This is a genomic window from Streptosporangium sp. NPDC048886, assembly GCF_055586905.1.
The window spans coordinates 1-53569 of record NZ_JBVJHH010000056.1 but is presented as its reverse complement, the minus strand read 5'-3'; the positions used below and the strand labels follow the sequence as shown (position 1 = coordinate 53569).

The 53569-nt window shown below is 72.5% G+C and carries 39 protein-coding genes; 23 read left to right on the top strand and 16 right to left on the bottom strand.

Annotated features, from left to right (window positions below; all coding sequences use genetic code 11):
- The first annotated feature begins 91 nt into the window (after positions 1–91).
- The 10 genes from ACZ6R6_RS43485 (at position 92) to ACZ6R6_RS43440 (ending at position 22661) form a co-directional block, all read left to right on the top strand.
- A complete protein-coding gene (locus ACZ6R6_RS43485; RefSeq protein WP_470102792.1) occupies positions 92–3739 on the top strand; it encodes an acyl carrier protein in 3648 nt (1215 codons plus the stop codon).
- Positions 3729–9128: a type I polyketide synthase gene (locus ACZ6R6_RS43480; protein WP_470102791.1), complete on the top strand. Its 5400-nt coding sequence runs from the start codon at positions 3729–3731 to the stop codon at positions 9126–9128. Before ACZ6R6_RS43485 ends, ACZ6R6_RS43480 begins: the two co-directional genes overlap by 11 nt.
- A complete protein-coding gene (locus tag ACZ6R6_RS43475; protein WP_306862569.1) occupies positions 9125–9328 on the top strand; it encodes an MbtH family protein in 204 nt (67 codons plus the stop codon). Before ACZ6R6_RS43480 ends, ACZ6R6_RS43475 begins: the two co-directional genes overlap by 4 nt.
- A gap of 4 nt (positions 9329–9332) precedes the next feature.
- Positions 9333–12497 (top strand): non-ribosomal peptide synthetase, encoded by a 3165-nt coding sequence (locus tag ACZ6R6_RS43470; RefSeq protein WP_470102790.1) that lies wholly within the window; start codon positions 9333–9335, stop codon positions 12495–12497.
- A complete protein-coding gene (locus ACZ6R6_RS43465) occupies positions 12494–18019 on the top strand; it encodes an amino acid adenylation domain-containing protein (protein ID WP_470102789.1) in 5526 nt (1841 codons plus the stop codon). The genes ACZ6R6_RS43470 and ACZ6R6_RS43465 overlap by 4 nt, the downstream gene beginning before the upstream one ends.
- On the top strand, positions 18016–18990 hold the full coding sequence (locus tag ACZ6R6_RS43460) for a TauD/TfdA family dioxygenase (RefSeq protein ID WP_470102788.1): 975 nt from the start codon (positions 18016–18018) through the stop codon (positions 18988–18990). The genes ACZ6R6_RS43465 and ACZ6R6_RS43460 overlap by 4 nt, the downstream gene beginning before the upstream one ends.
- Before the next feature lie 850 nt (positions 18991–19840).
- Positions 19841–20362, top strand: a complete 522-nt coding sequence (locus ACZ6R6_RS43455) for an RNA polymerase sigma factor (RefSeq protein ID WP_470102787.1) — start codon at positions 19841–19843, stop codon at positions 20360–20362.
- On the top strand, positions 20359–21537 hold the full coding sequence (locus ACZ6R6_RS43450) for a CU044_5270 family protein (protein ID WP_470102786.1): 1179 nt from the start codon (positions 20359–20361) through the stop codon (positions 21535–21537). Before ACZ6R6_RS43455 ends, ACZ6R6_RS43450 begins: the two co-directional genes overlap by 4 nt.
- Before the next feature lie 249 nt (positions 21538–21786).
- Positions 21787–22170, top strand: a complete 384-nt coding sequence (locus tag ACZ6R6_RS43445; protein ID WP_470102785.1) for a hypothetical protein — start codon at positions 21787–21789, stop codon at positions 22168–22170.
- On the top strand, positions 22167–22661 hold the full coding sequence (locus ACZ6R6_RS43440) for a hypothetical protein (protein ID WP_470102784.1): 495 nt from the start codon (positions 22167–22169) through the stop codon (positions 22659–22661). Before ACZ6R6_RS43445 ends, ACZ6R6_RS43440 begins: the two co-directional genes overlap by 4 nt.
- A gap of 155 nt (positions 22662–22816) precedes the next feature.
- Here the strand turns inward: ACZ6R6_RS43440 and ACZ6R6_RS43435 are convergent, their stop codons facing one another.
- Complete coding sequence (locus ACZ6R6_RS43435) at positions 22817–23464, bottom strand: O-methyltransferase (protein ID WP_470102783.1); 648 nt, start codon at positions 23462–23464, stop codon at positions 22817–22819.
- Positions 23465–23839: 375 nt separating this feature from the next.
- Here ACZ6R6_RS43435 and ACZ6R6_RS43430 point away from each other — a divergent pair, with 375 nt between their 5' ends.
- The 4 genes from ACZ6R6_RS43430 (at position 23840) to ACZ6R6_RS43415 (ending at position 30023) form a co-directional block, all read left to right on the top strand.
- Entirely contained in the window at positions 23840–25852 is a 2013-nt protein-coding gene (locus ACZ6R6_RS43430; protein ID WP_470102782.1) for a vWA domain-containing protein, read from the top strand.
- The gene (locus ACZ6R6_RS43425) at positions 25849–27375 is read left to right on the top strand and encodes an extracellular solute-binding protein (RefSeq protein ID WP_470102781.1); all 1527 of its coding nucleotides are present in this window, start codon (positions 25849–25851) and stop codon (positions 27373–27375) included. The genes ACZ6R6_RS43430 and ACZ6R6_RS43425 overlap by 4 nt, the downstream gene beginning before the upstream one ends.
- A gap of 86 nt (positions 27376–27461) precedes the next feature.
- Positions 27462–27836: a DUF2267 domain-containing protein gene (locus ACZ6R6_RS43420; RefSeq protein ID WP_470102780.1), complete on the top strand. Its 375-nt coding sequence runs from the start codon at positions 27462–27464 to the stop codon at positions 27834–27836.
- 267 nt (positions 27837–28103) lie between these two features.
- On the top strand, positions 28104–30023 hold the full coding sequence (locus ACZ6R6_RS43415) for a glycoside hydrolase family 15 protein (protein WP_470102779.1): 1920 nt from the start codon (positions 28104–28106) through the stop codon (positions 30021–30023).
- Here the strand turns inward: ACZ6R6_RS43415 and ACZ6R6_RS43410 are convergent.
- From ACZ6R6_RS43410 to ACZ6R6_RS43385, 6 genes are all read right to left on the bottom strand, one after another.
- Positions 29956–30825 (bottom strand): universal stress protein, encoded by an 870-nt coding sequence (locus tag ACZ6R6_RS43410; protein WP_470102778.1) that lies wholly within the window; start codon positions 30823–30825, stop codon positions 29956–29958. The genes ACZ6R6_RS43415 and ACZ6R6_RS43410 overlap by 68 nt on opposite strands.
- A 126-nt stretch (positions 30826–30951) precedes the next feature.
- The gene (gene lepB, locus ACZ6R6_RS43405; RefSeq protein ID WP_470102777.1) at positions 30952–31761 is read right to left on the bottom strand and encodes a signal peptidase I; all 810 of its coding nucleotides are present in this window, start codon (positions 31759–31761) and stop codon (positions 30952–30954) included.
- A gap of 525 nt (positions 31762–32286) precedes the next feature.
- Complete coding sequence (locus ACZ6R6_RS43400) at positions 32287–32523, bottom strand: hypothetical protein (protein ID WP_470102776.1); 237 nt, start codon at positions 32521–32523, stop codon at positions 32287–32289.
- Positions 32524–33180: 657 nt separating this feature from the next.
- On the bottom strand, positions 33181–33885 hold the full coding sequence (locus tag ACZ6R6_RS43395) for a phosphatase PAP2 family protein (protein ID WP_470102775.1): 705 nt from the start codon (positions 33883–33885) through the stop codon (positions 33181–33183).
- Between the two features lie 28 nt (positions 33886–33913).
- On the bottom strand, positions 33914–34600 hold the full coding sequence (locus tag ACZ6R6_RS43390; RefSeq protein WP_470102774.1) for a phosphatase PAP2 family protein: 687 nt from the start codon (positions 34598–34600) through the stop codon (positions 33914–33916).
- 105 nt (positions 34601–34705) lie between these two features.
- Entirely contained in the window at positions 34706–35089 is a 384-nt protein-coding gene (locus ACZ6R6_RS43385; RefSeq protein ID WP_306862619.1) for a hypothetical protein, read from the bottom strand.
- A 185-nt stretch (positions 35090–35274) separates the two neighbouring features.
- Between ACZ6R6_RS43385 and ACZ6R6_RS43380 the strand changes: the two genes are divergently transcribed.
- The 4 genes from ACZ6R6_RS43380 (at position 35275) to ACZ6R6_RS43365 (ending at position 37879) form a co-directional block, all read left to right on the top strand.
- Positions 35275–35745 carry a GAF domain-containing protein gene (locus tag ACZ6R6_RS43380; RefSeq protein ID WP_470102773.1) on the top strand — a complete coding sequence of 157 codons (471 nt, stop codon included), beginning with the start codon at positions 35275–35277 and terminating at the stop codon, positions 35743–35745.
- 141 nt (positions 35746–35886) lie between these two features.
- Positions 35887–36498, top strand: coding sequence for a GAF and ANTAR domain-containing protein (locus tag ACZ6R6_RS43375; RefSeq protein WP_470102772.1), 612 nt, complete (start codon positions 35887–35889; stop codon positions 36496–36498).
- Positions 36499–36566: 68 nt separating this feature from the next.
- Positions 36567–37634, top strand: coding sequence for a quinone-dependent dihydroorotate dehydrogenase (locus tag ACZ6R6_RS43370; RefSeq protein ID WP_470102771.1), 1068 nt, complete (start codon positions 36567–36569; stop codon positions 37632–37634).
- 41 nt (positions 37635–37675) lie between these two features.
- A complete protein-coding gene (locus ACZ6R6_RS43365; RefSeq protein ID WP_470102770.1) occupies positions 37676–37879 on the top strand; it encodes a heavy-metal-associated domain-containing protein in 204 nt (67 codons plus the stop codon).
- A gap of 338 nt (positions 37880–38217) precedes the next feature.
- Here ACZ6R6_RS43365 and ACZ6R6_RS43360 read toward each other — a convergent pair whose 3' ends face one another.
- The 4 genes from ACZ6R6_RS43360 to ACZ6R6_RS43345 all read right to left on the bottom strand — a co-directional run bounded on the left by ACZ6R6_RS43360 (position 38218) and on the right by ACZ6R6_RS43345 (position 42276).
- Positions 38218–39855, bottom strand: a complete 1638-nt coding sequence (locus tag ACZ6R6_RS43360; protein ID WP_470102769.1) for a beta-N-acetylhexosaminidase — start codon at positions 39853–39855, stop codon at positions 38218–38220.
- 35 nt (positions 39856–39890) lie between these two features.
- Positions 39891–40748, bottom strand: a complete 858-nt coding sequence (locus tag ACZ6R6_RS43355; protein WP_470102768.1) for an N-acetylmuramoyl-L-alanine amidase — start codon at positions 40746–40748, stop codon at positions 39891–39893.
- A 70-nt stretch (positions 40749–40818) separates the two neighbouring features.
- A complete protein-coding gene (locus ACZ6R6_RS43350; protein WP_451931570.1) occupies positions 40819–40953 on the bottom strand; it encodes a hypothetical protein in 135 nt (44 codons plus the stop codon).
- Positions 40954–41190: 237 nt separating this feature from the next.
- Positions 41191–42276, bottom strand: a complete 1086-nt coding sequence (locus ACZ6R6_RS43345) for a LacI family DNA-binding transcriptional regulator (protein WP_470102767.1) — start codon at positions 42274–42276, stop codon at positions 41191–41193.
- Between the two features lie 136 nt (positions 42277–42412).
- Between ACZ6R6_RS43345 and ACZ6R6_RS43340 the strand changes: the two genes are divergently transcribed.
- A complete protein-coding gene (locus ACZ6R6_RS43340; protein ID WP_470102766.1) occupies positions 42413–43102 on the top strand; it encodes a TetR/AcrR family transcriptional regulator in 690 nt (229 codons plus the stop codon).
- A gap of 145 nt (positions 43103–43247) precedes the next feature.
- Here the strand turns inward: ACZ6R6_RS43340 and bldC are convergent, their stop codons facing one another.
- The gene (gene bldC / locus ACZ6R6_RS43335) at positions 43248–43451 is read right to left on the bottom strand and encodes a developmental transcriptional regulator BldC (protein ID WP_013133571.1); all 204 of its coding nucleotides are present in this window, start codon (positions 43449–43451) and stop codon (positions 43248–43250) included.
- 319 nt (positions 43452–43770) lie between these two features.
- The gene (locus tag ACZ6R6_RS43330) at positions 43771–44628 is read right to left on the bottom strand and encodes a DUF8083 family protein (RefSeq protein WP_470102765.1); all 858 of its coding nucleotides are present in this window, start codon (positions 44626–44628) and stop codon (positions 43771–43773) included.
- 222 nt (positions 44629–44850) lie between these two features.
- Here ACZ6R6_RS43330 and ACZ6R6_RS43325 point away from each other — a divergent pair, with 222 nt between their 5' ends.
- Together ACZ6R6_RS43325 and ACZ6R6_RS43320 are read left to right on the top strand one after the other, a co-directional pair.
- Positions 44851–45954, top strand: coding sequence for a Leu/Phe/Val dehydrogenase (locus tag ACZ6R6_RS43325; RefSeq protein ID WP_470102795.1), 1104 nt, complete (start codon positions 44851–44853; stop codon positions 45952–45954).
- A gap of 150 nt (positions 45955–46104) precedes the next feature.
- On the top strand, positions 46105–46338 hold the full coding sequence (locus tag ACZ6R6_RS43320) for a DUF3073 domain-containing protein (protein ID WP_470102764.1): 234 nt from the start codon (positions 46105–46107) through the stop codon (positions 46336–46338).
- A gap of 243 nt (positions 46339–46581) precedes the next feature.
- On the opposite strand, the gene purM is transcribed toward ACZ6R6_RS43320, so the two are convergent.
- Together purM and purF are read right to left on the bottom strand one after the other, a co-directional pair.
- On the bottom strand, positions 46582–47607 hold the full coding sequence (gene purM, locus ACZ6R6_RS43315) for a phosphoribosylformylglycinamidine cyclo-ligase (protein WP_470102763.1): 1026 nt from the start codon (positions 47605–47607) through the stop codon (positions 46582–46584).
- Complete coding sequence (purF, locus tag ACZ6R6_RS43310; RefSeq protein ID WP_470102762.1) at positions 47604–49040, bottom strand: amidophosphoribosyltransferase; 1437 nt, start codon at positions 49038–49040, stop codon at positions 47604–47606. Before purF ends, purM begins: the two co-directional genes overlap by 4 nt.
- Positions 49041–49539: 499 nt before the next feature.
- On the opposite strand from purF, the gene ACZ6R6_RS43305 reads away from it, so the two are divergent.
- A complete protein-coding gene (locus ACZ6R6_RS43305; RefSeq protein WP_470102761.1) occupies positions 49540–50664 on the top strand; it encodes a DUF4190 domain-containing protein in 1125 nt (374 codons plus the stop codon).
- 117 nt (positions 50665–50781) lie between these two features.
- Here ACZ6R6_RS43305 and ACZ6R6_RS43300 read toward each other — a convergent pair whose 3' ends face one another.
- Positions 50782–51237 (bottom strand): sterol carrier family protein, encoded by a 456-nt coding sequence (locus ACZ6R6_RS43300; RefSeq protein ID WP_470102794.1) that lies wholly within the window; start codon positions 51235–51237, stop codon positions 50782–50784.
- A 169-nt stretch (positions 51238–51406) separates the two neighbouring features.
- Here ACZ6R6_RS43300 and ACZ6R6_RS43295 point away from each other — a divergent pair, with 169 nt between their 5' ends.
- On the top strand, positions 51407–53449 hold the full coding sequence (locus ACZ6R6_RS43295; RefSeq protein WP_470102793.1) for a PhoX family protein: 2043 nt from the start codon (positions 51407–51409) through the stop codon (positions 53447–53449).
- The last annotated feature ends 120 nt before the right edge of the window (positions 53450–53569 follow it).

The following is a 53569-nucleotide window of genomic DNA, read 5'->3' as shown; positions in this document are numbered from 1 at the left end:
ACCAGGCCTGGGTCCCCGACCACCAGGGCAACCGCTACTTCAGCGAACTGCGCCTGCAGATCACCGACCCCGTCACCGCGGGCGGTGGGCTGTGAGCGAGCGCCTGTCCCAGCCGGAGGCGGACCGCCCGGAGGCGGACCCCGTGGGGACGGACCACCCGGAGACGGGCCACTCGGAGACGGACCACCTGGAGGCGGACCGCATGGAGGCCGATCAGACGCTCTCCCCGGAGCGGACCGTCTCTTCGGGACGGACCGTCGCCGACCTCGTCGTGGCGCGGGCCCGTACCGTGCCGGACGCGCTCGCGGTCGCCCAGTGGGACGAGGAGATCACCTACCGGGAGCTGGCCGGCCGCGCCGCCGCGCTCGCGGCCCGGCTCGGCGCGCTCGGCGTCGGGCCGGAGACCAGGGTCGGGATCTGCATGGAGCGGCGGCCCGCGCTGCTGGTCGCGATCTTCGGCGTGCTGCTGGCCGGCGGCTGCTATGTGCCGCTGGACCCGGCCGGCCCCCGGCTGCGGCTGCGGGACATGGCCGTCGACGCCGGTCTGGACGTCGTGGTGGCCGACCGGGCGGGCGCTGAGGCGGCCGGCGAGGCGGGCCTGCGGTGCGTCGCCGTACCCGGCCCGGCCGAGTCCGTCGACCTGGCCGCGGTGCCGGACTGCCCGGCCGCGCCGGACAACCTCGCCTACGTGCTGTACACCTCCGGCTCCACCGGCCGGCCCAAGGGCGTGCTCGTCACCCACCACAACCTGGCCGACTTCGCCCTCGGAAGCATCGAGACCGTCGGGGCCGGGCCGGACACCCGCGCGCTGGGCTTCTCCTCCCTCAGCTTCGACGCCTCCGCCCTCGACCTGTTCGTCCCGCTGATCGTGGGCGGGTCGGTGCACATCGCCGGCGACGCCGACCGCTCCGACCCGGCCAGGCTGCAGCGGTTCGTCGCCGAGCACCGGATCACCTGGGGGTTCGTCACCCCCGCCGTGCTGGCCCTGCTCGACCCGGCCACGCTGCCCGACTGGCAGGTGGTGATGGCCGGCGGCGAGGCGGTGCCGGCCGAGCTGGTCAACCGGTGGCCGGGCCGCCGGTTCGTCAACGTCTACGGGCCCACCGAGGCGACGGTGTCGGCCGTCACCGCCGAGCTGGCCGCCCCGCAGGCCACGCCGGTGCCGATCGGCCACCCGACGCCCGGCCACCGCTGCTACGTCGTCGACGACGACTTCCGCCTGGTCGAGCCCGGCGCCGAGGGCGAGCTGCTGATCGGCGGCCCCGGCGTGACCCGCGGCTACCTGAACAGGCCCGCGCTGACCGCCGCGGCGTTCGTGCCCGACCCGTTCTCCGGCGAGGCGGGCGCGCGGCTCTACCGGACCGGGGACATGGCGCGGTACGCCGACGACGGACAGCTCGTCTACCTGGGCCGCCGCGACGGACAGGTCAAGATCCGCGGCCAGCGGATCGAGCTGGGCGAGATCGCCACCGTCCTGCAGGAGCACCCGGCGGTGGCGCAGGCGGCGGTGGAGGCGGTGCCGCGGCCCGGCGGCGGCCTGGAGCTGGTCGCCTTCCTCACGCCGGAGGACGCCCCGGCCGACCCTGGGTACGCCGCCTCGCGGCTGACCGTGGCGATGCTGCCGGGACGCGTGCTGCGCCTGCCCGAGCTGCCGCTCAACTCCTCCGGCAAGGTGGACCGGTCCCGGCTGCGGGAGCTGGCCGCCGAGGAGCGCCCGGCCGACGACTCGCCGGAAGGGGAGACGGCCACCGAACGGGCGCTCGCGGCGGTGTGGCGGCGCCTCGGCGTCGGCGCCGACTTCTTCGCCGGCGGAGGCGACTCGATCACCGCGATGCGGCTGGTCGCCGCCGCCCGCAGCGAACTGGGCCTGGACGTGACGGTGGACGACGTGTTCGCCGGCCGCACCCTGCCGGAGATCGCCGCCCGGTTCGACGGGGCCGCCCGGCTGGCGGGGCCGGAGCTCACCCTCGGCCACCCGCCGACCCTGGCCCCGCCGCAGCGCCGCCTGTGGTTCCTGGACCAGCTCGCGCCCGAGGCTGCGCCGTACAACATCGCCCTGGCCGAGAGGCTGCGCGGCCCCCTGGAGGTGGCGGCGCTGCGGGCGGCGCTGCGGACCGTCGCCGAGCGGCACGACGTGCTGCGCTGGCGGATCCGGCAGCGGGCCGGCGTGCCGTACGCCGTCTGCGAGCCGCCCTCCGACGTGGACCTGACCGTGGTCGACCTGAGCGGGTACGGCCAGGCGCAGCGGGAGGCGCAGCTGCGCACCCGGCTGGCGGCCGGCGCGTCCGCGCCGTTCGACCTGGCGGGCGGCTCCCCCTGGCGGGCGTGGCTGTACGTGCTGACCCCCGACGAGCACGTGCTGGCGCTGACCCTGCACCACGCGGTGTTCGACGGCTGGTCCCGGGACACGCTCTACACCGACCTGTCGGCCGCCTACACGGCCGCCGTCACCGGCCGGGAGGTGGACCTGCCGCCGCTGCGGGCCTCCTACGCCGACTACGCGGTCTGGCGGGCCGAGCGGGACAGCCGCACCGGCGAGGCGGACCTGGCCTGGTGGTCCGGGCACCTGAGCGGGGCGCCCACCGTGCTGGACCTGCCCCGCGACCGGCCCCGCCCGGCCGTGCAGACCTACCGGGGCGCCGAGGCCCGCGTGGCCCTGCCGCCCGGGACCGACGCCGCGGTCCGCGCGCTCGCCGCCGACCTCGGGGCGACCCCGGCGGGGGTGCTGCTGGCGGGGCTCGGCCGGCTGCTCCACCGGCTCACCGGCGCCGCCGACCACGTGGTCGGCGCGGTCGTCGCCGACCGGCGGGTGGCCGCCTTCGACGACCTGGTCGGGTTCTTCATCGACATGGTCCCGCTGCGGCTGCGGTCGGACGACCGCACCGACTTCGCCACCCACGTACGGCGCTGCACCCGCGAGCTGCTGGACGTCGCCGCGCACCCGGCCGCGCCGCTGGAGCGCGTGGTCGAGGAGCTCGGCATCCGCCGGGACCCCTCCCGCGCCCCGCTGGTGCAGGTCATGTTCAACGTGCTGAACCTGACCGAGCCCCGGCTGGAGCTGCCCGGCGTGCGCGGCGAGACGATCGAGGTCGACAAGCCGGGCTCGCCGTTCGACCTGACCGTGTACGTGGCGGAGCGGGACGGCGGATTCTCCGTCGAGGTCGTCTACAACCCCGACCTGTTCGACGCCGCCAGGATCGACGCGATGCTCGCCGACTACGTGAGCGTGGTCGGCGCGCTGGCCGCCGACCCGGCCACCCCGATGGGCGCGGTCGCGCTGCCCGGCCGGGTCTCGCCGGAGGCGGCGCCCGGCGCCATGCGGGTCGCCGACCCGGTGGCCGCGGCGCCGTCGGCGGGCCAGGGGACCGGGTCGACCGCCACCGAGGAGCTGATCGCCACGATCTGGCGTGAGGTCCTGGAGCGGGACGCCGTCGGCCCCGACGACAACTTCTTCGACATCGGCGGTCACTCGCTGGCGCTCGCCGCCGTGCACGCCCGCCTGTGCGTCCAGCTCGACCGTGAACTGCGGATGGTGGACCTGTTCCGCTACCCCAACATCCGATCCCTCGCCGCCTACCTCGACACCGACACCCCGGCGGGCGGCTCCGCCGGGCACCCCCAGGCAGGCAATCCCGAACTCGCCCGCGCGGCCTCCCGGGCCGAGGCGCGGCGCAACCGCACGCGACGCCCACGACGCGTCCACAGCACCACCGGACAGGAGAACGACCATGACCAGTGACGTCACCGACGAGGGCGTCGAACCGATCGCCATCGTGGGGATGGCCGCCCGGGTGCCGGGCGCCTCCGATATCGACGAGTTCTGGCGGAACCTGGTCGACGGCGTGGAATCGATCACCACCTTCACCCGCGAGGAGCAGGTGGCCAGGGGCGTGTCCGAGGAGGACGTCGACGACCCGAGCTGGGTGTCGAAGGCGCCCTACGTCGAGGGGTACGACCAGTTCGACGCCGGTCTGTTCGGCCTCACCGCGCGCGAGGCGGAGATCCTCAACCCGCAGCACCGGCTGTTCCTGGAGACCTGCTACTCGGCGCTGAACGACGCCGGGACCGACCCGGCGCGCTACGACGGCGCCATCGGCGTCTACGCGGGCACCGGCGGCAACCAGTACCTGTGGGAGAACCTGGCCCGCAACAAGCGGGTGTGGGAAACGCGGCACGGCATCGGGCTCGCCACCGCCAACTCGCCGAACTACGTGGCCACCACCGTGTCGTACCGGCTGGACCTGCGCGGGCCCAGCTTCACCATCCACACCGCCTGCTCCACCTCGCTGGTCGCGCTCCACCTGGCCTGCGAGGCGCTGCGCGGCGGCGAGTGCGACATGGCCCTGGCGGGCGGCGTCAACGTGGAGCACCCGCCGGCGACCGGATACATCGGCGTGGAGGGGTTCACCTCCCCCGACGGCCACTGCCGGCCGTTCGACGCCGACGCCAACGGCACCGTCTGGGGCAGCGGCGTCGGCGTCGCGGTGCTCAAGCGGCTTGAGGACGCCATCGCCGACGGCGACCACATCCACGCGGTGGTGCGGGGCAACGCGATCAACAACGACGGCGCGGGCAAGGTCGGCTTCTCCGCCCCCAGCGTCGACGGGCAGGCCGCCGCGGTCGCGCAGGCGGTCGGGCTCGCCGGGATCGACCCGCGCACGATCGGTTACGTCGAGGCGCACGGCACCGGCACCGCGCTGGGCGACCCGATCGAGGTGGCCGCCCTGACCTCGGTGTACACGCAGGCCACGGAGGACCGCGGCTGGTGCGGCATCGGCTCGGTGAAGTCCAACATCGGCCACCTCAGCCAGGCCGCGGGCATCATCAGCGTGATCAAGGCGGTGCTGGCGCTGAAGCACGGGCTGATCCCGCCGACGATCAACTACGAGCGGCCCAACCCGGCGATCGACTTCGCCGACACCCCGTTCTACGTGGCGTCCACGCTCAGCAAGTGGGAGACGGACGGCGGTCCTCGGCGCGCCGGGGTGAGCTCCTTCGGCATCGGCGGCACCAACGCGCACGTCGTGCTGGAGGAGGCTCCGTCCGTCGAGGCGGACCCGCTCCCCCCGCGGCCCGCGCACCTGCTGCAGGTCTCCGCCAAGACCGCCACCGCGCTGGACGCGGCGGTGGAGCGGCTGGCCGGGCACCTGGAGTCGCACGGGGACCTCGCGCTGGCCGACGTGGCCCACACGCTGCGGGTGGGCCGGCAGGAATACTCCCACCGGGCCGCCGTGGTGGCCGGCGACCGTGCCGACGCGGTCGCCGCGCTGCGCGAGCGCAAGCGCCGCCGCAAGGGTGAGGCCGGCCCCACCCCGCCGGCCGTGGCCTTCCTGTTCTCCGGGCAGGGCGCGCAGTACGCGGGCATGGGCGCGGAGCTGTACCGGGCCGAACCGGTGTTCGCCGCCGCCGTCGACGAGTGCGCCGACCTGCTCGCCGAGCACCTCGGTCTCGACCTGCGCGACCTGATGTTCGGCACCGCGCCCGACGCCGAGGAGACGCTCCGGCAGACGCGCTACACCCAGCCGGCGCTGTTCACCGTGGAGTACGCGCTGGCCCGGCTCTGGCGGAGCTGGGGAGTACGGCCGGCCGCGATGATCGGCCACTCCATCGGCGAGTACGTCGCCGCGACCGTCGCCGGGGTGTTCACCCTGGCCGACGCGGTCCGCCTGGTCGCCGCCCGCGGCGCGCTGATGCAGTCGATGCCGGCGGGCGCGATGCTCGCCGTCCAGCGGGACGAGTCGGAGCTGGCCGGCCGGCTGCCGGACGGGGTGTCGGTGGCGACCGTCAACGGCCCCGGCACCTGCGTGGTGGCCGGCCCCACGGAGGCGATCGAGGCGTTCGCCGAGACGCTGAAGGCCGAGAAGGTGGGCTGCAAGGCCCTGCGCACCTCGCACGCCTTCCACTCGGCGATGATGGAGCCGATCCTCGAGGAGTTCACCGCGCTGGTCGCCTCGGTGCCGCGGCGGGCCCCGAGCCTGCCGTTCTGGTCCAACGTCACCGGTGCGCCCATCACCGCCGAGCAGGCGACGGACCCGGCCTACTGGGCCGGCCACCTGCGGCAGCCGGTCAGGTTCGGCGCCTGCGTCGCCGGGCTGTTCGCCGCGCACGGAGACACGCCGCCGATGCTGGTGGAGTGCGGGCCGGGACGGCAGCTGGCCGGACTGGCCAGGATGCAGCTGCCCAAGGGCGCGCCCGCGCCGCTGCCCAGCCTCCCCGGGCCCGGGGAGCGGACCGGCGACGCCGCCACCGTCTACGACGCGGCGGGCACGCTGTGGGCCGCCGGGGTGCCGCTGACCCCGGGCTCCGGGACGGCCCGCCGGGTGCCGCTGCCGGTCTACCCGTTCGAGCGCCGGCGCTACTGGATCGACGCCGACCCGGTCGACCAGACCGCCTCCGCCGCCCCGGCCCGGCGCCGCGGCCCGCTGCCGCTGGCCGACTGGTTCGCGGTGCCCACCTGGCGCCAGGCCGCCCCCGACCCCCGCCGGACCGAGCTCGGCGACTGCCTGGTGCTGGCCGACGGGCCCCGCGGGCAGGAGCTCGTCGCCGAGCTGCGCGCCCGGGGCGCCGCCGTGCGGGTGGCCGGCCCCGGCGACCACGAGACGCTGCTGGCCGGCGGCGTCCCGGCCAGGATCGTGCACGCGCTGGCGCTGGACGGCCTGCCGGCCGGCGGTGAGATCGCCGCCACCTGGCAGGCGCAGGAGCGCGGCTTCTTCGACCTGCTGAGCCTGGTCCAGGCCCTGGCCGGCGCGGGGGTGGCCGACGGGGTCCACCTCGACGTGGTGTCGTCGGGCACCTCGGACGCGCAGGGCGACCTGCCCCGCCCCGAGCACGCCACCCTCGCCGGCATCGCCAGGGTGGTCCCGCTGGAGCTGCCCGGCCTGACCGTCCGTCACATCGACGCCGACCCGGAGGCGGGCGCCGCGCAGACGGCCGACCTCGTCGCCGAGCTGCTGCGGCCCGCCGACGAGGCGGAGGTGACGCTGCGCGCCGGCCGCCGCTGGGTCACCGACTACGCCCAGGTGCCCCTGGGTGAGGAGGCCTCCGAGACCACGGTCGTCCGCGACGGGGGCCGGTACCTGATCACCGGCGGCATCGGCGGCATCGGCATCACCCTCGCCGAGGACTTCGCGCGGCGGGCCCGGGCGCGGCTGGCGCTGCTCAGCCGCAACGGCCTGCCGCCGCGTGAGGAGTGGGACACCCACCTGGCGGTGCACGGCGGCGCGGACCGCACGGGCCGCGCCATCCTCGCGATCCGGCGGATGGAGCAGGCGGGCGCCGAGGTGCTGGTGCTGGCCGCCGACGTCACCGACCCGGCCGGGCTGAGCGCGGTGCGCGAGCGGATCGACGCCGAGTTCGGCGGGCTGGACGGCATCGTGCACGCCGCCGGCCTGCCCGGTGGCGGCATGGCCGAGGTGAAGGACCGCGCCACGGCCACCGCCGTACTGGCCCCCAAGATCGCCGGAACCCTCGCCCTGGCGCAGGTCTTCGGCGACCTCCCGCTTGACTGGGTGGCCCTGTGCTCCTCGGTGACCTCCGTGGTCGGCGGTTTCGGGCAGGTCGACTACTGCGCGGCCAACAACTTCCTCGACGCCTACGCCCGCAGCGCCCACGGCTGGCGCGCGCCGGTCGTCTCGCAGAACTGGGGCGGCTGGACCGAGGTCGGCATGGCCGTCGAGGTGTCGGCGCCCGACGGGTTCCGCGCCGCCCGCGGCGGGGTCGCCGGGGCGGTGGACCACCCGGTCCTGTCCACCCGGGTGACCGGCCAGGACGGGGAGGCCGAGGCCCACGGACTGGTCTCCGCCGCCACGCACTGGCTGCTCGACGAGCACCGCATCGGCCAGGTGCCGGTGGTCCCCGGCACCGGCCACCTGGAGTCGGCGCGGGCCGCGGTGGCCGCGTGCCTGCCCGCCCCGGACGCCGACCACGTCGTGGAGCTGCGGGACGTGGCGTTCCTGGAGCCGTTCTCCGTCCCCGACGGGGGCACCGCCCAGTACCGGGTGGAGCTGACCCCCTCGGCGGACGGCGTCGACTTCCAGGTGACGAGCCGTACGGCGGGCCGCTCCGCCACGCACGTGCGCGGCTCGGCCGGGTGGGTCCGCCCCGAGCCGGCCGCGGCGGCGGACGCGCAGTCGATCGCGGCCCGCTGCCGGCCGCGCCCGGCCGCGGGCGAGAGCACGGGTGAGACCGCGGTCGAGGCCGGACGGACCAGCATGCTCACCTTCGGCCCCCGCTGGGACGCGCTGGGCGAGCACCACGTGGGCCCCGACGAGGAGCTCGCCAGGATCGTCGCGCCCGAGGCCGCGCTGGCCGACCTGGAGCGCTGGGTGCTGCACCCGGCGCTGCTGGATGTGGCCACCGCCTTCGGCGAGGGACGCGGGGAGGGCAGCTACCTGCCGCTCTCCTACGGACGGGTGCTGGTGCGCGGGCCGCTGCCCGCGCGGTTCTGGAGCCACCTGCGCTACGCCGACGGCGGTGACGACGTGGTCTCGGCGGACCTGACGCTGTTCGACGAGGACGGCCGGGTGCTGGTGGAGATCGGCGACTTCGTGCTGCGCCGGGTGGACCGCGACGCCGTCACCGGCGACCTGGCCGCCCCCGGCGGCTCGGCCGGATCGGCGCCCGCCGCGCCGGCCACCGACGGGATCGCCCCCGTGGACGGCGCCGAGGCGTTCCGCCGGGTGCTGGCCGCGCGGCTCGGCCCCCAGGTCGTGATCAATCCGCTGCCGGTGGCCGAGCTCGCCGAACGGGCCAGGGCCCGGACCACCGACAGCATCGCCGGCGACGCCGGGGCCGAGGAGGGCCTCGAGCAGGCGGCGGAGGGCGACGACCACGCCCTGCCCCGCACCGAGCTGGAGGCGACCATCGCGCGGGTGTGGAGCGACGGCCTCGGCGTGCCACGGGTCGGCATCGACGACGACTTCTTCGCGCTGGGCGGCAACTCCCTGATCGCGGTGCAGCTCATCGCCTCCCTGCGCAAGGCCGTCGGCGTGAAGCTGCCGATGCGCAGCCTGTTCGAGTCACCGACCGTGGCCGAGCTCGCGGTCGTCGTCGAACGGCTCCGGGCCGCCGACGGCGAGGCCGAGCAGGCCCGTCCGGCCACCACCATCCCCAAGCTGGACCGTAAATGAACGAGGCAGGAACCATGACCGACGACCACTACCTGGTCGTGCGTAACGACGAGGAGCAGTACTCGATCTGGCCGGCGGGCCGCACACTCCCCGCCGGGTGGCACGAGACCGGCTTCAGTGGAGCCAAGCAGGACTGCCTGGACCACATCGAGACGGTGTGGACCGACATGCGCCCGCTCAGCCTGCGCCAGGGCGGGTGACACGGTGACCGCCAGGGAATGGGAGGCTCTCGCCTCGTTCGGCCAGGAGCGGATCTGGCTGGCCGACCAGATGGACCCCGGCTCGCCGGTGTTCAACCTGCCGTGCTCATTCGAGATCTCGCACCCGCTGGAGGCCGATGAGGTCGTCGCGGCGCTGAGGGCCGTCACCGACCGGCACGAGGTGCTCCGCACGTCCTTCAGGATCGTCGACGGCGCCCTCCGCCAGGTGGTGCACGCCGAGGCCGACCTCGACGTGCAGGTGCACGACCTGCGGGCGCTCCCGGCCGAGGAGCGCCGGGCCCGAGCCCTCGAGCACGCCCTGGCCGCGGCCAGGGCGGCGGTCCCCACCGACCGCGCCCCGCTGTGGCGGGCCACCGCGGTCCGGACCGAGGACGCGCGCTGGGTGATCACCTTCGTGGTCCACCACGCCGTCTTCGACGCCACCTCGGCCGTCATCCTCACCGGGGAGATGGCCGAGCTGTGCGCCGCCGCGGCGGCCGGCCGGCCGGCCGACCTGCCCGAGCTGCCCATCCAGTACGCCGACTACGCGGCCTGGCAGCGCGGCCAGCTCACCGGCCAGGCGCTGACCGAGCAGACGGACTACTGGCGCTCGCGGCTGGCGGGGCTGCCCGCCGTGCACACCCTCCCCACCGACCGGCCGCGGCCCGCCCGGCTCGGCTACGCCGGCGACGAGGTCCGCTTCACGATCCCGCAGGAGCTGCAGGAGCAGGTCACCGCGGTGGGACGCCGCTCGGCCGCGACGCCGTTCATGGTGTTCCTCACCGCGTACGTCGCGCTGCTGTCCCGGCTGTCACGCGACGACGACACCGTGGTCGGCGTGACCATGAGCGGGCGGGAGCTGCCGGAGGTCGCCGGGCTGATCGGCATGTTCATCAACCAGATGGTGGTGCGGGCCGACACCTCGGGCGAGCCGACCTTCGCCGAGCTGCTCGGCCGGGTCCGCGTGACCCTGCTCGACGCCATGGAGAACGGCCAGATCCCGTTCCAGGCGGTGGTGGAGGCGATCGCGCCGCAGCGGGACCCGGGGGTGCAGCCGCTCTACCAGATCGGCTTCAACTACATCCCCGACTCCGGCATCGAGCCGATCCCCTACACCACCTCCAAGGACGACCTGGCCTTCGACCTGACCACCGGCACCAGCCGGCTGCTGTACCGCACCGACCTGTTCGACCGGGGCACCGCGGAGACGTTCGTCGAGCGCTACCTGCGCGTCCTGGCCGCCGGCACGGCCGACCCGGAGATCCGGGTCGGCGACCTGCCGCTGCTGGACGAGGCCGAGCGCGCGGCGCTGCTGGAGCCGGGCCCGCAGGAGCCGGCGCGCGAGCACGCCACGGTGCCCCGGATGGTGCGGGCACAGGCCGCGCGGATCCCGGACGCGACCGCCGTGATCGTCGGTGACCGGCGGCTGACCTACGCGGAGCTGGACGGAGCCGCCGACCGGGTGGCGGAGCGGCTGCGCCGGTCGGGCGTCGGCCCCGAGTCGCTGGTCGCGGTGTACGCCGGGCCGTGCCTGGAACTGCTGCCCGCCCTGCTGGGGGTGTGGAAGGCCGGAGCGGGTTACGTGCCGGTGGACCCCGGCTACCCGGCCGACCGGGTGGCGTACATGCTCGCCGACTCCGCCGCCACGGTGGTGCTCACCCAGCGGCACCTGGCCGGCGCCCTGCCGGCCGGCGGCGCGACCGTGCTCGCCGTCGACGACCCCGGCGAGTGGGCCGGGCAGCCCACGACCGGCTCCGCGGAGCAGGCGGCCGGGCCGGAGAACGCGGAGCAGGCGGCCGGGCCGGAGAACATCGCCTACGTCATCTACACCTCGGGCTCGACCGGAACCCCCAAGGGGGTCGTGGTCGAGCACGGCTCGGTGGCCGCCTACCTGGCGTGGGCCGGCGCCGCCTACCCCGGCCTGGCCGGGCAGGCGCTGCTGCACTCGCCGATCTCCTTCGACCTGACGGTGACCGCCCTGTTCGGGCCGCTGACCGTCGGGGGAGCGGTGCGTCTGGCCGCCCTCGACGACGGCCTCGCGGCCGGTGAGCGGCCGACCTTCCTCAAGGCCACCCCCAGCCACCTGGCGCTGCTGGCGGCGCTGCCCGACCAGGCGGCCCCCAGCGCCGACCTGGTGCTGGGCGGTGAGGCGCTGCCCGCCGACGCCGTCACCGCCTGGCGGGAGCGGCACCCCGGCGTCACCGTCGTCAACGAGTACGGTCCCACCGAGGCCACCGTCGGCTGCGTCGCGGCCCATGTGGCACCGGGTGAGGCGATCCCCGTCGACCAGGCGGGCTCGGTCGGGATCGGCCGTCCGGCCCCCGGCAACGCCGCCTACGTGCTGGACGCCGGGCTGCGGCCGGCCCCCACCGGTGTCGTCGGCGAGCTCTACGTCGCCGGCCCCCAGGTCACCCGGGGCTACCTGAACCGGCCCGGCGCCACCGCCGCCGCCTACGTGCCGTGCCCCTACGGGCCGCCCGGCCGGCGGATGTACCGCACCGGCGACCTGGCGCGCCGGCGGGCCGACGGGAGCCTGGAGTTCGTCGGCCGGGCCGACGACCAGATCAAGCTCCACGGCTACCGCATCGAACCCGGCGAGATCGAGACGGCGCTGCGCGCGCAGCCCGGCGTCCGCGACGCCGCCGTCAGCGTCCGCGAGGACACCGTCGACGGCCGGCGGCTCGTCGCCTATCTGGTCGGCGAGGCGGACCTCACGGCGGTCGGCGACGCGCTCGCCGCCACCCTGCCGGCCCACATGGTCCCCTCCGGCTACGTCAGCCTCGACGCCCTGCCCCTGACGGCCAACGGCAAGCTCGACCACGCCGCGCTCCCCGCCCCGGTGACGGCACCGGACCGCCGGTACGTCGCGCCCCGCACCGCCGCGGAGGAGCTGGTGGCGGAGGTCTTCGCCGAGCTGCTGGGGGTGGAGAAGATCGGCGCCGAGGACGACTTCTTCGAGCTCGGCGGCAACTCCCTGCTGGCGATCCGGGCCATCGCCAGGATCCGCGGTCAGATCGAGGTCGACATCCCGGTCCGCGGACTGTTCTCCTACGCCACCGTCGCCGACCTCGCGGCCGAGATCGAACGGCGGCTCACCGAAGACCTCGACCAGCTCAGCGATGAGGATGTCGAGCGGCTACTCACAGCGGAAGGTGACGGCCGGGTATGACGACCACCCCAGAAACCCCCCCACAGCCCCCATTACCGGCACCCGCGGCGGCCTCCTCCGCCGCGGCCCGCCGGGCGCTGCTGGAGCAGCGGCTGCGCCGGCGCGCCGCCACCACCGTGGCGCCGCGCCCCGAGGGCACCGCCCCGCCCCTGTCCTATCAGCAGGAGCGGGTCTGGTTCATGGAGCAGTTCGCGCCGGGCACGAGCCAGTACAACATCCCGGTCCCGATGCGCCTCACCGGCGAGCTCGACCGCGAGGTGCTGGAGCGGGCCCTGCAGACGCTCCCGGTCCGGCACGAGGCGCTGCGGATGCGCTTCCCCGCCGACTCCGACGGCCGGCCCACCGTCCACGTCGAGCCCTCCGTCGCGGTGCCGCTGCGGTATGTGACGGCGGACGACGAGGCCGCGGCCCAGGTGCTGATCGACGAGGCGGCCACCGAGCCGTTCGACCTGGCCGACGGGCCCCTGCTCCGCGCCCTGCTGATCAGGCTGGCCGACGACGACCACCGGCTGCTGGTCACCACCCACCACATCGTCGGCGACGGGTGGTCGGTGGACCTGCTGCTGCGCGACCTCGCCGCGGCCTACCACGCCCAGCGCGCCGACACGCCGGTCACGCTCCCGGCCCTGCCGATCGCCTACGGCGACTTCGCGCACTGGCAGCGGCAGACCCAGACCGGCCCCGAGCTGGACCGCCAGCTCCAGTTCTGGAGCGACCGGCTCGCCGGCGTGCCGGCCCTGGAGCTGCCCGCCGACCGGCCGCGGCCCGCCACCCAGGTCTTTGACGGCGACTGGCACATCGTCGACGTCGACGCCGAGCTCACCGGCGCGGTCAACCGGCTCTCCAGGGAGCGCGGCGCCACCCTGTTCATGACGCTGCTGGCCGCCTACCAGGTGCTGCTGGCGCGGCACTCCGGCCAGGACGACTTCGCGGTCGGCTCCTCCTCGGCCGGCCGGTCGCTGGCGGAGCTGGAGAACGTGGTCGGCATGTTCGTCAACATGCTGCCGATGCGCGCGCGGCTCGGCGACGACCCCACCTTCGACGAGCTGCTCGAACGCACCCGCGTCAGCGTGCTCGACGCCTTCGACCACGCCGAGGTGCCCTTCGAGCAGCTCGTCAACGCGCTCGGCGTGCCCCGCGACGTCAGCCGCTCACCGGTGTTCCAGGCGATGTTCGCCCTGCAGAACTACCAGATGGGCAGGATCTCGGAGGCGGGCAGCTCGGACCTGCGCATCGCGTGGCTGCCGATGGACCTGCGGGCCACCCGCTTCGACATCGAGCTGCACGTCATCGAGGTGCCGGACGGGCTGATCGTCAAGTTCGTCTACAACACGGCGCTGTTCGACGAGGCGACCGTGGCGAGGATGGCGACCCGCTTCGTCACCCTCCTGCGGTCGGTCGTCGCCGCCCCCGCCACCCCCGTCTCCGAGCTGCCGATCCTGGACGCCGAGGAGCAGACGCTCCTGGTGGACGTGTGGAACGACACCGGTGCCGCGCTCGACGAGGCGGCGACGCTGCACGGCCTGATCGAGGACCAGGTCGCCCGTACTCCCGACGCGGTCGCGGTGACTTTCGAGGGCCGTCACCTGACCTACGCCGAGCTGAACGGGCGGGCCAACCGGGTGGCGCACCGGCTGCGCGACCTCGGAGTGGGGCCGGAGACACTGGTCGGCGTCTACGCCGAACGCTCGGCCGAGCTGGTGGTGGCGCTGCTGGGCGTGCTCAAGGCGGGAGCGGCCTACCTGCCGCTCGACCCGGAGTATCCGGCGGACCGGCTGGCGTTCATGATCGACGACGCCGCCGCCCCCGTGGTGCTGATCCAGGGACACCTGCGGGAGAGCGCCCCGGCCACCGACGCGACCATCCTGGACCTGGACGACCCCGCGGAGTGGGCCGGCCGGCCCGACGACGACCCGCGGCCGCCGGTCACCTCCGGCAACGCCGCCTACGTCATCTACACCTCGGGATCCACCGGCAAGCCCAAGGGCGTGCCCAACACCCACCGCGGCATCGTCAACCGGCTGCAGTGGATGCAGCGGACCTACCGGCTGGGCGGCGACGACGTCGTGCTGCAGAAGACCCCGGCCGGCTTCGACGTGTCGGTGTGGGAGTTCTTCTGGCCGCTGCTCACCGGGGCCCGGCTGGTGCTGGCCAAGCCCGGCGGGCACAAGGACGCGGCCTACCTGCGCGACCTGCTGATCAGCGAGAGCGTGACCACCGCCCACTTCGTCCCCTCGATGCTGGCGGTGTTCCTCGCCGACGACGAGCGGGCCGCGGCGGACTGCACGGCCCTGCGCCGGGTGATCTGCAGCGGTGAGGAGCTGCCCGTGGCCACGGCGGCCACGTTCACGACGGTGCTCCCGGACTGCGAGCTGCACAACCTGTACGGCCCCACCGAGGCCGCCATCGACGTCACCTCCTGGCACTGCCGCCCCGAGGCCGTCGCCGAGGCGGTCACCCTGCCGATCGGCGCCCCGATCGCGAACATGCGGCTCTACGTCCTCGACGGGCACGGCAACCCCGCCCCGGTCGGCGTGCCGGGCGAGCTGCACATCGGCGGCGTCGGGGTGGCCAGGGGCTACCACCGCCGCCCGGCGCTGACCGCCGAGCGGTTCGTCCCCGACCCGTTCGGCACCGACCTGGGCGCCAGGCTCTACCGCACCGGCGACCTGGCGCGCTGGCGCCGCGACGGGAACCTGGAGTTCCTCGGCCGCATCGACCACCAGGTGAAGCTGCGCGGCCTGCGCATCGAGCTCGGCGAGATCGAGACGGCGCTGCGGGAGCGCGAGGACGTCGCCGACGCCGTGGTGGTGGTCCGCGAGGACAGCCCGGGAGACAAGCGGCTGGTCGCCTACCTGACGACCCCCGGCGGGTCCGACGTCGACGTCGCCGAGCTGCGGGCCGCGCTCAAGCAGGGCCTGCCCGACTACATGGTGCCGACGGCGTTCGTCACCCTGGAGACGCTGCCGCTGTCGCCCAACGGCAAGCTGGACCGCAAGGCGCTGCCCGCCCCGCAGGCGACGCGGGACGCCACCGCCGAGCTGGTCGAGCCGGAGACCGCCACGGAGCGGATGCTGGCCGAGATCTGGACCGAGGTCCTCGGCGTGGAGCAGCTCGGCGTCCACGACGACTTCTTCGACTCCGGCGGTCACTCCCTGCTCGCCACACAGGTGGTGGCCCGCATCCGCAAGGCGTCGGACGGGTCGGGACGTCCGGTCGGCGTGATGGACCTGTTCCAGAACCGCACCATCCGCGAGCTGGCCGTCTTCATCGACGCCGGCGCCGACGCGGCGACCGGGCCGCAGCCGCTGCTGTACGAGCTGACCCCGAAGACCGGCAAGCGCACCCTGTCCTACGTCTGCGTGCCGTACGGCGGCGGCAGCGCGATCGTCTACCAGCCGCTGGCCGACGCCCTGCCCGCCGGGCACGCGCTGTACTCGGTGGCCATCCCCGGCCACGACGTGGGCCTGACGGAGGAGGGGCTCCCCTTCCACGAGCTGGTGGACCGGATCGTGGCGGAGGTCCGGGAACGGGTCGACGGCCCGCTGGTCCTCTACGGGCACTGCGGCGTCGGCAGCGCCATCGCGGTCGGCGTGGCCCGGAAGCTGACCGAGGCCGGCCGGGACGTGGACGCGGTCTACATCGGCGCGATGTTCCCCTTCGCCAGGATCAAGGGCGTCGTCGGCGCGCTGCGGACCCGGCTGGAGAAGCTGCGCAGCAACCGCGAGTACGCCAACTGGCTGAAGGGGATGGGCGTCGACACCGACGAGCTCGACCCGGAGCAGGCAGACCGGATCATCGGCAACATGCGGTCCGACTCCCGGGCGGCCGAGGAGTATTTCACCGAGCTGCTCGACCGGCACCCGGAGCCGATGCCCGCCCCGATCATCTCGGTGGTCGGCTCCGAGGACCCCGTCACCGACTACCACAGCGAGCGGTACCGGGAGTGGGAGTTCCTCACCGAGACCACCGGGCTGGTGGTGCTCGACCAGGCCGGGCACTTCTTCCTCAAGCACCGGGCCGAGGAGCTGGCCGAGATCGTCACGGCCATCCACCCGGCGATGGCCCGGCGCGAGACCGCCGAGTACGGCGTCGACGCGCGGGGCGCGGACGCCGGGTGGGCGCTGCACGACACGCACTACCCGGCCGAGCCCGGCCAGGACGCGGGCCCGCCCGCCGTCCAGCCGAGCAGCCGCAGGTTCCTCAGCGTCGCGATCGGCCAGCTGGTGTCGGCGACCGGGTCGGCGCTGACCGGCTTCGCCATACCGGTGTGGCTGTTCGACCGGACGGGATCGGTGGCCGACCTCGGCCTGCTGTGGGCGCTGACGCTGCTGTGCGGGGTGGCGATGCTGCCCATCGCCGGACCGCTCATCGACCGGTTCGACCGGCGGCGCGTCATGATCGCCGCCAGTGGCATCGCCGGCGCGGTCCAGCTCACCATCGCGCTGCTGCTGTGGTCCGACCGGCTGGAGCTGTGGGTCATCTACCTGCTGCTGCCGCTCAACTCGATGGCCGGCACCTACCAGCGGCTGGCCTTCCAGACCGCGGTCCCACAGCTGGTGCCCAAACGCTATCTGGGGCACGCGGTGGGCCTGACCCAGCTCACCAACGGGTTCGCGATGCTGTTCGCCCCCCTGCTGGGCGCCGGGCTGTACGTCGCGATCGGCCTGCCCGGCATCATCGCCCTCGACATGGTGAGCTACCTGTTCGCCCTCGCGGTGCTGCTGGTCGTCCGCTTCCCCGACACGCTCGGCTTCCGCCGCAAGGAGCCGCTCGTCACCGCGATCGCCGAAGGACTGCGCTTCTCCTGGAACCTCCGCGGGTTCCGGGCCATGGTGATCTACTTCGCCGTCGCCAACGTCTTCCTGGGGCCGGCCCTGGTGCTGACCGTCCCGTTGACGCTCTCCTTCGGCACGGTCGACCAGGTCGCCCAGGTGGCGGTGGCCGAGGCGCTGGGCGCGGTGGCCGGCGGCGTGGTGATGGCGCTGTGGGGCGGTCCCCGCAAGCGCCGGATGGTCGGCGTGTTCCTGGGCAACCTGGGGATGGCCGTCGGCTGCCTGGTGATGGGCCTGCGGCCGTCCCTGGTGGTGGTCGTGTCGGGCGTCTTCCTCATGGCGATGGCGATGACGGTCTCCCAGGGCATCTACGTGACGCTGGTCCAGGTCAAGGTGCCGCAGCGCTTCCACGGCCGGGTGCTCGCGCTCAACCAGGCCATCTCGTGGTCCACCCTGCCGCTCGGCTTCGCCGTGCTGGCACCCGTGGCCACCTCCCTGTTCAACCCCCTGCTGCTGCCGGACGGCGCCCTCGCCGGCTCGGTCGGCGCGATCATCGGCACCGGGGACGGGCGCGGCGTGGGCCTCACCTACGTCGTCTTCGCCCTGATGATGGCCGCGGTCACCGTCTGCGCGTCCACCATCCGGCTGCTGCGGCGCTTCGACACCGAGGTGCCCGACTCGCTCCCCGACGACCTCATCGGCATGCAGGAACGGCAACGTCGCCTGAAAGGAACCACCGCATCATGACGGGTGTCATTCCCACCGACCTGGCCCAGCTCGGCCCGGTCACCGGACGGCTGGACGGCAACGACCACACCACCATGGTGGTCTACGCCCTCGGGTCGGACATGACCGACCACCTCGACTGGGTGACGGCCCACCGTGACCGGCTCCGGGCCGGCCTGGCCGAGCACGGCGCGGTGCTGCTGCGCGACCTGCCGGCCGACCTCGGGCTGTTCGACCAGATCGTCAGGGCTGTGGGCGGCGAGCCGCTGCGCTACACCGAACGCTCCACCCCGCGCACGTCCGTCACCGAGTCGATCTACACCTCCACCGAGTATCCGGCCGACCAGCCGCTGCCGATGCACAACGAGAACTCCTACTCCGACACCTGGCCGGGGCACCTGTTCTTCTACTGCGACACCGCCGCGGCCACCGGCGGGGCCACCCCGATCGCCGACAGCCGCGCGGTGTTCCGGATGATCCCCGAAGAGGTGCGGGACAGGTTCGCCGACGGCGTCGTGTACGCCAGGGCGTTCCGGGAGGGGCTCGGCCTGTCCTGGCAGGAGTCGTTCCAGACCGACGACCCGGCGGCGGTCGAGGAGTATTGCGCGCGGCACGGGCAGACGTTCGAGTGGGTCGAGGACGGCCTGCGCACCAGGCACCACCGGCCCTCCCACCAGATCGAGCCGGGCACCGGGGAGCGGGTCTGGTTCAACCAGGCGAACCTGTTCCACGTGACCAGCCTGGACGAGGAGGTCCGTGAGGCCCTGTTGTCGCTCTATGACGAGGCCGACCTGCCGCGCAACGCCTACCTGGCCGACGGCAGCCCGATCGACCCGGCCGACCTCGACGCCGTCAAGGCCGCCTACGACGAGGTCTCCTTCGGCTTCCCCTGGCGCCAGGGCGACCTGATGATCATCAACAACATGCTGTGCGCGCACGGCAGGGAGCCGTTCACCGGCGCCCGCCGGATCCTGGTCGCCATGACGGCCTGACCGCCGATCCCACCACCGGGAGCGGGCTGAGGGCCTGACCGCCGAGGACGGCGGTCAGGCCCTCAGTCATGTCGGCCCCGCCGGATTCCGGCGATCGCCGTGCGATGACCCCCACCGGGCCGCAGCGATCTCCTCGCCCGCCCGGCGGACCACCGGTGAGATGCCGGTGCGGTCCTTATATGAATGAGATGACCGGCATTTCCGGCATTCCGAAGAGTCCGCGTGGAATGGCCGTGCCGGCATGCCTTGGGTAGGGGAGCCTCGGTGTCCTTTACGGTCACCGGAGGCTCCCTTTCATTCCTACCGATGTTTACGTTACCTGATTGCTGAGCGGCGTTTCCCGGTTATCGGAATTACGGGCGGTGTTCTCCGGGCGGGAGGGGGGCGGCCGCCGTGGGGTCCCCGCGGACGGTCGCCCCACCCGTCAGCCGAGGCCGGGGCGGTCACCGGCACTCCGGTGGCGGCCGGAAGGCCGTTCGCCGCCGCCGCGCGCCCGCCGGTTCCCTTCGCGGACGGCTTTACGCGGAAGGCCGTTTCCGCGTGGGACCTCCCGGGCTGTGGAAGCTCCGGATGGAAACGGATATGCACCGTAAAAGCAGTTGTGATCACTATTTAATGCCTTTTATGCATCAAGTGATCGGTGGAGACGACACCGGTGTCTCACTCCGCGACCGAACCGTCTGGCACGGCGTCCGCCGCCCGGGGGCCCGGTGTCCGCCGCCTGGGGGGCGGTGGGGGAGGGGCGTGGGAGGTATCCGGAGGGCCTGTGACAAAAGGGCCTGTAACAATGGGCCGGCCCGGACCACTTCCCGATGTCAGAAGAACACACCCGGACGGAGGGGACGGGGCGGTGACGGACGATTCACACCGGTTCACCAGCATGTACGACGGATGCCGGCAGCGCGTGTGGGCCTACGTGGTCAGTCGCGCGGGGCGGCAGGTGGCGGACGAGGTGGTGAGCGAGACGTTCGCGATCGCCTGGCGGCGGCTGGACGACGTACCGGAGCCGGCTCTGCCATGGCTCCTCGGAGTGGCCCGCAACGTGCTGCGCGACAACATCCGGGCGGAGATCCGCCGGGAGTCGCTCGGCGCCGAGCTTCGGGCCTGGGTCGAGGAGGACGTCGCCGAGCAGGTCGCCGAGCGGCTCGGCGTGCTCAAGGCGCTGACCGAGCTGCCCGACGGCGACCGGGAGGTCCTGATCCTGACCGCCTGGCAGGGGCTGTCCCCGCGCGAGGCGGCCGGCGTCGTCGGCTGCTCCCAGGCCGCCTTCCGCGTACGGCTGCACCGCGCGCGCAGGCGACTGAAGCAGGAGATGGAGACCGCCACGCGGTCCCGGCCCCGGGTGAGGAATCTCAGCGAGGAGTGGTCATGAACCCCATTGATCAGCTGCGGGCCGCACGCCCCGCGCACCTGGGCGACACCCCGGTCGACGAGCGCACCAGGGCCGCCGAGCTCTCCTACGCCATGGCGCAGGCCCGGCCGGCGCGCAGCAGGCGCAGGGCCGTACGGCCGCTGTGGAGTTTCAGCCTCGCCGGGGCGGCCGCGGCCGTGACCGCCGTGGCCGTCATGGTCTCCGGGACCGGCGGGACGGCTCCGCGCGCGCCCGCCCCCGCCTCGCCGGAGAGCACCTGGGAGGCCGGCGCCCAGGCGACCCCGGAGCGGCAGATCCGGCTCTCCGCGCGAGACGTCCTGCTGGCCGCCGCCCACGGGGCGGCCCGCCAGCCGGACAAGGCGGGCGCCTACTGGCACACGGTGTCGGTGAGCCGGACCCTGTTCAAGGCCGCGGACGCGGACTACGTCGTCATGGACCGGCAGCGGATCGAGGGCTGGACCCCGTCCGCGACCGGCGGGGACCAGTGGAGCCGGACGCAGTCCCTCGGGGCGCGGCCTGCGGGGCCGCAGGACGAGGCGGCCTGGAGGCAGGCCGGCTCCCCCGCGGAGATCCCCGTCACGGTGCCGGGCAAGCGGGGGGCCAAGCTGGCTCTGCCGACCGAGCCGGGGAAGGTGGAGGACGGCCACGCCCCCCTGGTCGATGGAGACAAAGTCTTCTGGCTGGGCCGGAACGTCACCATGAAGGACCTGCGCGGCCTGCCGTCGGAGCCGGGCGACCTCAAGGCCTGGCTGCTGCGCTCCTACAGCGGGCACGACACCGAGTCGGACGCCCCGATGTCGTCGGACGCCTGGCTGTTCGCCGTCACCGTCGGGTTGATCATGGACATGCCGGTCACCCCGCAGGTGCGCGGCGCGGCCTTCCAGATGCTCGCCGACCTTGAGAGCATCGAGGTCGTCGGTGACGTCACCGACGCGGAGGGCCGCACCGGCACCGCGGTCGCGATCGAGGAGCGGACCAAGGTGAAGGGGGACAGCGAGGAGGACGGCGCGATCCTGCAGACACGCCTGATCTTCGACGAGGCGACCGGTCGGGCGCTGGCCAGCGAGAACATCGTGGTCCGGCCGGGCGGTCACCAGGCCGGCTTCGCGCCGGGCACCAAGTGGAACTCCCAGGTCGTCCTGGAGGCCGGCTGGACCGACGGCAAGCCCGCCTGAACACCCGAACGTCCGGGGCCGACCACGCGCCGGGGGCCGGGTGGTCGGCCCACGGGGGGCGGGGGAACGGTCGCACGGGGAGTGGGAGCGGCCGTGCGGACCGCCCGGGCCGGGCTCGGTGGTCCCGGCGTATTCATCGGGCCACGGCAGATCCATTTTCAGGTGATTTTCATGTCCCGCAGAGCTTCGGCTGAGACGTCGTGGCCAATCTGGAGGTGACCGGTAAGACTCCAGACTGGACGGATCAAAGTGAGATCAGCGACAACGAAGTCGGCTCTGGCGGCTCTGGCCGCCTTCGCCGCGCTCACCGCCTGCGGCGGATCGCCGTCGGAGCAGACGTCCCGGACGTCCGCCCCGGCCACCGCAACGACCCCCGCAACAAGCCCCGCCCCGGCCACCGGCGGCCAGACCCAGACCGAGAAGGTCTCGGCGAACACCGCCAGCAAGGACGAGATCACCGCCGCGCTCAGAGCCGCCGGCGTCTCCAACCCCGAAAGGTGGGCGGAGGAGGTCATCGAATACCGGCCCTACGCCGCCGATGACGCCGACCTCACCTCGCTCCGCGAGAACCTCGCCAAATACAACCCGGGGCAGGAGACGGTCGACAAGATCGTCTCGGCGCTGAAGCCGTGAACGCCGGCCCCACGCTGCTGCGCCGCGGTCTCATCGGCCTGACCGCGCTGAGCGTCCTCGGCACGGCCTTCGAGCTGGCCACCGAACGGCACTGGCACACCTGGCAGCAGCTGATCCCCTGGGGGGCGCTGGCCCTTCTCGCGGTCGCGGTGACGCTCCTCGCCCTCCGGGAGTCCGCCGAAGCGGTCACCGTGGCCCGGGTGCTCGCGTCGGTGGTCCTGCCGGTGGCGCTGTTCGGCGTCTACGTCCACGTGGCCGCCAACTACGAGGCGGGCTTCCTCGACCAGCGATACGCCGGCGCCTGGGAGACCCTCCCCGCCGTCACCCGCTGGTGGTACGCCCTCACCAAGACGGTGGGCCCCACGCCGCCCCTCGCGCCCGGCATGCTCGCCCAGAGCGCGTTCCTGGCACTGCTGGCCAGCTTCGCCCGCCGTCCGGGAGAGGGGAACGGGTCCGTCCCGAACCGGCCCCGGGCGCTGCGGCGCCACTGACGCCGGCCGGTCCCCGACCGCCGCTCCGGGCGGGGACCGCCGCTACCTCGGCCCGGCGGCCGGCGGAGGCCGAGGCCGAGGTGCCGGGACCGAGGCCCGCTCGCCCTGACGCCACCCGCCGGACCGGCCTGGCCTCCCGTCCGCGCCGGGAGCGCTCAGCGCTTGCGGGCGAGCGTGACGCCGTCGCGCACGGGCAGCATCACCGAATCGACGCGGTCGTCGGCGACGATGAGGTCGTTCACCCGGCGCATGGCCACGTCGGCCTCGTCCTGGACGGCCGGGTCGAGAACGCGGCCGGCGCGCAGCACGTTGTCGAGGACGATCAGGCCGCCGGGGCGCAGCCGTACGACCAGCTCCTCGTAGTAGAGGGGGTAGCCGACCTTGTCCGCGTCGATGAAGGCGAAGTCGATGACCGGATCGGCCGGCAGCGCCCGCAGGGTCTCGATCGCCGGGGCGATCCGCAGGTCGATCCGGTCGGTGAGACCGGCCCGCTCCCAGTAACGCCGGGCGATCGAGGTCCACTCCTCGCTGACGTCGCACGCGAGGAGACGGCCGTCCTTGGGCAGGCCCCGGGCGATGCAGATCGACGAGTATCCGGTGAACACCCCCACCTCGACGGCCTGCCGCGCGCCCACCAACCGGACCAGCATGGTGAGGAACTCGCCCTCGTCGTGGGAGATCTGCATGCCCGCGGAGCCGGGGAACGCCTCCCGCGTCTCGGCGGCCAGCTCGCGCAGCAGGTCGTCGGCGGGCGTGCAGTGGGAGAGCAGGTAGTCGCTTACGGCGGGGTCGATGATGTCCATGTGATCTCCTTCGGATGTCGTTGTCGCGGCGGCCGGCGAGGGCCGGGCACCGGCCGACGGACTGCCCGGATCATCTGATACTGCACTCACCGCCGCGAGTTCAAGCCGGCCGGGCGTCCCGCACGGCGGACACCGGCGGTCCGCTTCCGTGCTTTTTATGCCGTCAAATAATCATATATAGGTGAGCATAAAACTCGCGGCTATCTCCGGCGAGTTACGGTGCTCCGAAAAGGGCGGATGAAAATCCGCTGTCCCCCACACTCGGGGAATATGGCTATTAGGATTTAACGCGATTCGAGGGATGAGGGGCGGCCGCATCTCGTCCCCGCCCCTGCTGGATTCCTCGTCGAGATCCTCGAACAGGCGGTGGTTCCCATGTCCGCCTCCTCCCCGCCGGGCGGAGACCCGCAGGGACCGGACAGGGATCCGCCCGGCGTCACTCCCACGAGACTCCGGGAGATCGCGACCCACTCCCTGATCGGCGGCGGCGTCACGGCCCTGTTCACGGTGCTGGTGGAGGGGGTGCGGGCGCTGGGCACGGGGCTCACCCTGCTCGGCTGCGCGGTGGCCGGCCTGGCCGGGGCAGCCTTCCTGGCCCTGGGAGACTCCGCCGGGACGCTCCGCCGGCTGCCGGCGCCGGTGAAACGGCTCGTCCCGCGCCGCCGCGCCGCGAGGAGCCCGCGGCCCGGCCGCCGGGACCGGCCGCCGGGCCGGGGGCGGCAGTGGCTGGAAAGGTCCGTGCTGAAACTGTCGGCCGGTTATGTCGGGGTTCTTGTCGGGGCGGCCCTCGTCCTGGTCCCCTGGGGGGTGGTTCAGGGCGGGACGTGGCTGAGTGACAGGATCCGGCCCCCTGACTGCGCGCGACCGCTCGAACTGCGGGTCATCACCGCCCCGGAGAACGTCCTCGCCCTGCGCGAGAGCGCCGCCCTGTTCGTCCGGGGCAGGCTGGTGGACGGCTGCGCGCCGTACGCGATCTCGGTGGGGGTCGCGCCGTCGATCGGCGAGCTCGCCTACGCGTTCGGCGACAACTGGTACCGCGACGACGTGCGGCAGGAGGGAGACGAGCCGTTCCGCCGCCTCTACGGCCCGCGGGCCGACGCCTGGGTCGCCACCAGCACCGGTGAGGCCGGGCTCGTCTCCGGCGACGCGAAGGCGGGCGGCGCCACGCTCCGCATCGGCCCGTCGGTCGCCTCCGACCGCCTGGTGATCGGCATGATCAGCGGGCGTGCCGAGTCACTCAGGGAGAGGCTCCCCGCCCAGCGGCCCGGCGACCACAGCCTCCAGAGCCTGTGGGAGGCCATCCGCTCGGGCTTCGGCATGTCGGTGAGCTACCCGCAGCCCGAGCTCTCCACCGCCGGGCTCGTCGCGGTCGCCGACCTGCGCTCCTTCGACGACGTGGTGGACCGGGAGCGGCCGGGGATCGTCGCCGAGAGCGTCAGCTCCCTGCTCTGCCAGTTCAAGAGCGCCGGCCACGGCCCCGGAGGCGAGGACCTCGCCCAGCGCACGGCCCTGCTGGTCCCGCTGCACAGCCTGACGGACTACAACAGCGGAAGGCTGAACGGCACCGGCTGCCCGGAGGGCGCGTCGAGCGGCCGGGACAAGCTCCGCGAGTTCTCCTCTCCCGGCCTCTCCAGGCTGGACTACCCGTTCGTCACGATCGACTGGCCGAACGAGCGGAGCGACGAGCGCGCGGCGGCGCTCACCCTGCTGCGTGACTGGCTGGTCGCCCATCCGCTGTTCGGCGAGGGAGCCGCAGGCGGCCCGGCGTCCGGACCGGCGGTGCGCGGCCCGGGGCAGCTGAGACAGGCCCAGAACCGGTTCTTCGACCTCCTCCCCCGCCTCGACGCCGAGATCGCCCTCGACGTGTCCGGGTCGATGGCCGCCCCGCCCCGCTCCCTGCTCGTACGGCTGCGCGAGACCTTCCCCGACGTCAAGCCGGTGATCACCCCGCGCGACGACCTCACGCTGAGCGCCTTCTCCAGGGTCGGCGGCAGGACCCGGATCAGGGAGCTCCAGTCGTCGGTGAGCCGTGAGGAGTTCGACCAGCTCACCAAGAGCGTCATCGGCACGGCGGGGCGCGGCTCGGACGCCCCCGTGTCGGACATGATCATGGATCTTGACAGGCGGGCCGGATCACCCGGGCGGGCCCTCGTCGTCGTGACCGACGGGGGCGTCTTCGACAACGAGCGGCCCGGGGGGAGCATCGGCAGGACGCTCGCCCGCGCGCCCCACGTCACCGCCCTCCACGTCCTGGCCCTCGGCGACAACGGCTGCGACCGTTCCCCGCCGCGGCGCGGGAAATACCGCGACTGCGTCGAGGCGGGATCCGACATGCGGCAGGCGCTGAGGCATCTGATCTCCAGCATGCGGGGGAGGGAGCGGGGATGAGAGTGACCCGGCGGCTGGGCGACCCGCTGGGCCGGCTGAACCCGGCCCAGCGCCGCTGGGGCGGCGCCGGGCTGGTGACGGGGGTGGTCCTGGCGTCGGTGCTCGTCTCCCTCACCGGGAAGGGCCCCGCGCCGCCCGTCTCCTCCTTCACCGGCTGCGGAGGGCCGGACCGGCTCACCGTGGCGACCGGCGCCGACATCACCGCCGGGAGCTTCCGCCGCGACCTCATCGAGGAGTGGAACCGCACGCACACCACCCAGGTCACGCTGGTGGAGGTGGCCGACCGCACCGACGAGGAGCGGGCCGAGATGGCGGGCCGGGCCCGGCTGGGGAGCTGCGCCTACGACGTGTTCTCGGTGGACGTCGCGTGGATGGCCGAGTTCGCCCGCAGCGGCTACCTCCGCCCCTATCCCCTCGATCCACAGGACGCCGAACCCTTCGTGGACAACGTCCTGCAGGCCGGTCAGGTGGACGGCGTCCAGTACGCGGTGCCCTACGTCACCGACGTGCCCCTGCTCTTCCACCGCCGCGGCGTGTCCGTGCCCACCACGGTGGAGCAGCTGTGGAGATACGCCGAGGAGAAGGGCGGATACGCCGTGCAGCTCGGCGACTACGAGGGAGGGACGGTCAACCTGCTGGAGGCGGTCCGGTCCGAGGGCGGGAGGGTCACCGACGGCGAACGGATCGTGCTGGACGACGGAGACTCCGGGCCGCGGGTGCGCCGGGCGCTGTCCCGCTGGCACGAGATGCTGCGCGCGGGGACCCTGGCGCGCGGGGCGGAGAACTTCTCCAAGGAAGACACCTTCAACACCTTCCGTGACGGATTCCTGGTGCGGGGGTCGAAGAACTCCGTGGAGGAGAGCAGTCTCCAGGCGTTCCGCGACGACGACGTGGCCTACATGCGCAACTGGCCGTTCGCCTTCCACCGCCTGGCCACCGACCGCTCGATGTACGACGACCAGGGGCGCCTGCGCTTCGGCATGGCGGCCCTTCCCGGGGTCGGCGTCCTCGGCGGGTTCAACCTGGCGATCTCCGCGCACTCCGACAACCCCGGCAAGGCCCGCACGCTCATCGACTTCCTGACCGGGCACGACGCGCAGCTGAAGCTGTTCGCCTGCAGCGGGTATCCCCCCGTGCTCGAATCCGTCTACGAGGAATACCGCAGGAATCCGCGGACCTGCGCCCAGCTGCTGGCCGCTCCCGGGAAGGGGGCGGGGAAGGGCTCCATGCCCTCCGGCGAGGACACCGAGATCACCGCCCCGATGCTCCAGGATCTGGCCGAGAAGATCTACCGGGGCCTGCGGAAGGCCGAGTCGCGTCCTAAATATTCCTACTACTCCGTTTTCAGTGAGGTGTTCCGCGCGTGCGCCCGCGCGGTGGTCACCGGTGACCTGCTCGCCAAGGAGCTGGATCTCGGCCGGCTGGCCGACGCCCTGCGCGACGCGCGGCAGGGCAGGGCTCCCGATGACACGGTCGGCACGCTGGCCCACTGCGGCAAGCCCGAGGGCGGGCAGGGGCAGTAGGCGCGGGGGCCGGATGGACCGGCCCTGACCAGGACGTTCATTCCCGCACCGACCGGGAACGCTAGCCGGTCAGAGGGGGGATCGATGTGGAAAACAAGGAGTTCATCCAGACGGTGACGGACCGTGCCGGTCTGTCGCGGGAGGAGGCGGCCGACCTCATCCGCGCGACACTCGGAACGCTGGGGGACCGGCTGAGCGCGGGGGAGGCCCGCCGTTTCGCCCTGCAGCTGCCCGAGCCGCTGCGGGAGTCGCTCTCCGTACGGGACAGGATCGAGCAGTTCGGCCTCCACGATTTCGTCGCGAGGGTGAGCAGGCGGACCGGGCTGACCATGCAGGAGACCGAGCGCGGTGTCCGGGCCGTCCTCACGACGCTGCGCGAGACGATCCCCGGCGACGTCTTCGACAACGCCATGTCACAGCTCCCCGCCGAGCTTCAGGAGATGGCCGAACCGATGGCCTGACGGGGTCGCGGGCTGTCCCGGACATACGTTCCGGACCGGGAACACAGCCGGTTACAGTCGACAGTAGGACGGTTACCATCGGTATCGCCGGTGGGGAGCGCCGGACCGCCGCGGTCCACGGGCCGCACGGGCGGGGTGCCCCGTACCGGCCGGCCGCGCGCCGTGGCCCGCGCTCACGGCAGGTGTCCGTGCCCACGGCAGGTGATCGAGGGCGATCTGATCATCGACGGGACCCGAACGAGGTTCCCGGGGAGAGCAGGTGATCACATGACGGTGGATCCACCGATGGGCGCGTGCTGTGACGCCTCACCCTTCCCGCCCATCGCGGACTACGGTTTCCTGTCCGACTGCGAGGCCACCGCTCTGGTCGCGCCGAGCGGGAACGTCGAGTGGCTGTGCCTGCCCCGGATGGACTCCCCCAGCGTGTTCGCCGCCATCCTGGACCGGGACGCCGGGGGGTTCCGGCTCGGCCCCGCCGACATCAGGGTGCCGGCCGCGCGCCGCTACCTTCCGGGCACCATGGTGCTGGAGACGAGCTGGGGCACGCCGACCGGCTGGATCATCGTCCGTGACCTGCTGCTCATCGGCCCCTGGCATCACCACGAGGAGCTGTCCAACACCCACCGCAGAGCGCCGACCGACTACGACGCCAGCCACGTGCTGCTGCGCACGGTGCGCTGCGTCAGCGGGGAGATGCAGATCACCCTCGACTGCGAGCCGGTGTTCGACTACGGCCGCAGGCCGGCCCACTGGGCCTACACGGACCGGGGCTACCACCAGGGCGCCGCCCGGGGAGACGGGGTGAACCTGGAGCTCAAGCTCACCACCGACATGCGGCTGGGGTTCGAGGGGTCGCGGGCGACGGCGCGGACCCTGCTGAGGGAAGGGGACGCCCGCTTCTGCGCGCTGTCCTGGACCGTCCACGAACCGCCCTACACCTTCAAGGAGGCATACGACCGGCTCGTGTGGACGGCCCACCACTGGCAGCACTGGCTGGCCCGGGGCGACTTCCCCGACCACCCCTGGCGCAGCTTCCTGGAGCGCAGCGCCCTCACCCTCAAGGGCCTGACCTTCGCCCCGTCCGGAGCGCTGATCGCGGCGGCGACCACCTCCCTGCCCGAGACGCCGGGCGGGGACCGCAACTGGGACTACCGCTACAGCTGGATCCGTGACTCGACCTTCGCCCTGTGGGGCCTGTACACGCTCGGATTCGACTGGGAGGCCGACGACTTCTTCTGGTTCATCGCCGACGTCGCCGAGCGGGACGAGGAGCTCCAGGTCATGTACGGCGTCGACGGCGAGCGTGACCTGGAGGAACACATCCTCGAACACCTGGAGGGCTACGAGGGGGCCAGACCCGTCCGGGTCGGCAACGCCGCCTACCGGCACCGTCAGCACGACGTCTGGGGGGCGGTCCTCGACTCCCTCTTCATCCACACCCGTTCCCGGGACCGCCTGGACGAGCGGATCTGGCCCATCCTGAAGCGCCAGGTCGAAGACGCCATCAAGCACTGGCGGGAGCCCGACCGCGGCATCTGGGAGGTGCGTGGTCAGCCCAAGCACTTCACCTCGTCGAAGGTCATGTGCTGGGTGGCGGCCGACCGGGGGGCGCGGCTCGCCCGGCTCCGCCAGGACTTCGACCTGGCCGCCCGCTGGAAGGCCGCCGCCGACGAGATCCACGCCGACGTCTGCGCCAACGGGGTCACCGAGCGGGGGGTCTTCAAGCAGCACTACGACAGCGACGCCCTCGACGCCTCGCTGCTGCTCATCCCGCTGGTGCACTTCCTGCCGCCCAGCGACCCCAGGATCCGCAACACCGTCCTGGCCGTCGCCGACGAGCTGACCGTCGACGACCTGGTCCTGCGCTACCTGCCGAAGGAGACCGACGACGGCCAGACCGGCGAGGAGGGGACCTTCACGATCTGCTCGTTCTGGCTCGTCTCGGCGCTCACGGAGATCGGGGAGCAGAACCGCGCCCGCAGGCTCTGTGAGAAGGTCCTCTCCTTCGCCAGCCCCCTCGGCCTCTACGCCGAGGAGATCGACCCCGTCACCGGGCGCCACCTGGGCAACTTCCCCCAGGCCTTCACCCACCTGGCCCTCATCAACGCGGTCATCCACATCATCCGGGCGGAACGCGGCTCGCTGACCGCGAGGACGTGGCGGACATCCGTGACGGGATCACTGTGACCGGGCACGACGCTCCGCGCAGCAGCGACTGGGTGGTCGGGCCGAGCGGGAGCTCGGCCGGGTCGTCGTGCCCGCGGTCATTGACCACCACCAGGTCGGCGCGGTCGGCCGCGCCGTGCAGCACCGTCGTGTGGGGTCGCGTTTCGACCATGGTCTCCACCGTCACCTGGGGATACTTCTCCTCCCACACCGAGACGGTGCTGTAGAAGCGGGTCGCCAGCTGCCGGGTGTCGTCCAGGCCCTCGGGGCACAGGCAGATCGCCGTCAGCACCGCGTGCCGCAGCTTGGCCTCCTCGAACGCCATCCCGAGCCCCGAGCGCTCCGGATCGGCGCCCTCCACGCCGACCACCACGCGGCCCGCGGCGGGCCGGCCGCTCTCCCGGACGACGGCCACCGGGCAGTACGCGTGCGCGGCGAGCTGGGCCGCGGTCGAGCCGAGCTGCAGTTCCGGGAAGCCGCCCGCGCCACGCGGGCCGACCGCGACCAGGTCCGCGGTGGACGACTCGCCCACCAGGACCACTGCCGACGACCCCGTGACCAGCCGTCCCTGCACCTCCAGCCGGGGAGCCAGGCTGCGGGCCAGGTTCACCCCCATGTCGAGGACGTGCTGGCCCATCAGCCGTACGGCCTCCAGCGCCTCGTCGGAGACGGGGGGCATGGGATAGGGCCACTGCCAGGCGTGGCAGACGACCAGGGGGATGAACCGCATGCGGGCCTCGTTCACGGCCCACCGGAGAGCCTGCTGGCTCGCTCTCGAACCGTCGTATCCGGCGACCACCGGCCGCGCGTCGTCTGTCTGCATGGCGACCTCTTCCCCCTGCTTCCCCCGATGCCCCTCACCTCCATACTTGTCCTGTTCCTCGGCGATGGCGAGCGCCACGCCAGGTCAGAGCACTTCCTTTGGTGTCGGGGGAGGCGGTGCGGCCGGTCAGGTCCGCTTCAGGATCCGGCGGCGGCGCCAGAGCACCAGGGGCACCGCGCCGGCGACCCCGAGCAGGAGCGGGGCCTGGGCACCGACCGCTCCGGCGGCCCGCAGCGCGGGCTGGGAGAAGGTGTCGGGGATCGGGAGCGTGGTCGCGCGGGAGAACGGCCACACGATCACGAAGGCCCGGCCGATCACCTGTTCGGCCGGGATCGTGCCGCCCCCCGGGTCGCCCTGGTGCATGCGGGAGTCGTAGGAGACCCCGCGGTGGTCGCCCATCACCCAGAGCCGGCCCGGCGGCACCTTGATCTCGAACGTGCTGACCGACGGCTTGTCGCCGGGGTAGAGGTAGCTCTCCTCGTCGAGCGGGACCCCGTTGACCGTGACGCGGCCCTTCGCGTCGCAGCACTTCACGGTGTCACCCGGCACGCCGATGACCCGCTTGATGTAGTCCTTCTCGCCGGGGACCACGCCGAAGACGGTGCCGGCCCAGTGGAAGAAGGCCGCGATCGGGTTGGACGGCTCGGTGATCTCGACCTCGCCCTTCCACGAGTCGACCCCGGAGAAGACCACCACGTCGCCACGCTCGATGTCGCGGGTGTGGTAGACGAGCTTGTTGACCAGGACCCGGTCGTTGACCAGGAGCGTGTTCTCCATCGACTCCGACGGGATGTAGAACGCCTGGATGACGAAGCTCTTGATCAGCAGCGCCAGTAGGAGGGAGATTCCGACCAGGAGCGGGAACTCCACCCAGAACGAACGCTTCTTCTTGCCGCTCTTGGCCGACTGCTCGATGTCTTCGGCGACCACGTGCACCTCGTCCTCGGTGGGGCGGCCTACGCCGTAGCCCGGTCTTCGCTAGTCAACGCTGATGAGCCTAAATCATTGTCGTCACCGCTACCCCACGTTGAGATGGCCGGACACCGTGACGGCCGTCGTCTTCCGCCGGGGGAGGGGGTGCGGGCCGGCCGGAGACCGGACGCCACGCGTGCAGCCGCCGTCCGGCGGTCCGCCTCACCGGCGACCTGTCGCTAGGCTCCGAGACATGAATCGTCGGGTCATCGCCATAGTGGTGCTCATCGGACTGATCGGGACGAGCGGTCTCGCGGTGGTCGCGTCGTTGGGGCTGTCGGGCTGAGCCCGCGCCGGCGACGTCGCGGCGGACCGGGCCGGAACCAGGCCGGACGGGGTGCCGTGGCCGGGCGGGGCGCCGGGCCGGACGGGGCGCCGGGCCCGCGCAGGATGCCGGGCCGGACGGGACGTCGAGATCGGGCGCGGTGCCGGGCCGGGTGGGTGCCGTGGCGGCCCACCCGGCGGCCGGGCTCCTTCTGGACCTTCGCCCTAGACCTTCGCCATCGCGATCTGTCCGGTGGGGAGCCGCTCCGGCTGGGGCTGCGGCTGGTAGGGCTGCTGCTGGGGCATGCGCGCCTCGGGCTCCGCGGCGGTCTCCATGGCCGGCGGGCAGCTGCAGTATCCGTTGGTCACGATCAGGCGCCCTCGCTGCGGCGTGTATGTGCGGGAGTCGGCGGCGAGGAGAACACCTGTGCATGTATGGCAGACGATGGGCTGGGGATCCATGGACGGCTTCCTTTCTGAGGGTAGCCGTCGAACACCGCTGGGTCCGGCCGGCTGGCTGCTCCTGCCCTAGTGGGGAGACGTCAATCTCCCCACGGGGTTTTTATCTTACTTTGTGACATTTAGTATTCATTCAATTGCATTTGGTGACACGGCGTATCGGCTTGCAGCTCCGAATGTAGCTCGCTCCGGGGGGCGCATGATCTAAAACTGGATAGGAAGTGGAGGAAAACACTTTTCTCCCTGCCGGTCCGGGCATGGTGATTGTTTTCCTTGGCGCCGCCCTCCGGGCCCGTGTCCGCTCGGTCTCTCCCCCCGCGCTCCGGGCCTCCCCGGTGCCGTCGCGCCTTCCTCCGGGTGCCCTCCCTCGTGTCCCACGTCTCCCCGGCGTCGCTCTGCTGCCTTCCGGTTTCAGCATAAAGCGAACTACAGTTCGCATGTGAACCGGGCCCCGATTCTCATCGACGTCCAGCGCGACATGCTCCTGTCTCCAGAGCCGGTGCCCGGCGCGCGCGAGGTCTCCTCGCGATCGCGACACTGCTGGAGCGTGCCCGCGCGGGCGGGGTGCCCACGCGACCTACGACGGAGACGAGACCGCCGCGGCCGTCTCCCGGGAGGTCGAGCGGGAGCCGGCCGCGGTGGTGGATCTCGACGAGGTCGTCATGCCGTGACCTGTTCCCGCACCACGGGCCGGTCGGCGGCCATGGGCCTGCGCAGCAGAAGCGCGTTGGCGGCCACCGCGACGCAGACCAAGCCGAGCAGGAAGCCCCAGCTCACGTCGCTCAGGTGGTGCATGCCGCGATACATCCGGGAGTAGGCGATCCCCACCGGGATCCCCAGGCCGACGGCCCACCACAGCAGATTGAGAATCTTGTAGCGGTGGGTGTGCAGGGTCAGCACCAGCGCGACGCCGCAGTAGAAGGCGACGGCGGCGCTGGTGTGCCCCGAGGGGAAGCTGGAGGTGGGCGGCGCCGGATCGAGGTGCTCGACCGTGGGCCGCTTGCGCTCGGCGAAGACGGTCGCCAGCAGGAAGATCGCCGACTGGGAGAAGACCGCCAGCGCCAGGAAGATCGACTCGTTCCAGCGTCTGAACGCCAGCAGGAAGACCACGAAGAGCAGCGCGGTGCCCGTGATGATCACCGGGGTGTCCGACAGGTTGGACACCACATCCGTGACGGAGGTCCAGAAGGTCGTCCGGCCCTTGGCCATCTGGGCGTTCACCCCCTCGTCGTTCGCGATGAGGGTGGTCGTCTGGAGAACTTTGGTGATCAGGAGCCCGACGCCGAGTGTCAGGGCGGTCATCACGGCCAGTGGCAGCAGGATGAGACGGGCCACGCCCTTGAAGTCGACCGACAGTTTAGGCATGGGGCGCGAGCTACCCTGAATTTTACCTTCAGAACGCCTCGGGCTCGACGCCTTCCTTGAGCGGTTCGACCGGTCTGCGCCCCTCGTCCCGGCGCCAGCTCTCGAACCCGGCCGCGATCCCGGCGACCACCACCACGCCCAGCGCGATCCCGGCGACCACGTCGCTGAACCAGTGCACGCCGAGCGCGACCCGACTGTAGGCGACGAAGACCGTGATGACCGCCGCGACGGCCCACAGCGCGAGCCGGGAGAGCCGGCCCTTCAGGTAGGGCAGCAGGAGCAGCACCAGGACGCAGGTGCCCGTCGCCGCGCCCATCGCGTGCCCGGAGGGGAAGGAAGCGCCCGGGGCCCACGACACCGGGTCGGGCAGCGCCGGCCGCGCCCGATCGACGATCTCCTTGACCGCCAGGTTGAGCAGACCGCTGGCGGTGATCGTGACGACCGCCCAGATCGCCAGGCGCCGCGCTCCCCGCAGCCAGAACCAGACCGCGGCCAGCACCACCAGGACACGCCACGTCGTGGGGCCGAACACCTCCGTCGCCACGCTGAGGAAACGCGTGTAGCCGGGGTCGGCCAGGGCGTAGGCGTGGAACTGCCGGGCCACGCTCTCGTCGAAGTCGTTCAGCGGCGCGAAGGAGGACAGCACGAACACCAGCAGCAGGACGAACGGGGTCGAGAACAGCGCGACCGCCACCGTGGCGACCGTCAGCCGCACGCCCAGACGGCGGTCCGAATCATGATGATCTCGACGATCGAGTAGCCTGACCATCGTTCATGGCTACCCGATGACAGGCGGATATGCCTAAGACCGCCGACAGTCTCAGGCGGCGTGGCGCCCCTCGCGCCGGGTGGTCCAGCGCAGCACGTCGCAGTGGCGCCGTTCGGCCTCGGCGAGGGCGGACTCGTCGGTGTAGGAGTCGAGCACGGCCCGAAGGTGCGGCATCTGCCCGGCGACGTCGGCCCACGCCTGCGTGGGGTCGTCGGAGCCGAGCTCGATCAGCGCGTCCAGGTGCGCGGCGTAGGCCGTCCACCACTGGCGGCTCAGCTCGGCGAGGAACCCGTCCAGGCCGCCGAACTCCCGCTGGATCTCGGACTCCCACCATGGCGGTACCGTGGTGTCGCCGGTCTCCGCCATATCGCGGAGCACGACATGCACCAGTGTGCGACGCCGACGGACGATGGCGGAACGTGACAAGCTGTTCATGTTCCCACCTTGTCGGTCCCTGCTTGCGGAACGCTTAACGATCTATTGACGGCGATGTAAGGCCGTGGCGCTATAAGCGAGAGCGGGAACCGCTTGGCCGTAGTCATCGCACACCACTAGTCTTCAAAGCGCAGTTCATTCCGCCTTGCGTCCGCGGAGCTACCTCAACGCGGAGGAAGCCTCTCATGGCCCAAGGTGTCGAATTCCCCAAGGTCGTCGACCGCACCCTGAACGCTCTCGCGGACGCTCTGGGCGCCGACGGCGCGGCTCTGATGCTGACCGACGATCACGACCGGTTACGCGCGGTCGCCGGCTCCGACGACGACGGCCGGCGGCTGGAACTGGCGCAGGAGCGGACCGGCTCCGGACCGGCGGTGGAGAGCCTCGCCCGTGGCGTGGACGTCGCGGTGAACGACCTCCGCGCCGCCCGCCCCTCCGGCTTCCCCGGCCTGGCCCCTCACGCCTCCGGGGTCCGCGCCGTGCTGTCGGTGCCGCTGCGCGCGGACGGCCGGCTGATCGGCACCCTGAATTTCTACGACCGGGTCAGCCATGAATGGCCGCCCGCGAAAGTCCGGAGGGGCGGACGCCTCGGCGAGCTCATGGTGATGGTCCTGCAGACCCTCGCCCATAAATCACCTATTTCCGGGCAGTCGTAGTGAGCAAGTCAAGTAACCAGGCCGACGCTGAAAGGCGCCACACATATGACGCACATTGACCCGGAAGCGCTGGTCGCCAGCTTGAGACGGCTCCAGACGACCTCTCCCACGACGGGCATAGTCCATCAGCTGGAGCGGGCCGTGGATGTCGTTGACACGCTTTTCGGCTATTCGGGGGCGGGTCTGATGTTTGCGGAGGAGAGCAAGGATCTGCGCTATTTGGTCGCCACCGACGACCGGGGGCGCAGTCTTGAGGGCGCCCAGCTCCATCTGGGCCAGGGGCCATGTGTGTCCGCCTACGAGGAGAACACCGCGGTGACCTCCTCCGACGTGCACGCGGACCCGCGCTGGCCGCAGCTCGCCGACCGGCTCCACCCCGAGGTGCGGGCGGTCGCCGGAGTGCCGGTACGGCTTGGCGGGGCCCCGGTGGGCACCTTGAACGTCTATCAGTCCGAGCCTTATGACTGGGATGAGTCGGATATCCAGGCACTCAAGGCATATGCCGACGTGATCGAGCAGTTGCTCACCGCGGCGATGGCCGCCGAGGAGAAGAGCGCCCTGGCCGACCAGCTCCAGTACGCCCTCGACTACCGGGTGGTCATCGAGCGGGCCGTCGGCTACCTGATGGGCAAGCACGACCTCACCGCGGCCCAGGCGTTCACCGGTCTGCGCAAGCAGGCCAGGGACAGCCGCCGCCGGGTGGCCGACCTCGCGGCGGAGGTGCTCGGCGAGGGAGCCGGCGAGCTGCGGTGATCGCGGAGGGCGCACCGCGGCGCGGCCGGGGCGTACCCCGCCCCGCGGGGGGACTAACCTGATCGGTGATGTATCGATTCGTGTTCACGCAGGTCCTCAGCCGCTTCGACCCGGAGGCCGCGCATCACCTGACGCTCGGCGCGCTCCGCCTCCTGTCGGTGACGCCGGTGGTCAAGCGGCTGGTCCACCGCCGTCTCGCACCGCGCGACCCCGCCCTGCGCGTGCAGGCCTTCGGCGTGCACTTCCCCGGCCCGTTCGGGCTGGCGGCGGGCTTCGACAAGGACGCCGGCTGCGTGGAGGCCATGTCCGCGCTCGGCTTCGGCCACGTCGAGGTCGGCACGGTCACCGCGCACGCCCAGCCGGGCAACGCCAGGCCCCGGCTGTTCCGGCTGGTCCGGGACCGGGCGATCATCAACCGGATGGGCTTCAACAACGCCGGCGCGAGCGCCGCGGCCCGGGCGCTGAGCAGGCCCCGCGGCGTCCCGGCGATCGTCGGCGTCAACATCGGCAAGACCAAGGTCGTGCCCGAGTCCGAGGCCGTCCACGACTACGTGGCCAGTGCCAAGGAGCTGGCCCCGCTGGCCGACTACCTGGTCGTCAACGTCAGCTCGCCGAACACCCCCGGCCTGCGCGACCTCCAGGCCGTCGAGCTGCTGCGCCCGCTGCTCCAGGCGGTCAAGGAGGTCGCCGACGGCACCCCCAAGCGCACCCCGCTGCTGGTCAAGATCGCCCCCGACCTGGCCGACGGCGACGTGGACGCGGTCGCCGACCTGGCCCTGGAGCTCGGGCTCGACGGCATCATCGCGACCAACACCACGATCAGCCGCGAGGGCGTCTCCAGCACCGAGGCCGGCGGCCTGTCCGGCCGTCCGCTGAAGGCCCGCTCGCTGGAGGTGCTGCGCCGGCTGCGCGCCCGGGTGGGCGACCGCCTGGTGCTCGTCTCCGTCGGCGGCGTCGAGGACGTGGACGACGTCTGGGAGCGCCTGCTCGCCGGGGCCACCCTGGTCCAGGGCTACAGCGCGATGATCTACGAGGGGCCTCTCTGGGCCCACCGCATCCACCGCGGGCTCGCCCGCCGGCTCCGCCGCCATGGCGTCGGCGACCTGCGTGAAATCATCGGCCGCACCGCGGGCTGAGTAATACCCTGGGCGGGTAACCCTCGGACATTGGAGGCGCGATGAGCGTGAGCACATATACCGTCACCGGCATGACCTGCGGCCACTGCGTCAGCTCGGTCAAGGAGGAGGTCGGCGAGGTTCCCGGCGTCACCGGGGTCGACGTCGACCTGGGGAGCGGCCGGGTGGACGTCTCCGGCGACTCCCTCGACGACGCCGCGATCCGCGCCGCCATCGAGGAGGCCGGCTACCAGGTGGCCGGCTGACCGTGCGGGGCCGCGGCGTCCGGAGGCCGGGACCCCGCGTCTCGGCCGCAGGACGCCCCTGACGCCCCTTCCCGCACGGCGCGCCGCCCCGGACCCCTCCCGTACGGCCTTCTCCCGTACGGCTCCCGTACGGCTCCCGTACGGCGCCGCTCGACCCTCCTGTACGGCGCCGCTCGGGTCTCTCGTACGGCACGTCGCCCGGGTCTCCCCGTACGGCGCGCCGCTCGGCCCCTCCCGCACGGTCCTTCTCCCGTACGGCGCCGCCCGCACGGTCCTTCTCCCGTACGGCGCCGCCCGGCTCCCGCCGTCCGCCGGCCGGTGACGGGCGGGCCGTACGGTCACATGCTCGGCCGGGTGGAGTCCGCGAGGTGGGTCAGCTCCTCCAGGCGCTTCATGACCTCCTCCACCTTGACGGCCCCCGGGCGGTGGCGGCGGTGGCCGGCCCCGCCGAGCTGCCAGGGGCGCGGGCCGGTCAGCGGGCGATACTCGACCCCCAGCGCGTCCAGCCGGCCCAGGTGCCTTTCGAGCCGCGCGGCGAACCCGGGGCCGGCCGCGCCGGACCAGGCGACCTCGGCCAGCGCGCAGCCCCGGGGCCAGGCCCGGTAGTCCACCGCCCGCCCGTCGGGCAGACGCTCGGTCCACAGCTGGAACTGCGCCCCGACGACGCGCTCCCGCTGCCCGGCCGTCCACGACTCCGGCGCCGGGTCGAAGGCCGCGACGTCCGAGACGGTGATCGCCTCGCCGATGGCGACCGGCTCCTCCTCGGAGGCGGCCTCGGCGTAGTCGAAGTAGAGCGGGAAGACCGGCGTCTGCACCACGTCGTGCCCGGCCTCGGCGGCGCGCCGGGCCACTCCCGGCCCGCGCCACGGCATCACGATCGTGTCGGGCCGCAGCATGCCGCTGACGAACGCCTCGTCCCAGACGACCGCCCGGCTGCCCCGCTCGGCCAGCAGGTCCGCCAGCCTGCGCAGGAACCAGGCGTGCAGGCCGCTCAGGCTCTCCAGGCCGAGCTCTCGCTGGAAGGCGACGATCTCCGGCGCGGCGGCCCAGTCGTCGAGCACGCACTCGTCCCCGCCGAGGTGCACGTAGGGCGTCTCGCCCAGCGCGCCGAGCATCTCGTCGATCACCGCGATCAGGAAGTCGACCGTCGGCGGGAGGGGGGACAGGATCGCGGGGGAGATGCCCCACCGGTCCAGCACGGTGAAGGGCTCGGGCTCCCGGCCGTCCGTGGCCCGCGCGTCGAGCGCGGGATAGGCCGCGAGGATCGCCGAGGCGTGTCCCGGCACGTCGATCTCGGGCACGATCGTCACGGCCCGCGCCCGGGCGTAGGAGGCGATCTCCGCGAGGTCGTCCAGCGTGTAGTAGCCGCCGTGCGGCACCTCGTCGAAGGCGGGCCCGTCCTCGCGCCGGCCGGTGGCCGTGCGCGGCCGGTGCGAGGCCACCTCGTGCAGCCTGGGGGCGATCCGGCTCTCGACCCGCCACCCCTGGTCGTCCACCAGGTGCAGGTGGAGCCGGTTCAGCTTGTGCGCCGCCATGAGGTCGACCATGCGGAGCACCTCGCGCTTGGGCATGAAGTGCCGTGCCACGTCGAGGTGGACCCCCCGCCAGGAGAACCGGGGCGCGTCCTCCACCCGGCAGGACGGAACGCTCCAGCCGGCCTGGGCGACGGTCCGGAACGCCGCGTCGGGCAGGAGCTGCCGCAGTGTCTGGCCCGCATAGAACGCCCCCGCACGGTCTCCGGCCGCGATCCTCACCTCCGCGGCCGTCACCTCCAGCCGGTAGGCCTCCGCGCCCAGCGACGCGTCCCGCTCCACCACGACGGCCCCCGCCTCCGCGGGGCGCAGGTCCAGTACGGCGAGCGCCGACCGCAGCCCGTCCACCAGCTCGGCGGGGCCGGAGACGGAGGTGCCGGGCGAGAGCGCGAAGGAGCCGGGCGCGGGCTCGAAGACGGCAGGGAGCGGCAGGAGGTCAGTCATGCCTCAGATCATGTCAAGTTGCCCCAGAGCACGCATTACTTGAGGTAGTTCTGCAGCCCGTCGGCGAGGGAGAGCGCCATCTTCTGCCGGAACGCCGGGTTCTGGAACTTGGCCGCGTCACCCGCGTTCCGCATGTTGCCGCACTCGACGAAGATCTTGGGGACCGTGGAGAGGTTCAGGCCGCCGAGGTCGTTGCGGAAGCTCAGGGCCTTGCTGCCGATGTAGGTGGAGTAGGGCATGCCGGCGACGGACTTGATGGAGTCGCGCACGTCGAGACCGAGCTCCCTGGAGGCGCCCACCACCGGGTCCACCGGACCGTTGATCTTCTTCGGGATGATCACGTGGAAGCCGTGGCCGGCCGGGGCCGCCCCGTCGGCGTGGACCGAGATCGCCGCGTCCGCCTTGGCCTTGTTGCCGATCGCCGCCCGCTCGGTGATGCACGGGCCCACGCCGGAGTTGTCCGGGCGGGTCAGCTTCACCGTCGCACCGCGCTCCCGGAGGATCTTGGCCAGGCGCTGGGAGACGTCCCAGGTGAAGGCGGCCTCGCTGTAGCCGTTGTTGGTGGCGGTGCCGGTGGTGTCGCAGGCCTTCCACTGGGTCAGGACGTTGACCTGCTTGTTGATCTTCGCAGGGAACTTGTAGTTGTGCCCGTTGTGGCCCGGGTCGACGACCACGACCTTGCCGCTCAGCGGCTTGGCCGGGGCCTTCCCACCCGCCGTGGTGGCCGCGACGGCCGGGGCCGCCTCGGTGGCCCGGGACGCCGTCCGGGAGGTGGGCTCGCCGTTCCCCGCCGAGCCCGCGGTGGCGCCGCTGACGGTGCCGGCGGCGCCGCCGCAGGCGGCGGCGCTCAGGCCGCACAGGACAAGGGCCGCCGCGAATGCTTTGGTGGTCACGTTCATCCCCCTCGAAGGAAACCCGTCAACCATCCAACTTACGCGGCCCGGCGCCGTGGCCCGGCCGCCGTCACCAGACGTGCTCGCCGGCCTCCTGCTTCTGCAGCAGCGAGGCGAGCTCCCTGGCGTCCTCGGCGTCCAGTCCCAGGACCACGCGCGGACGCCCCCATGGATGGTCGATCGAATGGGCCACGTAACTCGCCACGGACTCGGCTCCGGCGTCGCCGTTCCGGCCTCGGGCGGCCCGCCAGTGCGCCCATGCCCGCTCGAGCTCGGCCGCCGCGCGCTGAGCGCATGACACAAGTTCCGGATCACGCATTGTTACCCCCTCTCGTCACATCTGAGTCAACACCAGGGCTCCGCCGCCACTTCGATGCTTGACCCGAACTTGACGAGGTCCTAGGGCCCGCCTGGGCGTGCTGCAACGCTCCAGGCGGGCCCTTTACCCCTGGACGGGGCCCGTGCTGCGCCGTACGACGAGACGGGGGGTGACCTGGCGCAGGCGCGAGGTCTTGCCCGGGTCGCCGATCCGGTCACTGAGCAGCGTCGCCGCCGAGCGGCCCATGGCGCGGCGGGGCTGGTCGACGGTGGTCAGCGAGATCGGCTGGGCCGCCGCGAGCTGGATGTTGTCGTAGCCGATCACGGAGAGGTCCTCGGGCACCCGCAGGCCCAGCTCGGCCGCGGCGGAGAGCACGCCCATGGCGACGGCGTCGTTGGCGGCGAAGATCGCGGTGGGCCGGGGGTCGCGGGTGAGCAGGCTCCGCGCGGTCAGCGCGCCGCCCTCCTCGGTGCACTCTCCCTGCTCGACCATGATGTACGGCGCCAGCGCGTGCCTGCGCATCGCCACCAGGTAGCCCTCGCACCGGAACCGTCCGGAGGAGGAGCGGGAGCCCTCGATGTGGGCGATCCGGCGGTGGCCGAGCTCCACGAGGTGGTCGATGGCCAGGCGGGCGCCGAGCTGGTCGTCGTCCACGACGATGTCCACGCCGCCGAGGTCGATGTCGCGCTCGCCCACCACGACCGTCGGCGTGTAGCCGGTGGCCTCGATGAGCGTGTCGCTGGTGGGCGCGATGCCGAGCAGCACGAGCCCGTCGACCCGCAGCTCCAGGAACGCCTCGACCGCCTCGTCCTCGAAGGCCGGGTCCCACTGGCTGTTGCCGATGAGCAGCCTGAGGCCGTCGCCGTGCAGGCTCTCCTGCAGGCCGTCGAGGAACTCGGCGTAGAACGGGTTGTGCAGGTCGGCGACGAGCGCCCCGACCAGGTGGGTGCGGCCCTCGACCAGGCTGCGCGCGACCGCGTTGGGCCGGTAGCCGAGTTCTCTGGCCGCCTGCAGCACGGCCTGCCTGCGGTGCTCGCTGACGTGCGGCGAACCGCGTAGCACGAGCGACACCAGTGATTTGGAGACACCGGCCCGCTCGGCCACGTTGCGGATCGTGGGCCGTGGGCGTGGTCCGCCGCCGTCCGGTGAGACGGGCTCGGCGAACCCGCGGGCTCGGGTGACGGTGGTGTTGACCGGTGGTCCTGACATGGCTCTCCCCCGGGGTGGTGGATGGGCACCTGTCACTCAAAACGATCGAGTTCCGAATGGGGTACGGCTTCCGCCCAAGGGAACTCCGATCTTGACGTCACCGCCGCCGCAGACGGACTCCGATAGTGTGCGGACTGTGGGTTCGACATCCGGAGCCGCCAAGCAGGACAGACCTGCGGCGGAGGGCGCGCGACCGGCGCGGCGCAGGCTCAGCGTGGACCGGCGCCGTGAGGAGCTCATGGCGGCGGCCCTGGAGCTGTTCAGCAAGCGCGACGCCGAGGATGTCTCCATCGACGACGTGGCCTCGGCGGCCGGGGCGTCGCGGGCCCTGGTCTACCACTACTTCGGCGGCAAGCAGGAGCTCTACGTCGCCGCGCTGAAGAGCGCGGCGGCCGAGCTGGAGGCGCGTCTGCAGCCCCCGGGGGGCGGTCGGCCGCTCGACGACCTCGCCGGGGGACTGGGGCGCTACTTCGACTTCGTCGAGGAGCACGCGGCGGGGTTCGCCGCGCTGCTCAGGGGCGGCCCCGCCAATCGCAGCGGCGAGATCGGGGAGATCGTCGACAGTGTCCGGCACCGTCTGTTCCGCCTCATCATGAAACAGATGCGGGTCGACGAGCCGGGGCCCGCCCTCCGCATCACACTGCGGTCGTGGATCGCCTCCGTCGAGACGGCGGGTCTCGACTGGCTGGAGCACCGGGACATCGGGCGCCCGGGGCTTGAGCGCATGCTGGTCGATCAGATGGTGGCGCTGCTCGGGGTGGCCGCGGAGCACGACGCGCAGGTCCGGCAGCTCCTTGAGGACCTGGTCCGCGAACACGCACCGTGACCGGCCGGCCCTCCGGAGGCCGTGCAGGGCCGTGCCGGGGCGGCGCCGGACGGGCGACGCCGCTCCCCACAACAACCCGTTTGGCCTACGCGCTCACGTGGTGAGCGCGCGGCTGTTCCCCCCTGGGCCCGTGACGGCCCCCGTATTACTCGGAACGCTGCTGTGGAATCCCCGCCAGCAGCGCGCGAACCTCGGTCTCCCGGTAGCGGCGGTGCCCACCCAGCGTGCGGATGGACGTCAACTTGCCGGCCTTCGCCCACCGTGTAACGGTCTTGGGATCGACACGGAACATGGTTGCGACCTCCGCCGGGGTGAGCAGCGGCTCTGCCTCGGGTGTACGAGCTGACATTTGTGCGGCCTCTCCTCCATGTGGACCGGCGACAGCGATCCTGCGACTTGACGCTTGTCACGGATGTCCCCCTATGGCCCCTTGCGTGCGGCTGTTCGGACCATATGCGGCATCACCCGATGTGACCATACAGCCACGTAGAGCGATTGGCGAGTCTTTGAGTGACTCATCTCTCTTGTGCACCTGTTGTTGTCACGCTCGGTGATTCTAGCGACACGTTTCGTGGTATCGCAGTGAAAACGGCAAACTACTCAGTTCGTAGACGTGTCGCCGGTCATCGACCGAACTACTTATGCAGGTCAGAGGGATGATTTGCGACTCAGTTTGCTGATTCGAGAAGTTGTATTGATCGCCACCGGAGAATCACCCGCTGGTACATGGCGTAGGCCAACTCTTCCTCGCCGGTTTCCAGACCCGTCAGAGCGGCCGCGAGCTCGGCCACCGACTGGTCGGCCTGGAGCTTTTCGTCGTCCATGAGATGGACGATGCCGCCGTAGTCGAGCTCCACCAGCGAGTGCGGGTGGAACTCCTCCAGCCAGCGCGCCACCTCCTCGACCTCGCCGGCCACCGAGATCTCCCCCGCCTGCCTGCGGATGATCTGCAGGGCGCGGGCGCTGCGGCGCCGGGCGTGGGCCATGGAGGTGACGTAGATGAGGTTACGGGTGGTGACCGTGCCCCCGGGGCCGCGCCGCCCGTCGAGGACCAGCCAGCGCTCGTTGCCGTCGAAGGGCACGAACCACGACGTCGGAACGTGCCACGTCGAGGTCCGGATGTGGGTGCGCAGCGCCGCCGAGTCGCTGCGGCGTTTGAACCTGTCGAAGTCGTCGGCCGTCTGCTCGGCGATGGAGATCGGCACGAAGCGCTCCATCAGCCTCGCCGGCGTCGTCCCGCGGAAGCGTGAGAAGGCCAGCCACGATCTCAGCCTGCTCTGCCAGGGGCAGACATAGAGCACGTCCTCCACGCGCCTGAGATAGGCGTTGGGGCTCTCCTGGGCGGGTGCGGGAGCGGGAGGGACTCCCAGGAGGCGGCGGACCGCCTCGCCGTGCTCGGCGTGGAGCGCGCTCGCGCGGCGGGGCCGGTCGGTCGCCTCGGCGTAGGCGGCCCACGAGACGCGTTCCGACGGGGTGAACGCGGTCAGGGGTTCATAGACGCGGAGGTACGCGGCATAGGGCAGCACGTCCGCATCGTGTCACGAAGGACCTGCTGTTGTCCGGTATCGACCCCGTGCGAGCCGTGCCACCGCTTGTCCGTCTCGGCTGGTGAGAAGCACCGCCGCCGGTCGCGTCTCGGGTAGTGAGAACGGTCCCTCGACGGCATCGTCCCGCCCGGAGTTGTGGTTACGCTGAGAGTGATCTCCGCCGCGATGGAGCGGCGGACCTGGCGACCGGGAGTCACCACCGTGACCGACGTCTTCGGGCTGTCCCACAAGGACACCAGCCCCGCAAGCGGCCAAGCCAAGCACGAGCAGGTCATCTTCTGCTCCGACGAGCGCAGCGGCCTCCACGCGATCATCGCGATCTACAACACCGCCCTCGGCCCGAGCCTCGGGGGCACCAGGTTCTATCCCTACGAGAGCGAGCAGGCCGCGCTGGCCGACGTCCTCAACCTCTCGCGGGCGATGGCCTACAAGAACGCCCTGGCCGGACTCGACCTCGGCGGCGGCAAGGCCGTCATCATCGGCGACCCGGCCACGGACAAGAGCGAGGCGCTGCTGCGCGCCTACGGCCGATTCGTGCAGTCCCTCGGCGGCCGCTACTTCACCGCGTGCGACGTGGGCACCTACAGCGAGGACATGGACATCGTGGCCCGCGAGAGCTCCTACGTGACCGGCCGCACGGTCGCCCAGGGCGGCGCGGGCGACTCCTCGATCCTGACCGCCTACGGCGTGTTCCAGGGCATGCGGGCCGCGGCCCAGCACGTCTACGGCGCGCCGACGCTGCGCGGCAGGCGGATCGGCGTCGAGGGCGTGGGCAAGGTGGGCCACCGCCTGGTCGACCATCTCGTCGAGGACGGCGCAGAGGTCGTGATCTGCGACGTCAGCGAGCAGGCGGTCGAGCGGGTCCGGGGCCGTCACCCCCAGGTCGAGGTCGTCGCCGACCAGGTGGAGCTCACCGCGGCCGGCATCGACGTCTACGCCCCCTGCGCGCTGGGCGGGGCGCTGGACGACGACACGGTCGCCCGGCTGCGCGCCGCGATCGTCTGCGGCGGGGCCAACAACCAGCTCGCCCACCCGGGTGTGGAGAAGGAGCTCGCCGACCGGGGCATCCTCTACGCGCCCGACTACGTGGTCAACTCCGGCGGCGTCATCCAGGTCGCGGACGAGATCCAAGGGTTCAACATGGAACGGGCCAAGGCAAAGGCGACCCAGATCTACGACACGACTCTCAAGATTTTCCGGGCGGCGGCGGAGGATGGCATCCCTCCGGCTGTCGCAGCCGATAGGCTAGCCGAACGCAGAATGTCGGAAGTCGGGCGAATTAGGGGCATTTGGCTAGGCCACTAGCCCCTCGCGCCCATACGGCGTACCGAGCCGGGCGTAAAACAGGTACGGTTGTAGTCGAACGAGAGCTGACGCCTCAAGTCAGGTGGCGTCAGTGCGTGGTGCGTTAGCGACGAGGGGTCGGGCACGACCCCACACGAGGGGGTCGAGCCAATGGGGCGCGGCCGAGCAAAGGCCAAGCAGGTCAAGGTTGCTCGCCAGCTGAAGTACAACAGCGGTGGCACTGATCTTGAGCGTCTTCGCGACGAGCTCGGAGTCAGAGACGACTCCAACCACAATGACGACGCCGACGACTCCTACGATGAACTGGCGGATCGGTATGCCGATTACGCCGATGGCTTCGGTTCCGGAGACGACCGGGACGAAGGCGCGCCCGGCCGCCGCTAGGCGAGCTTCAGGTTGAGCACGAGCAGGGACACCCGGTGGCTGAGAGCCGCCGGGTGTTTCTCCGCGCGGGCTGGTCTTTCAAAGCGCTCCGGCGGGCCGGGGCGCTTTTCGGCGTTCCCGCCCCTGACCCGCTTTTCGGCGTCCCGCCCCTGATCCGGAAGACGTGGCACGGCCGGACGCCGGACGGTCCGCACCCGTGCCGAGGGGCGCCGGACGATGGTGACCGGCGCCCCGTGCGGCGGGCTAGCGGTAGTGCGCCCGGCCGGTGCCGGGGACGACCTCGCCGAGCACCCAGGCCGGCAGGCCGCGCTCCTCGAGCAGGGCCAGAGCCGGGTCGACGGCCTCCGGCGGGACGATCGCCGCCATCCCCACCCCCAGGTTGAAGGTGCGGTCCATGTCGGCCTGGGCCACCTTGCCGTGCCCCGCGAGCACCTCGAAGACGGCCGGCGGGGTCCAGGACGAGCGGTCCAGCAGCGCGTCCAGCGTCGGCGGCAGGGAGCGGGACAGGTTGCCCTCCAGGCCGCCGCCGGTGATGTGCGCGTAGGCGTGCACGTCGAGCGCGCGGGCCAGCTCCAGGCAGTCGAGGGAGTAGATCCTGGTCGGCTCCAGCAGCTCCTCGCCCAGGGTCCGGCCCAGCTCGGCGAGCTCGGCCTCCAGGGAGAGCCCGGCGAGCTTGATGATGTGCCGGACCAGCGAGTAGCCGTTGGAGTGCACGCCGGAGGAGGCCAGCGCCAGCACCACGTCGCCCTCGCGGACCCGGTCCCGGCCGAGCATCTTCTCGGCCTCGACCACGCCGGTGGCGGCGCCCGCCAGGTCGTACTCGTCGGCGCCCATCGCCCCGGGGTGCTCGGCCGTCTCGCCGCCGATCAGGGCGCAGCCCGCCAGGCGGCAGCCCTCGGCGACGCCGCCCACGATCTCGGCGATCCGCTCGGGGACGACCTTCCCGCAGGCGATGTAGTCGGTCATGAACAGCGGCTCGGCGCCGCAGACCACCAGGTCGTCCACGACCATGCCGACCAGGTCGATGCCGATCGTGTCGTGCTTGCCGAGCGCCTGCGCCAGCATGACCTTGGTGCCCACCCCGTCGGTCGAGGTGGTCAGCAGGGGCCGCCGGTAGCCCAGCAGGGCCGAGGCGTCGAACAGACCGGCGAAGCCGCTGGCGTCGTCGACGACCTCGGGCCGCCGGGACCGGGCGACCTTCGACTTCATCAGCTCGACGGCGCGCTCGCCCGCGTCGATGTCCACGCCGGCAGCTGCATAGCTGGTCACAGCTTGGCCTCCAGGACGTATTTGCCCACGTTGTCACGGTCGATGGCGATCGGATACACGCCGTCGAAGCAGGCGCGGCAGAGCCGCTCGGCGGGGATCGTGGTGGCCTGGGTCAGGCCCTCCAGCGAGATGTATCCGAGGGAGTCGGCGCCGAGCGAGGCACGGATCTCCTCCACGCTGAGCGAGCCGGCGATCAGCTCGGCCCGGGTCGCGAAGTCGATGCCGTAGAAGCACGGCCAGGAGACCGGGGGAGAGGAGATCCGGACGTGGACCTCCCGCGCGCCGGCCTCACGCAGCATCTTGACGATCGCCCGCTGGGTGTTGCCGCGCACGATCGAGTCGTCCACGACGATCAGACGCTTGCCCGCGACGACTTCCTTCAGCGGGTTGAGCTTGAGCCGGATGCCGAGCTGGCGGATCGTCTGGGACGGCTGGATGAAGGTCCGGCCGACGTAGGAGTTCTTGACCAGGCCCTGGCCGTACGGGATCCCGCTCTCCTCGGCGTAGCCCACGGCGGCGGGGGTGCCGGACTCAGGAGTCGGGATGACCAGGTCGGCCTCGACCGGGTGCTCGCGGGCCAGCACGCGGCCGACCTCGACGCGGGTGCTCTGCACGCTGCGCCCGGCGATCGTGGTGTCGGGGCGGGCCAGGTAGACGTATTCGAACAGGCAGCCCTTGGGCTCGGCCAGCGCGAACTTGCGGGACCGCACGCCGCGCTCGTCGATGGTGATCAGCTCGCCGGGCTCGATCTCCCGGACGAAGGTGGCGCCCACGATGTCGAGGGCGGCGGTCTCGGAGGCGACGACCCAGCCGCGCTCCAGCCGGCCCAGCACCAGCGGGCGGATGCCCTGCGGGTCACGGGCCGCGTAGAGCGTCTTCTCGTTCATGAAGACGAGCGAGTAGGCGCCCTTGACCTGTGGCAGGAGTTCGGCGGCGGCGTCGTCGATGGACTGGCTGCGGTCCTGGGCCAGCAGCGACGCCAGGACCTCGGTGTCGGTGGTCGCCCTGGTCGCGCCCGGGGCCAGGCGCCGGGCCAGCTCCGGGGTGTTGATCAGGTTTCCGTTGTGGGCGAGCGCGAGCCCGCCGTCCTCGGTCGAACTGAGCGTCGGCTGGGCGTTCTCCCAGACGCTCGACCCGGTGGTCGAGTAGCGGCAGTGACCGACGGCCAGGTGGCCGCGGAGGGTCCCGAGGACCGACTCGTCGAAGACTTGGGCCACCAGGCCCATGTCCTTGTAGACGAGGATTCGGCTGCCCTCGCTGACCGCGATGCCCGCGGATTCTTGACCGCGGTGCTGCAACGCGTACAGCCCGTAGTAGGTGAGTTTGGAGACTTCCTCCCCGGGTGCCCAGACGCCGAAGACGCCACATGCGTCCTTCGGGGGCCGGTCATGGGGATCAAGGTCATGGCTCAGATGGCCGTCGCCCTTCAGCACATGCTTCAGTCTAGGTCGGCCTCTTCGCTGCTCGCACCCCGGGGCCGGGTCAACCGTTGTCCCACTTTGGCCGAACAATCGTCGGGGTTTTGCCGTGTCGGCCTGTTTCATCACATGGCGGCGGGGGAGTGTGAGGTATCCGGCATACCTATGCGTCGGGAGAACAGACGTGACAACACCTGAGGACCCTAACCAGCCTGACCCGCGGCGCGAGCCCCGGGACCGGCGATCCGAGCAGGAGGGGACGGGTCCGGAGTCCTCCGGAATCTCCGAAGACGCGGCCGTTCCGAGCGAGCCGGCCGCTCCCGGCTCCGGCCAGACCGTTTTCTGCCCGGATGACCCCTCCACGTGGTCGGCGCCCGATCCCGCCGAGGCTCCACGTCCGTCGCCCGAACCCACGTCCTCAAGCGGGCAGCCCCCGTCCGGGCCCGCCGGCCCCTCCGCCCGGCCGCCGTCCGAGCCTGTGACGCCGTCTGAGCCGGGCCCGCCGTCCGAGCGCGTGTCGCCGTCCGGAGGATGGCCGTCGGAGCCCGTCGCCCAGGCCGGGCGATGGCCGTCGGAGCCCGAGGAGCCGGAGGAGCCCGCCCCGTGGTCGCCCCGGCCCGCCGGTCCCGGCGAGACCCCGGCGGGGCAGCCGGTCTCCACGCCCGAGGAGCCGGTGCTGCCGGGACACCCGGACGTGCCCACCGCACCGGAGGTCCCCAAGCCGGTCCAGGCGGACCCGGACACCACCGAGACGTTCGCGCCGCCGGCCACCCCGGGCGCGGAGGCCCCGCCCGCCTACCCGGTCCCGGGCGCCACCCCGCCCGCCTACCCGGGCTGGGAGAGCGCCTCGGAGGGAACGACCTCGGGCGGGGACGACAGGGGCGGGGAGGGCGCGACCGTGCCGCCGAGCGCCGCCCAGCCCTCACGCTACGACCCGCCGACGCCTTCCGAGGGGTTCCCCTCGACCCCGCGGCGCGCTCCCGAGCAGCCCGTCGGCGGCTCCCAGCCCGAGCCGCCGCCAGGCGGCCCGTACGGCGGCGCCCCAGGTGAACGGCACGGGCCCGCCGAGGAGGAGCCCTCCGCCGGAGACGTCTCCGGCGGCGCCTACGGCGCTCCGCCCTACACCGGCGTCCACGCCGCCCGGCCGGAGGGGCCGGTCGATCCGTCCCGACAGCCGCCCCCCACCCCGCCGGCCGGCGGCCCGTCCTACCCGTCCCAGGCCGGCCCGTCCTACCAGCCGTACCAGCCGGGCCAGCCGTACCAGGCGCCGTCCCCGGGAGGCCCCGCCTATCCGGGCGGCACGCCGTACCCGGCCTATCCGGGACAGGAGTGGCCGCGCAAGGAGGGCGGCGGGCTCGGCACCACGGCGCTGGTGCTCGGCATCGTGAGCCTCTTCCTGCTCGTCGTGTGCGGCCTGGGCGCGCTGACGGCCATCGTCGGACTGATCATTGGCATCGTCGCGGTGGCCAAGAACTCCAACCGCGGCCGCGCCTGGGTGGGCATCGCCCTGAGCGCCCTGACCCTGATCATCGCCGCGGCCCTGCTGGCCTGGCTCTACAGCAAGATCGGCGACTGCGCGAACCTGCCTCCCGAGCTCCAGCAGCGCTGCATCGAGGACAAGTTCGGCGTCCAGACCTGAGCGTGTTCCGCTTCCGCGGAGCGCGCCGCCCGCCGCGCCGCCCCTGGGCCGCCGGCACCGGCCCGGGACGGCCGGGCCCTCGGACACGGCGCCGGTCCGGGGCGCCGGGCGGGGTGGCTACGGCACCGGCAGGTGCTCCGACAGGTCGGCCCGGGCCCCACTCGCGGCGACCTTCCCGGCCGCCACCGCCTCGGCCCACGCCAGCCGTCCGGTGGCCAGCTCCAGCCAGGTCCGCGCGTCGGTCTCCACCACGTTGGGCGGGGTGCCCCGCGTGTGCCTGGGGCCCGCCACGCACTGCACCGCCGCGTACGGGGGCACGCGGACCTCGACGGTCCGGCCGGGCGCGGCCTCGGCCAGGCGGTCCAGCAGGTGCCGTACGGCGAAGCGCGCGATCTCCCGCTCCGGGCGGAGCTGCCGCCCGTAGGCCCGCAGGACCACCGGCACGCAGGCCGCCAGCAGCGTCGGGAGGTCGCCGGGCCCGTCGTAGGACGGCTCGTCGAGCGCGGTCAGCTGGGCGTCCAGCGCGGCGCGGACCTTGGCGGGATCAGGCTTGTGAGGTGGCACGCACTCCATCATGCCCGTCCGAGGCCACGGCTGATTGCGACATATGGTTCATCATGCGGGCAAACGTCGTTCACCGCAGGTTCTACTTGCCCACGTAGTGTCCCGGCCGGAACGACCGCGCACACCCTTGGAGGACCCTGTGGCGAACCTGTCGCCGCGCAGACCGCTCCCGCTGCTCATGAGCCCCCACAAGGGTGGACGTAGCGCGCTCACCTGCCAGTTCCGGTGCGGCAACCAGTGCGCCCACGACGTGCTGAACACCAGTGACAACGCCTACTTCGGCGACGTGGTCGCCGAGGCGATGTCCCGGCGGGGCGTGCTGCGGGCCGGCGCGCTCGGCGCGCTCGCGGCCGGCGTGGGGCTCGCCACGGCGGCTCCGGCCGCCGCCGACCCGGACCCGGAGGCGGCGCGGGCCGCCCTCTCCGGCGGCGACCGCCACGGTGGCGCCCCCCGCTTCACCGCCGTCCCGCCGAACACCGACGACAAGGTGACGGTCCCCGAGGGCTACGAGGCGGCGCCCGTGGTCCGCTGGGGCGACCCGGTGCTGCCCGACGCCCCGGCCTTCGACTTCGAGAACCAGACCGCCGCCGCGCAGGCCGCCCAGTTCGGCTACAACTGCGACTTCGTGACGTTCTTCCCGCTGGGACAGCAGCGCGGCCTGCTCTGGGTGAACCACGAGTACACCGACGAGAACCTGATGTTCCGCGGTTACAAGAGCGGCGACACCGCGACCGAGGAGCAGATCAGGATCGCGCTGGCCGCGCACGGCGGCTCGGTGGTCGAGGTCGAGCGGGCGGGCCGGTCGGGCCGCTGGACGCTGGTCACGCGGGGCCGCCGCCGCTACAACCGGCGGGTCACCGCGCAGACCCCGATGGTCTTCAGCGGCCCGGCCGCCGGGAGCGACCTGCTGAGGACCGCCGCCGACCCGGCGGGCACCAGGCCGGTCGGCATGCTCAACAACTGCGCCGGCGGCACCACCCCGTGGGGGACGGTGCTGAGCGGCGAGGAGAACTTCAACCAGTACTTCGTCAACGGCAACGGCGTGCCCGAGACGCAGAAGCCGTTCCTCACCCGCTACGGCGTGAGCGCCACGGTCGGCATCCCGAGCGGCAACCGCCGGTTCGACCGGGTCGAGGAGCGCTTCGACCTGGCCAAGCACCCCAACGAGGTCAACCGGTTCGGCTGGATCGTGGAGATCGACCCGTTCGACCCCGACTCCACCCCGGTCAAGCGCACCGCCCTCGGCCGGCTGGCCCACGAGGGCGCCACCACCTCGCTGGCCAGGGACGGCCGGGTCGTGGCCTACATGGGAGACGACTCCCGCTTCGAGTACGTCTACAAGTTCGTCTCGAAGAAGCGCTACATCCCCGGCTTCGACCGGCACAACCGGACGCTGCTGGACGAGGGCACGCTGTATGTGGCCAGGTTCACCGGCGACAGCCCGGCCGCCGAGATCGACGGCACCGGCAAGCTGCCCGCCGACGGCGGCTTCGACGGCTCCGGCGAGTGGATCCCGCTGGTCACCGGGGACGTCTCGCACGTGCCGGGGATGTCCGCCCAGGAAGTCCTCGTCTACACCCGCCTGGCGGCCGACAAGGTCGGCGCGACCAAGATGGACCGTCCCGAGGACGTGGAGCGCAACCCGGTCACCGGCGGCGTCTACGTCGCCCTGACCAACAACTCCAACCGGACCCCGGCCCAGGTGGACGAGGCCAACCCGCGCCCGTCGAACAAGCACGGCCACATCCTGGAGATCACCGAGCGCCGTGACGACGCCGGCTCCACGACCTTCGCCTGGTCCCTGCCGCTGGTCTGCGGCGACCCCGGCGACCCCTCGACCTACTTCGGCGGGTTCGACAAGACCAAGGTCTCGCCGATCTCCTGCCCGGACAACGTCACCTTCGACGCCGACGGCAATCTCTGGATCTCCACCGACGGCAACCAGCTCGGCGCCAACGACGGCCTGTTCGTGATGCCGGTCCGCGGCTCCGAGCGCGGCCACCTCCGCCAGTTCCTGAGCGTCCCGGTCGGCGCCGAGACCTGCGGCCCGCTGGTCAGCCCCGACCAGCGCAGCGTCTTCGTGGCCGTCCAGCACCCCGGCGAGACCAACGGGGCCACCCCGGAGGCCCCCACCAGCCACTGGCCCGACGGCGGCACCAGCCAGCCCCGTCCGTCCGTCGTGGTGGCCTGGCACCGGCAGGGCAAGAAGATCGGCTCCTGATCTCCCCGGTGCCGCCCGCGCCGGGCGCGGGCGGCACCCTCCGGCCTGTCTCACGCCACCGGTACGGCGGGGCGCTCGACGGCGGTCTCCGGGCTCTCCTGGATCTCCTGGCTCTTGGGG

Coding starts and splice junctions, on each gene's coding strand:
- ACZ6R6_RS43410 (WP_470102778.1), bottom strand. CDS start 30,825: ATGCAGACAGACGACGCGCGGCCGGTGGTCGCCGGATACGACGGTTCG.
- ACZ6R6_RS43385 (WP_306862619.1), bottom strand. CDS start 35,089: ATGAACAGCTTGTCACGTTCCGCCATCGTCCGTCGGCGTCGCACACTG.
- ACZ6R6_RS43300 (WP_470102794.1), bottom strand. CDS start 51,237: ATGGAGTGCGTGCCACCTCACAAGCCTGATCCCGCCAAGGTCCGCGCC.
- ACZ6R6_RS43460 (WP_470102788.1), top strand. CDS start 18,016: ATGACGGGTGTCATTCCCACCGACCTGGCCCAGCTCGGCCCGGTCACC.
- ACZ6R6_RS43345 (WP_470102767.1), bottom strand. CDS start 42,276: ATGTCAGGACCACCGGTCAACACCACCGTCACCCGAGCCCGCGGGTTC.
- ACZ6R6_RS43295 (WP_470102793.1), top strand. CDS start 51,407: ATGAGCCCCCACAAGGGTGGACGTAGCGCGCTCACCTGCCAGTTCCGG.
- ACZ6R6_RS43400 (WP_470102776.1), bottom strand. CDS start 32,523: ATGGATCCCCAGCCCATCGTCTGCCATACATGCACAGGTGTTCTCCTC.
- ACZ6R6_RS43480 (WP_470102791.1), top strand. CDS start 3,729: ATGACCAGTGACGTCACCGACGAGGGCGTCGAACCGATCGCCATCGTG.
- ACZ6R6_RS43360 (WP_470102769.1), bottom strand. CDS start 39,855: ATGACTGACCTCCTGCCGCTCCCTGCCGTCTTCGAGCCCGCGCCCGGC.
- ACZ6R6_RS43425 (WP_470102781.1), top strand. CDS start 25,849: ATGAGAGTGACCCGGCGGCTGGGCGACCCGCTGGGCCGGCTGAACCCG.
- ACZ6R6_RS43435 (WP_470102783.1), bottom strand. CDS start 23,464: ATGGACATCATCGACCCCGCCGTAAGCGACTACCTGCTCTCCCACTGC.
- bldC (WP_013133571.1), bottom strand. CDS start 43,451: ATGTCAGCTCGTACACCCGAGGCAGAGCCGCTGCTCACCCCGGCGGAG.
- ACZ6R6_RS43365 (WP_470102770.1), top strand. CDS start 37,676: ATGAGCGTGAGCACATATACCGTCACCGGCATGACCTGCGGCCACTGC.
- ACZ6R6_RS43450 (WP_470102786.1), top strand. CDS start 20,359: ATGAACCCCATTGATCAGCTGCGGGCCGCACGCCCCGCGCACCTGGGC.
- ACZ6R6_RS43430 (WP_470102782.1), top strand. CDS start 23,840: ATGTCCGCCTCCTCCCCGCCGGGCGGAGACCCGCAGGGACCGGACAGG.
- ACZ6R6_RS43370 (WP_470102771.1), top strand. CDS start 36,567: ATGTATCGATTCGTGTTCACGCAGGTCCTCAGCCGCTTCGACCCGGAG.
- ACZ6R6_RS43475 (WP_306862569.1), top strand. CDS start 9,125: ATGAACGAGGCAGGAACCATGACCGACGACCACTACCTGGTCGTGCGT.
- ACZ6R6_RS43465 (WP_470102789.1), top strand. CDS start 12,494: ATGACGACCACCCCAGAAACCCCCCCACAGCCCCCATTACCGGCACCC.
- ACZ6R6_RS43395 (WP_470102775.1), bottom strand. CDS start 33,885: ATGCCTAAACTGTCGGTCGACTTCAAGGGCGTGGCCCGTCTCATCCTG.
- ACZ6R6_RS43380 (WP_470102773.1), top strand. CDS start 35,275: ATGGCCCAAGGTGTCGAATTCCCCAAGGTCGTCGACCGCACCCTGAAC.
- ACZ6R6_RS43415 (WP_470102779.1), top strand. CDS start 28,104: ATGACGGTGGATCCACCGATGGGCGCGTGCTGTGACGCCTCACCCTTC.
- ACZ6R6_RS43320 (WP_470102764.1), top strand. CDS start 46,105: ATGGGGCGCGGCCGAGCAAAGGCCAAGCAGGTCAAGGTTGCTCGCCAG.